Below are 55,939 nucleotides of genomic sequence, written 5' to 3'. Positions count from 1 at the left end.
GCAGTTCACCAACGACGACGCACCGTATGCGGCCATGTGCCGTGAAGTGGTCGACGACTTCTTCGAGCATCAACTCACCATGTGACGACAGGAGCACCATGACCAACGGCTACGGGAACCCCCGCCTCACGTGCGACATCGTGATGAAAGGCGGCATCACCAGCGGCGTGATCTATCCCCGCGCGGTGGCTGAACTCGCCCGCACCTACCGCCTGAGCCAGGTGGGCGGCGCCTCCGCCGGCGCCATCGCCGCAGCGGCCGCAGCGGCCGCCGAGCTGGGGCGGCACACCGGCGGCTTCGAGGAGCTCGACCGGATGCCCGCCGAGCTCGCGGAACCAGGCCAGGGGGGAAGGTCCACGTTGGCGACCTTCTTCCAGCCGACGCGCACCGCCGCGCCGCTGTTCCACGTCCTCTTCGGGGCTGCGGAGGCCACCGGCAACAAGACGCGTGCCATCATCAGCGGGCTCCTGCGCCACTTCCCCGCTGCGGCCATCCTGGGGGCGCTGCCCGGGTTGGTGCTCATCGCCCTGGGATGGCTGGGCGACGGCGTCGGCGCCGGGGCCGCGATCGTCGGTGGCGTGCTCGTCCTGCTCGTCGGTGTGGCGGCCGCCGTCGGCTGGGCGGTGCTGCGACGGTTCGGGCGCGTGGCCGCGGACGGCTACGGGATGTGCACCGGGATGCCCGGTGACGACGCGGGTCAGGGCGCCGCGCTCACCCCCTGGCTGCACGCCAAGATCCAGTCGTTGGCCGGCCGCGACCCCGCCGCTCCCCCGGTGACCTTCGGCGACCTGCGACGCGCCGGGGTGACGCTCCGCACGATGACCACGAACCTCACCAGACACCAGCCCATGGCGATGCCCTGGAGCACCAGGGAGTTCTTCTTCGACCCGGAGGAGTTCCGCGGCCTCTTTCCTGCTGAGGTCGTCGACTGGATGGTCGCGCACCCCGCGCCGGGGGTCACCCCCGTCGCCCAGGAGCATCTCCGGCCGTGGCCGGCCGAGGACGACCTCCCCGTGATCGTCGCCACCAGGATGTCGCTGAGCTTCCCCGTGCTGATCACCGCGGTACGGCTCTGGGCCGTGGACTACACGGAGCCCGCGAACCAGGAGGCTCCCCGCGAGCAGAGGACCGCGTCGAGCGTGCGCACCTTCGCCGGGCCGCAGCCGGGCGTCGTGCCGGCCAAGGGCTGGGACAACCACCGGTGGATCCGGTTCCGGACGGCTGCGGGCGGGCTCGGTCGATGGCTGGTCGCGCTGGAGCGCAACTACCACGACACCTCCTCCGGAGGCACCCCGTACAGCGAGTTGGCCGGGCCGGGCGCAACGGCTCCGCTGCCGTCCTACCGGCCGAGCGCCGCCGAGCGGGAGGTCATCAACGACAGGGCCGCCGGGATGGTGGCGTTGGCCGACAAGTGGAAGGACAACGACGCCGGTGCCTCCACTGCGCCGCGCCCCGCGCCGCAACTGAGGCTCGTGCCGGACGACGGCACCGCGTCAGGGCTCGACCTCACCGAGGACGTGGCCGAGGGGTGATCCCCCGGCTCAGGCCGTCAAGCGCGGCCCGAAGATGGCCGTGCCGATGCGCACGCACGTCGAGCCGTGGGCGACGGCGAGCTTGAAGTCGCCCGACATGCCCATGCTGAGTTCGTCGTAGCCACCGCCCAGGGCGTCGCGGATCCTGGCCTGCACGTCGAGGAGGCGGCGGAAGCAGGCGGCGACCTCGGCGTCGTCGTCGCTGAAGACCGCCATCGTCATCAGCCCGCGGACGTCCAGCGCCTCGAGGGGCTGCACCTTCCGCGCGAACCCGACGGCCTCCTCAGGCGCGATGCCGGACTTCTGCGCCTCCCCCGAGGTGTTGACCTGCACCAGCACCGGGAGCCGCCTTCCGAGCGCGGCGCAGCGGCGGTTGAGGTTCTCCGCGAGGCTCAACGAGTCGAGCGACTGGAGTTCTGCGGCGAGCTCCGCCACCGGCTTGGCCTTGTTGGACTGCACGTTGCCGATGATGGCGAACCCGATGCCCTCGTCTGCCAGCTCCGCGTGCTTGCCCACCATCTCCTGCACCCGGTTCTCCCCGAACAGGGTGTAGCCGGTGGCGTGCGCCTCGCGGATCTGGTCCGCGCTGTGGTACTTCGACACGGGCATGATCCGCACCGACGCCGGGTCGCGGCCTGCGGCTACCGCCGCCTCGTCGACCTCGGCGCGGATCCGCTGCAGATTCTCCGCGATGGTCACGGCCACCTGGCTCCCAGCGAAATGACACCCATTGCCGCCAGCACCGCGAAGATGATCGCGAGGCCGGCGTAGCGGTCCGTCACCTCTGCGGGCACCCGCTCGGTGCCGACGGACTGCCGGATGGCGTCGTAGACCTCGTCCAACTGCCCGGCGGATTCGGCCGCGTACTTCTTGCCGCCCGAGAGCCTGGCGATCTCACTGAGCTCCCAGTGGTCGACGGCCACGCGCTGACGCTGCCCGTCCTGCTCCACGAAGCCGTTGTCGGTGCCGAACGCGATGGTGTAGACCGGCACGTTCTGTTCCTTGGCCTTCTCGGCGGCGCCGGCCGAGCTGCGTCCGATGTTGGTGGCGCCGTCGGAGAGGAGCACGACGGCGGCGGGGGCCACCGCGTCGGGATCCGACGGGTCCGGCGGCACGAGCTTCAGCGCGTCGAGGCTCTTGTAGACGCCCTCGCCCACCGCCGTGGAGGGCGCGAGCATCAGGGAGTCGATGGCGCGTTGCACCACGCCCCGGTCAATGGTGGGCGGCACGATGAGGTCTGCCGTGCCCGCGAACGAGACGAGGGCCACGTTGAAGCGTTCCGGCAGGGAATCCACGAAGGCCTTGGCCGAATCCTGCGCCGCCTGCAGCCTGTCCGGCTCGACGTCCTGCGCCTCCATGGACCAGGACACGTCGATGGAGACCACGACGGTGGCGCGGTCGCGCGGCTTGTCGACATAGTCCTTCGGGATCGCCCAGGCCACGATCAACGCGGCGAGCGACAGCAGCCCGAGGAGCACGGCGCCGTGCCGCTTCCAGGCGGCGTCCTTCGGCACCACGAAGCGCAGCCGGGAACTCATCGGGCGCGGCTTCGACGTGCGGGCCGACAGGACCACGTACAGGACGGCAATCAGGGGGATGATCACGAGCGCCCACAACCGGTACGGGGCCATGAACTCCATCATCAACGGCGTCATCGCGGCCACCTCGCGGCCATGAAGACCGCACCAAGCGCCGCCACGACGGCGAAGCCGAGCGCGATGAACGCATAGGTGGCGGTGATGGGTTTGGCCACGTCCTCGTACCCGATGACCGAGCCGACGTCGCGATAGGCCGTGGCCAGCGCCTCCCTGTCGTCGGCGCCCACGGAACGGGCGCCGGTGATGTCTGCGATCTGTTCGAGCGTGGCCGTGTCCGGCGCGACGTTCTCGCGCTGGCCGTCGATGTCGACGAACCCGTTCTGGGTGCCGTACGCGATGGTGAAGATCGGGATCTCCTCGTTCTTGGCGCGCTTGGCCGGCTCGTCAGGCGTTGGGCCCTCGGTGTTTGTGCCATCTGACAGCATCACGATCATGGCCGGGGCCGGCTCTTCGCCGTCGCCGCCGGGTGGGGCGAGGTCCACCGCGCGCAGGGCGGTGGTGATCGAATTGCCGATGGCGGTGCCGTCGGCCAGTTCCAGTGCGGTGATGGCACGCTCGGTGGCGCCCCGGTCCGTCGTCGGCGGGATGGCGATGGTGGGCCTACCCGACATGGCCACCACGGCGACATTGAAGGAGTCCGGCAGGTCGCGGACGAATTCCACGGCGGCCTGCTTGGCAGCGTCCAGCCTGTTCGGCTCCACGTCCTCAGCCGACATGGAGAGGGACACGTCGACGATCATCACGACGGTGGCGCGCTCGCGCGGCACCTTCTCCGTACCCAGGGGGTTGGCGTACGCCAGACCGAGGGCCACCAGGGAGCACAGCGACATGGCCACGAACACGTGCCGCGTCCACCGAAGCTGTGAGCCGACGACGCGGCCCAGCATGCCCGTGTTCGTGAAGCGCAGCGCAACCCGGCCCTTCAGCCGCAGCAGGACCAGGTACACGAGGACCAGCACCGGCAGCAGCGCCAGGGTCCAGAGTCGTCCGGGGTTCGCGAACTCCGGGAGCCAGGACCAGAGCCAGCTCACTTGCTCACCCCCTGCGGGGGCTGGTGCAGCATGCCGGCCACCTTGCGGTAGTGCAGCACGAAGCGCGCGATGTCGGTGACCCAGTCGCGGTCCGTGCGCAGCTGGATGTGGCCGGCGCCGGCCCGGCGCAGCGCGATCTTGATGCGCTCGCGCTGGGCGCGCGTCGCGGCGTCCATCCGGCGCTTGGCCGCGTCGTCGGAGGTGTTGACGTAGCGCGCGAACGAGGTCTCCGGGTCACGGATGAGCATCTCGCCCACGTCCGGGAACTCCAGCTCGTGCCTGTCGATGACCTCGATGCAGAGCACCTGGTTGCGCACCGCCAGCCGACGGATGGCGCGCTCCCACGGGGGCGGCACGTTCGGGTCGAGCTCGGAGTCCCCCGGCGTGAGGAAGTCCGAGACCACCACGCGCATGCCGCGGCGGCGCTGCGAGCGGGTGAGCTGCTCGATGCCGTCCTCCAGCTCGATGGTGCCCGGCGTGTTGTCCGGCACGATCGGCTCCGTGAGGAGCTTGCGCAGCAGCCCGTAGAGCGCGGTGCGCCCGGAGCGGGCGGGCAGCCGCTTGACCTGGTCCGGCAGCATCATCATCCCGCCGAAGCGGTCGCCCATCTTCTGCGAGAGGAACCCGATGGTCGCGATGGCCGCGATGCCGAGGTCGCGCTTGGTGATCCCCTCGGTGCCCCAGTTCATCGACGGCGTGACGTCCAGCAGGGCCCAGACCTCCAGCTCGCGGTCCGCCATCGTGTCGCGCACGTGCGGCACCGTGGTGCGGGCGGTCACGGCCCAGTCCATCTTGCGCACGTCGTCCTGCCCGGGATGGTAGACCCGGGCGTCGTTGGTGTCGGTGCCCGGCCCGGGGAGGAGACCCAGGTGGTCCCCCTGGAGGAAGCCCTCGAGGCGGCGCACGATCGTCAGTTCGAGGCGTCGCAGGGCTGCCTCGGGGGCCAACTTGTTGAGGGGCACCGTCGGCCCGGTGGGCGCGCGCAGCACCGAATATTCGGCCGCCTCAGTGCTGGGCACAGCCAGTGACGGCCCCTTCTGGGGGCCGTCGTAGGTGAAGCCCGGTTGCGTCAAGGATCAGCTCCGGCCGGGCTGGTGGGCGTGCGCCTGGTGGCTGGCCTGCCGCTGCTGTTCGTTCCACACGGGGGTGGGCGCCGGCACCATGGCGAGGATGCGGTCCACCACCTCTGCGGTGCTGACGTTGTCCGCCACTGCGTCGAAGCCCAGCACGATGCGGTGGGCCATGACGTCCCTGGCCACTGCCTGGACGTCGGTGGGCAGCACGTAGTCGCGGCCGTTGATGAGGGCCAGCGCGCGGGCGGCGGCGACCAGGCCCAGCGTGGCGCGCGGCGAGCAACCGATCTGGATGACCCCCTCAAGGTCCGGCATGTTGAAATCTGCCGGGGTACGCGAGGCCAGCACCAGCCGCACGATGTACTCGGCGACGAGGTTGTGCACGAACACGTTGGAGGCCATGTCCTGGAGATGACGCACCAGGTCAGGGTTGAGGACCCGCTCCGCGACGGGTGGGCTGACGCTCATCCGGCGCAGAATCTCGAGTTCCTCATTGCCGCGCGGGTAGGGCACGTCGACCTTGACCAGGAAGCGGTCGCGCTGCGCTTCCGGCAGCGGGTAGACACCTTCGGATTCGATGGGGTTCTGCGTGGCGATCACGATGAACGGCTTCGGGGCCGGGTAGGTGACGCCGCCGATCGAGACCTGCTTCTCGGCCATGAGCTCGAGCATCGCCGACTGCACCTTGGCCGGCGCGCGGTTGATCTCGTCGGCGAGGACGAAGTTGACGAAGACGGGGCCGAGTTCGATCTCGAAGCTCTCCGCCTTGGCCGAGTAGATGCGCGTACCGACGATGTCGGACGGCACCAGATCCGGCGTGAACTGCACGCGGGCGAAGTCGCCGCCCACGACCGTGGCGAACGAGCGCACCGCCAGGGTCTTGGCCACGCCCGGCACGCCCTCCAGCAGACAGTGTCCCTTGGCCAACAGGGCGACCATCAGCTGCTGCACCATGTGCTCCTGGCCGACGATGACCCGCTGCACCTGACTGATCGCCTGGCCCAGCACCCTGGCCGCGTCAGCGACCGTCTCGGGCAACTGGGTGACTGCGGTCGGCTCGCTCACGCGTGACTCCTTCTGGACGGGGATCCGCGCTCAACGATAGCGCTCCGGGGGAAGCACCAACTCTACGCAGACCACGCACGGCCGTCGACGCTGTTGCTTGTCTGAATGTGGTTCGATGGTCACGATGAGCGAGCACGACGACGCCGGCCCGGTGCAGGGTCCCCCTCCCCCTCCGCCCGAGGAACGCGCGGAGGATGAGATGGTGCTCGCCGCGCACCATCCCCTCCGGGAGGAAGACCCGCCCAAGGTGGGGGACTTCTGGCTCGACGCCAGGCTGACCGCCACCCCGGCGGGCACCACCTTCGTCGCGCACGAGGACGGCGGCGACTCCGTCATGCTCCTCCTGCTCTCAGAGGGCGCGGCGCGCGACGCCGCGGCCCGGGCCCGGTTCTCCGGCGAGATCAACGCCATGCATATCGACACCGTCGTCGCCCGTGGCGGCGAGGACCAGGACGACGGCCGCACCGCCGTCCGGTACCGCAGCGAAGACGACGATCCACACCTCGCCCATCTGCTCCCCCTGGCGCCCTGGGCTGCGCTGGCGTTCGACGGAACGCTCGCGGCCGTCGAGGAGGCGGACAGGGTGCTGCGCGCCGTCGATCTGTCGATGGCGCCGCCGCTGAGCCAGCCGGCGGGCCCCGACTACCGGTTGCACTGGATCGACAAGACCGGCCACGGCGCCACCCGGCTCTGGCCGCTGGCCTGGCCGGGGCGTCGGGACCGTGCCTCCTGGATCACCATCCTGGTGTCCTTCCTGGTGATGGCCCTGTTGTCGGCGCTCGCGCTGCTGATGGCCATCCTCGCCTTCCAGAACCAGCCCCCCGTCGACGCTCCCCCGCCCATTCCGTCGCCGGCGGAGGGCTCCGGTGACGGGTCGGGCTCGCCCAGTCCGGCGTCGGCCTCCCCCCAGTCGGGAGAGCCGCAGAGCGGCGAGCCGTCCAGCCCGTCGCCGGGCAGCGACGGTGGGCCGTACAGCGACTCGCCCTCCATGGAGGTCCCCAGCGACGGGGACTCCGGCCCCGGCGGCCCGAGTGTCAACCCGAAGCTCTGAAGCGCCGGGCATGAGCCGGCCCTCCGCCTTCTCAGAGGCCCTCGAGCACCTGTCGCCTGGCTACTTCGCGCTCGTGATGGGGACCGGCATCGTCTCGATCGGCCTACACGAGATCAGTGTGGAGCCGCTGTCACTGGCCCTGCTGGTGATCGCCGCCATCTCCTACGTCGTGCTCTGGGTGCTCTACGTGTGGCGCGCCGTCGCCCATCGGGCCGCGATGCTGCGTGACCTGCGCGGACCCGAGATGGCGTTCGCCTACTTCACCGTGGTCGCGGGCACGGACGTGCTCGCCGTCCGGCTCATGGCCGCCGGGTATGTCACCATCGCGCTGCCGCTGATCTTCCTGGGCGCGGTGCTCTGGTTCGTGTTCGGGTACGTGTTGCCGTGGCAGGTGTTGATGACCCGCGACGGCAAGCCCATCCTGGCCAGGACCAACGGAACCTGGTTCATCTGGGCGGTCGCCAGCCAGTCACTGGCCATCGGCATGACCCGCATCATGCCGTTCTTCCCGAACGGGCAGGCGTGGATCGGGATTCTCGCCGTGCTGTCCTGGTCGGTCGGTGTGGCGCTGTATGCGGGCATCTCCATCCTCGTGCTCCTGCGCATCGTCCACTTCGGCATCACGCCGCGCGAGTTCGAGCCGCCCTACTGGGTGGCCATGGGCGCGATGGCGATCGCGGTCGTCGCGGGCAGCAACATCGTCGCCATGGATTCGACGCCCATGGTCGACGCGACCCGGACGCTGATCGCCGGCACCATCGCCATCTTCTGGAGCTTCTGCCTGTGGCTCATCCCGATCCTGGTCGGCGCCGGCTTCTGGCGGCACTTCGTGCACCGGGTGCCGCTGGTCTACGTGCCCACCTTCTGGTCGATCGTCTTCCCCGTCGGCATGTTCGCCGTCGCTTCGATCAACGTGGGTCGGGTCGACCGGCTGCCGTTGGTGGAGGCCATCGGCACCGTGTTCCTGTACGTCGCGCTGGCTGTGTGGGCGGTCGTGTTCGCCGCCATGATGCGGCGGGTGGTCATGGTGTTCCTGCCCCGGACGGCGCGGCCGGAACCCCACGCGTTGGGCAGGGACAGGCGTAACTGAGTATCCTTCTTCCCCGAGGGGCATTAGCTCAGCCGGTTAGAGCAGCGGACTCATAATCCGCCCGTCGCGGGTTCAAGCCCCGCATGCCCCACCGTCAGGCCAGCGCTTCAGCCAGGTCCCGCAGCCAGGCCGCGACACCGTCGGGGCCCTCTGCGAGTACATCGGCCTGGGCCGCCATCGCCGGCTGTTCCGCGGACCCGCTAATGACGGCGCAGGTGATGAGGCCCCCGTCGCGCAGTTCCCGGAGCAGTTCGAAGGCCGGCAGGTCCCCCAGGTCGTCGCCGCACATCGCCACGACGGTGGCGCCGGTCTCGTCGACGAGGGCCCGGAGCGCGTCGCCCTTCGTCATCGCCGAGGCGCGCAACTCAAGGACGTTTCGGCCGGGCTCCAGGATCAGCCCGTGGCGCTCGGCAACCGCAGCCAACTGCGGCTCCAAGGCCCGGAACGCCAAGTCGGGGTCTGTGCTGCGACGCGTGTGGACGCCGAGCGCGCGGCCTTTGTCCTCCAGCACCACACCGTCGATGGTGCAGCTTGCGATGATCTCCTCCACCTCGGGGCGGGCAGCGGCAACATTCTCCGGCACCGACGGCGCGGTCTCCTCGCCCGTGGCCGCATCCCAGCGCTCCGCGCCGTACTGGCCCAGGACCACCAGGTTGCCCAGCCCTTCCCGCTCCGCCAGCCGACCCAGGCGCCGCACCACCGCGACCCCGCGCCCGGTGATGATCGCCACGTGCCCGAGCACGCCGCCGAGCCGGGCGAGGGCCCCGGCCGCGCCGTCGTGCATCCGGGAGTCCTCCGGGTCGTCGACGATGGGGGCCAGCGTGCCGTCGAAGTCGAGGGCGAGCAGCACCCGGGACGGGTCTGCCACGGCCGCGGAAAGGAAGCCCTGGGCATGGTTGGTCACTGCGTTCCAGCTCATGTCCCCTACCATGCCATGCCTGCGTTCTCAGGTCGTCCGACCTCACATGACAAGCTCACTCGCTAAGGTGATAGACGACCTAGGAGGAAAAATGTCCGAGCGCGCACGCTTTGTCGTTGTCGCCAACCGGCTTCCCGTCGACCGCATCACCGCAGATGACGGGAGCGTCGACTGGCGCACTTCACCCGGTGGCCTGGTCACCGCTCTCGAGCCCGTGATGCGCCGCATGGGCGGCGCATGGGTGGGCTGGCACGGCGCATCAGGTGAGAGCGTCGCGCCGTTCGAACACGAGGGCTACTCCGTCGTGCCGGTGCCGCTGAGCGCCGAGGAGTACGAGGAGTACTACGAGGGCTTCTCCAACGCCACCCTCTGGCCGCTGTACCACGACACCGTCGCCTTCCCCGAGTACCACCGCGAGTGGTGGGACGCCTACGTCACGGTCAACCGTCGCTTCGCCGAGGCGACCGCAGAGGTGGCCGACGAGGGTGCCACCGTGTGGGTGCAGGACTACCAGCTCCAGCTGGTGCCGAAGATGCTGCGCGAGCTGCGCCCGGATCTGCGGATCGGCTTCTTCCTCCACATCCCGTTCCCTCCCACGGAACTGTTCCAGCAGCTGCCGTGGCGCAGCGAGATCCTCGAGGGTCTGCTCGGTGCCGACCTGGTGGGCTTCCAGGTGCCGGGCGGCGCCCAGAACTTCCTGCGGCTCGTGCGCCAGCGCACCACCCACCGTGTGGAACGCGACCGGGTGCGCGTCTCGGGATCGCACGTGTGCACCGCCCGCGCCTACCCGATCTCCATCGACACGGAGGGCTTCGCGGCCCTGGCCCAGACGCCTGAGGTCATCGCCGAAGCCGAGGCCCTGCTGGAGGAACTGGGACATCCCCAGCGCATCTTCCTCGGCGTGGACCGGCTCGACTACACGAAGGGCCTGCGGCAGCGCATCCGCGCCATGGGCGAACTCTTCGAGGAGGGCAAACTCGACCCGGCGGACACGGTCTTCCTGCAAGTGGCCACCCCGTCGCGCGAGCGCGTCGACGAGTACAGGCGGCTGCGCGACGACATCGATCTCCTGGTGGGGCGGATCAACTCCGAGGTGGGCGGCGTCGGTCGCCCGGCCATCTCCTATCTCCACGCCGGCTTCCCGCGCACGACGATGGCGGCGATGTACCGCATCGCCGACGTCATGGTCGTCACCCCGCTGCGCGACGGCATGAACCTCGTGGCCAAGGAGTACGTGGCGTGCCGCCCCGACACCAATGGCGCGCTGGTCCTCAGCGAGTTCGCGGGCGCGGCGCAGGAACTCAAGCAGGCCTACCTGGTCAATCCGTACGACCTCAACGGCATGAAAGAGGTCGTCATGCAGGCCGCGACTGACCCGGCCCGGGAACGCCAGCGGCGCATGCGGGCGTTGAAGAAGCAGGTGCACGGCAACACCATCGAGCACTGGGCCGACAATTTCCTGGGTGACCTCCAGAACACCGACGGCTGAAGCGGGTCAGTTCAGCGCCTCGAACTTGCGTGACCAGGCGGAGCGGATCGGGTTCGCGTCGGCCACGAGGGCGTCGAAGCGGCGGTCGGCGATGTTGGCCACCTCGCCCACGGTCTTGTGCAGTTCGCGTTCCGGCGAGGCCTCCACGCGCACCCAGCTCTCCTCCACCACGGAGTCGAGCGTGGTGGTCGCGTTGAGCGACACCACGAGCGGGAAGCCGAACTTGTCCTGGTACGCGCGCGACACGGCCATGAGGTTCTCGCGGTCGTGGTCGTCCATCCGGTCGGCCGCCAGCGACCCGGTCTCGGTGAACGCGGCGATGTCCGACGGCGTGTGACCGGGATCCTCGTCGAGGAGCAGGTCGGCGATGTCGCGGTACCTGTGGATCAGCGTGTGCTGCTCATCCGAGGTGCCGCTCATCAGCGAGTTCTGGAAAGCCGCCCGCAGTTCGGCCGTCGAGTGGAAGGGCCGCGACTGGAAGGCTGCGCGGATGGGCCAGGTCTCCTCCGGGTAGAGGGCGCGGAAGGTCTCCACGAAGCTGTCCTCGTCCATGGCGTTGATCTGTTCGAGGTTGAGCGGGTCCCGCCCCGACGTCGCCACATCCGGCCCACGACGGCGACCGACGTGGAAGAACAGCAGGTTGAGGATGATCGCGGTGATGGCGCCGATGGTGACGCCGGAACCGAAGAAGATCTGGAGCCAGCCGGGCACCGCCTGGGCGATGGAGGGCTGCAGCGTGACGAGCATCGCCAGCGCCAGCGACGTGGAGACGATGACCTGGTTGCGGTTGTCGTGCAGGTCGGCCTTGCCGAGCGTCTGGATGCCGACGAAGGCCACGTTGGCGAACATGGCCAGGGAGGCGCCGCCCAGGACCGGTCCGGGGATCGCCGCGACGATGGCGCCGGCCTTGGGAAGGAGCCCGAGGATGATCATGAACGCGCCCGCCATGGCCACCACCCAACGTGACTTGACCCGCGTGAGCCGGACGAGGCCCACGTTCTGCGCGAAGCACGTGTAGGGGAAGGAGTTGAGCACGCCGCCGAGGGCGGTGGAGAGCCCGTCAGCGCGCAGCGCCCCGGCAATGTGCTTCGGAGTGATGCGCTTGCCGACCACCTCACCGGTGGCGAAGACGTCGCCGGTGGTCTCGACGGCCGTGATGGCCATCACGATCAGCATGGACACGATCGCGGCGAAGGTGAACTTGGGCATCCCGAACCAGAACGGGGTGGTCACGCCCACCCAGGAGGCGTCGGCCACGTGGGTGAATGAGGTGTCGCCCAGGATGACGGCGACGGCCGTGCCCAGGACCAGTCCCATGAGGACGGCGACGGTGGCCATGAAGCCCTTGAAGAAGCGCTGCATCAGCACGATCACGCCGAGCGTCGCCAGCGCGTACGCAAGGTTCCGCGTCAGTTCCGCACCCGCGGCGTTCTCGCCGCCGGCGCCGCGGACGATGTCGCTGGCCGCCACACCGATCAGCGTCGCGCCCATCACCGTGAGGAGGGTCCCGGTGACCACCGGCGGGAAGAAGCGGATGAGCTTGGAGAAGTAGGGGGCGACGAAGAACGTGGCCAGACCCGCGACGATGATCGAGCCGTAGATCTCCGGCAGGCCCTCCCTGCCACCGCCTGCCGCCAGGCCGATGGCGATGATCGGCGACACTGCGGTGAACGTCACACCCTGGATGAGGGGCAGTCGTACGCCCACCTTCCAGAAGCCGACGGACTGGATGATCGTCGCGATGCCACACGTGAACAGGTCGGCGTTGATCAGGTGGATGAGGTCCTGGGTGGACAGGTCCAGCGCGCCCGCGATCACGATGGGGACGATCACGGCGCCGGCATAGAAGGCCAGGACGTGCTGCAGCCCGAGGACGGTCAGCTTGGGCACCGGCGGTACCTGGTCAACGGGGTGAACGCGGCGCTCCAGCGTGGCGGCGGACATGGGCTGCTCCTGTCACGAAAAATCGACTGGCTAAAGCTACCCCCAGCACCTCCGATTCGCCATCCGGCAGAATCATCTGCTAACGTTCTTCATCGCGTGGTCATCCACTGACCACCGGTCCCTGGTAGCTCAATTGGCAGAGCATCTGACTGTTAATCAGAGGGTTACTGGTTCGAGTCCAGTCCGGGGAGCGACAAAGGCCCTTGCCAGAGCCCAATAGGAACTCCGGCAAGGGCCTTTATTCTGTACGCCGAGAGGGCTCGTGTCCCCATTGTGTCCCCCGCAGGGAGAACGAAGGTTCGCTGGGGAAAGTTGAAGTCACTTCAAGCTCCACCACAGCGCCCAGACCATAGAGGCCGTGACACCGGCATCGGCCGCGACCCGGGCGCCCTCTGCCTCGCTTAGCTCGTCGCCCTCCAGCCAGCCTGGTGTCCCGTCTTGGAGCAGCAGCCGTCGCGCGGCGACCACGTTAACTAGGCGTTCTTCCCAAGCCACCGCCCACTTGGGCATGGGTCCACGCTCGACGTGCACCAACTCGTGCGCAAGAGTGCTCCGGAGTTGCGGTGCTTCGAGGTCGGCACGCAGTTCGATAGCCGGTCCACTGAAACGGGTAACCCCTCGCGCTCCCGGGATGGAAAGTTCGTCACCCCAAGTCAGTTCCAGTCCCCAGGCGGACGCGTGCTCGAAGGGGTCATACGGGGAGCCGATCCAATACGGGTCACGCGGCGCTTCCCACTCGTAGATGTCCGCCGGCCAGAAGGCGACATCCTCATAGGGCCAACGGGGCATCGGAAGGACGACGCTCGACGATGCACGCGCCCTGGTCATATCGGGTCGCGCATGGTTTTCGCGGTGTCCCAGAACAGCATGGGGTGAGCGTTTGCGGCACCCCGCGCACAGGAGGTGAGTGAACTCGAGGTGACCAGTGTACGTCCTCACTGCGCCGCACTTGTCGCACATGGCCTCCAAGACCGCCCGCCGGCTCATCGCTGCACATCCTCGTGGTTGACCTGGACTGCACTCCAGCCAGCCTCTGCGGCCTGCCTATCCGCGTCCTCCAGGAGGTGGCCGTAGACATCGACCGTGAACGCCACGCTGGCATGGCCCCGCCGCTTGGACACCACTGCGATGGGGACGCCTGCCGCCAACTCCAGCGTGGTGGCTCCGTGGCGCAGATCATGGAGCCGGATACGGCGCAGGCCTGCCTCTGCGGAGAGCTTCACGAAGTCCTTGCTGACCTTGGCCGGGTCATAGGGCCGCCCGTTCTCCTGGCAGAACACCAGGCCATAGTCCTCGTAGGCGTCGCCCCACTTGGCGCGTTCCTCGTCCTGCGCGAGGCGCAGCAGGCGCAACGACTCGACCGTGGACCGAGGCAGCGCGAGGACGCGGCCCCCAGCAGTGGACTTGGGCCGGCCGAACACCGGAGCGCCATCCACCCAGTTGTTGAGCAACTGCTCCTCGACCTTGATGGTTCCCGTATCCGTGTCGACGTTGTGCCAGCGCAGGCCCAGTGCCTCGCCACGGCGCAGCCCCGAGGAGGCCAGCACTTCGAACAGGAGCCCGTACCGGGAGCCCCGCAGGTGGCCCAGGAACCTACCGAGTTCGGCCGCGCTCCAGGGCTGGACCCGTGCAGGCTTGGGGCTCTGGTCGAACGTGACCTGCAGGCAAGGGTTGAACGGCTTGTGACCCGTCTTCACAGCGGCCTGCAGCGCTGCACGGAGGCAGGCGTGGACCCGCCTCATGGAGGTGTCCCCCATGCGTTTGGCCGGCGCGTAGGCGGCCGCCACCTCACCCTTGGCCAGCCTCGCGGCGTTCCTGACCTCATTGGCCCGGTCGATGCGCTCCGCACGCTCTGCGGACGCCTGCTTGATGGCCTCGTAGGCCGCCACCACGTCCTCCACGCCCAGGTCTTGGAGCGGCACCTGCCCGAGTTGCTCGGTGAGGTAGTCGACGTACAGGCGGTACATGGTCGCGGTGGACTGGCGCACCGTCCGGCCGTAGCCGGAAATGCCGGTGGAGCTTGTCTTGGCAGCCAGCCAGCGCTCCAGCCATTCCCCCGTGGTGATGCGGTGATCCACGTTCCGTGCGCCGCGCTTGTGTGCCTCCAGCAGTTCCTCAGCCCAGCGCGTCGCGTCGGACTTCTTGGTGAAGCCCCCGCGCTCCTTGCGCATCCGCTTGCCGGTGGTGCTGCGTGGCAGGTCGACGCGTGCGGACCATGTGCCATGGCCCCGCTCATTGAGCCGTGGGCAGCCCTGCCCTAGCTGTGTTCCATCCTCTGCGCGGCATCCGCAGCGCTTGCGGTAGTTGATGCTCACTTCCCTCTCCTCCCCACGGGCGGGATGACCGGCGGGTCAGTTCGACGCGCCTTGGATATGGCCTTCTTGGCCTGGTCGATAGTGACGCGCTCCCCCCAGTAGTTCTCGAGGGCCCGCCTCACCGCCTCGATGCGCCCCGGCACACCGGCACTCCACGCGGGATAAACAACGCTGCGGAGAACGGCCTGTGTGAGCCGGGGCTGGGGTCCCCGCTGGGGTGACACCCCGTCCTCGCGCCAGTTCCGCTCAGCCGGGAGCGCGTCCGGTTGCTCCCACGGAGGAGCCGAGGGCCAGTAGGCCAGCGCGCCGGGTTCATCACCCTTACGCGCGAAATAGGAGGTCAACGCAGCCAGCATCTCCTTGGCGAGCCCGACCGATTCCGCCACCCGGACGGCGCGGTAGACCTTGGAGTCCACCTCTGCCCACCCCTCCCGGGCCCGGACACGGATGTCGGTACACGGCTCTGCGTCAGAGAGGTCCACCGCACGCTCCGCTTTCGAATCAAAGGCACGGACGTCGAGCCCGATGCAGCGGGCGGCGCCGTCCACCCTGCCGATGTGGACGCGCAACTTGTACAGCTGCCCGTCAACAACCAGCGGGAGGACGTCCATCCCTAAGTAGCCTTCTTCGCTCATGGCACAAGTATGGCACATCTTTGGCACAGAAGTGCGGTGCGTGCCGTGTTTCATGTCACGCTACGCGGCACCTAATTAGGCACGACTTTGGCAACGAAGTGTCATACCTTGGAGTTGTCGACGAAAGGATGGCCCCATGAGTACAGCCGCGAAGCTGGCCGCCATCGGCCACGTGCGCGACTTGTGCCGCTCCGGTGAGGCGCGGCACATCCGGCAGTTGAGCAACCTGAGCCAGCAGGAGCTTGCGGAGGCCATCAAGGTGGATGCAGCCTCCGTCAGTCGCTGGGAGCGCGGCATCCGCACACCCCGAGGAGAGGCCGCCCTGCGCTATGCACGGGTGCTCAAGGCCCTCCAGAACGGACAGGCGTGATGACCCCCGACGAACTCCTGGCCTTGCCGGTCTCTGTCGACCTGCTGACCGCCGCACGCGCCTACAGCATCGGACGCTCCAAGGCCTACGAGCTGGTCCGGGCCGGCGAGTTCCCCGTGCCCGTCCTGAAACTCGGCTCCGTGTATCGCGTGCGCCGCTCGGACCTCCTGGACTCCCTTGGGGTCCACCCCACCGCTTAGCCCGACCACGGCCCATTACCACGAAGGCGGCCCCGATGATCACCCCCCAGTCCCACCCCCACAAGCCGGCCCACACGCTGAGTGAGTTCACCCGCGCCGACCAGATGCGCCTAGGCATCCTGGCCCGCCGTGGAGCGCTGGCCGTGGGCGCTCAGCACTTCGCCGTGCGCATGCTCCAACAGATGCTCACCGAGGCCATGCCGTGGTACTGGCTGCGCCGCGCCGCTGACTTCGCCGCTGTGGGCACGCCCGAGGCTGACAAGATCGCCCAGGCCTGCCGTGACCGGAGTGAGTTCCTGCGTCTCTACCCAGACCCTGTTGTCGAGGAGATGCACGACGACATCGCCGCCATCGTGGCCGGTGCCGAGGCCGAGGCGGTGGCCGCGTGACAGACGCCCTGATGCACGAGCACCTGCCCCAGGACGAGGACCGGAGCCGGTTCACGTTCCAGCCCGGGGGCAGGTTCGTGCTCGACGCGCCGCCCCGCCCGCCGATCGTCTGGGGCAGCGGCGATGACGTGTTGGCGGCCTCCGGTGAGGCAACGATGCTCGCTGGCGTCCAGGGCACCGGCAAGTCGACCATTGGCCAACAGTTCGCGCTGGGCAGGTGCGCCTTCCCTGAGTACTCAACCCTGTTCGGCTATCCCATCACCCCCGGCCGCGGGAAGGTCCTCTACCTGGCCATGGACCGGCCCCGGCAGATCGCCCGGTCCCTGCGCCGCATGGTGGGAGATGCGTGGCGCGACGAGCTCGACGACAAACTGTTGGTCTGGGCTGGCCCGCCGCCCTACGACATGGCCAAGCACCCGCTGCTGCTGCGCGACATGGCCCATGAGGCCGGCGCGGATACGGTCATCCTCGACAGCCTCAAGGACGCCGCGATTGGCCTCAACGACGACGAGGTGGGTGCTGGGTACAACCGGGCGCGACAGGCCGCCCTGGTGGCCGGTGTGGAGCTGCTGGAGTTGCACCACGGCCGCAAGGCGGGCAACGGCATCAAGCGTGACCGGCTGACCATCGATGACGTGTACGGCTCGACGTGGCTCACCTCCGGTGCCGGCTCCGTCTTCATCCTGTCCGGGCAGGCCGGAGACCCCATCGTCGACCTGCACCACGTCAAGCAGCCCATGAACGAGGTTGGCCCCTTCAAGGTCCTCCACGACCATGACGCGGGACGCACGACGCTGCACAACCCCACTGACCTTGTGAAGCTGGCCTTGAGCTTGGGGAGCGTGTCCGCCAAGCAGGCCGCAGAGGTGCTGTTCGACACTGAGAAGGTCACCGCCGGGGAGAAGGAGAAGGCCCGCCGCCGCCTCGACGCGCTGGCCCGCGAGGGCAAGTTGCGCGTGCTCGAGGACGGCGACAAGGCCGCTCAGCGGCCCCGTCTGTGGGGGGCTGCATGACCTACACGGACACCTACACGGGCACATTTTCGGGTCGAACCCACACGGCCCCTGCACGCGCTACACGCCACGAGATGAAACGCCTAGTCAACACCTGCACGGGGACCTACACGACCTACACGCGCCACCCCCTACACGTTTGCTGCTCTCTCTGTAAGAGAGAGCAAACGGGGGTACGGGCTCCAGAGGGCATCAATCCCACACCCAGGAGGACGTGGTGAAGACCTACCGTCAGCACAATTGCGCCGCCCAGCACCGCACCGCTCGCGCCTTCATGAAGTGCGCAGTTCGCCGCGCCGCATGGGTCATGGGTGAGGGCGAGTTCGCCCTGATCGCATGGTGTGGTGAGCCGACCATCTCACTGTGGAGGAGCCCAGCCGAGGCCCAGGGACAGAAGGGCTTCATTGACGCGTTCGGATGCGGAGGCCGCTGCACCCGACGCCACGAGCTTGTCCGCGTCTGCGCAGCTCCCGAGATGGTGGCCAGCCGATGAGCAAACTCCCCGGCATCCTGACCCAGGCTGCAGCAGACGCGCACCAGCAGCTCGCCGCTGCCCTGGAACGCCTCGATGACCAACCCACGCCCTGCCACCGTGATGCACGGTTCGTCGCCGACGCTGCCGACGAACGCGCCCGGGTGGCCGCCCTGTGCCACCGTTGCCCGATCCTCACCCAGTGCGCCGCTGCCGGCGAGCACGAGGCGTGGGGCATCTGGGCCGGCATCGACCGAACCCCCCAGCGCCCCAGGAAGGCCGCACAGTGACCAAGACACAGATACCCCACTCCAACCGCTGCAAGCGCCCCACGCCCATCCTGCGGCTGTCGTGGCAGCAACTCCCCGAGGTCTGGTGCCCCGGCTGCGGCAGGACCGCACCCGCACCGGATCAGCGAGAGACGGGAAGGAAACCCCGAGAGTCCGGGGCTGGCGGTAGTCGGCTGCCGCACACGGATGGTGGCAACGGACCCCTTGGTAGCCGTCAGGCACCATCTGCCAATCCGGCTGGGGACACATTGGGGACACCAAGCCTCCCACAAGGCTATTTACAAGCTGTACCTGACCAAGAGTCAAGGGGTGAACACTCATGAGTAAGTCTGATCCGCGCTCCTCCCAGTGTGGGGCCAAGGGTCGCCGCTCCGGTGAGCCGTGCCAGCGTTGGGTAGTCGGCGGGGGCCGCTGCTACCTGCATGGTGGCCGCTCGCCTGGGGCTGTGCGCGCCAAGGAGGAGCGCTTGGCCCTGATGGACCTCCAGCTCAAGCCCACGCCCCCCAGCGGCAAGACGGCCGGGGAGATGCTGGTGAGCGCAGCCGAGGACACTCGCGTGGTGGTGGAGCGCATCAAGGCCCAGTTGGCAGCCCGCGAGGAGCAGACGCCTGCTGACCTCGACGTGCTGGGGCGTTGGCTCGACCGCCTTGCGCGCACGGCCAAGATGATCACCGAGAGCCGCGCCGATGAGTCACTGATCGAACAGCGCCAGCGCGTCAGCCGCGCCCAGGCTGGCGTCATGGTGGCAGCCGTGGAGGCCGCCCTGAACCTCCTCGACCTCACCCCCGAGCAGCGCCAGCAGGTGCCCAACGCCATGCGTGCCGCTCTCTCCGCCATCAAGGCGTCGCAGGAGGAGCCAGTGCGTGGGGAGGTGGTGAGCAATGGCTGAGCAGCTCACGGACTGGGAGACGGCCACCCTGCGCATGCTGGAGGAGAAGTACATTCCCAACGCGCAGGCCGAGCTCTGGAGGCGTGATCCCGCAGCCTGGGCAGCCGAGCGCCTTGGCGTGCAGCTCTGGAGCCGACAGCGGGACATCGTGGCGTCTGTGGTGACCAACCGCAGGACCGCCGTCCAGTCAGCCCATGGCACGGGGAAGAGCTTCAGTGCTGCGCTGCTGGCCTGCTGGTGGATCGACACGCACCCGGCGGGCGAAGCCATCGTGGTATCGACGGCCCCCACGGCCAAGCAGGTGTCCGCCATCCTCTGGGAGGAGATTCGCAAGCAGCACAGCAGGGGCGAGTTGCCCGGCCGGATCACACTGACGGATGAGTGGCGCATCGACAACGTGCTGGTGGGCATGGGCCGCAAGCCTGCGGATCACGATGAGCACGGGTTCCAGGGCATCCACCGGCGCTACGTGCTGGTCATCCTCGATGAGGCGTGCGGCGTGCCCCCGTCGCTCTGGACAGCGGTGGAGGCCATCACCACGTCCGAGGAGTGCCGCGTGCTGGCCATCGGCAACCCGGACGATCCCAGGACCACGTTTGCGGATGCCTGCTCACCCGGCTCCGGTTGGAACGTGCTGAAGGTGTCCGCGCTCGAGTCCCCCAATGTGACTGGCGAGGATGTGAGCGAGGACCTGCGCGCCCTGTTGCCCTCACAGCGCTGGATCGATGATGCCCGGAGCCGCTGGGGTGAGTCCTCCCCGCTCTATCAGTCCAAGGTGCTCGGTGAGTTCCCCGAGGCCAGCGAGAACAGCCTCATCCCGCTGGACTGGATCAGGGAGGCCCAGAACCGCACCATAGACCCCAGCGCCCCCACGGTGCTGGGCGTGGATGTGGCCCGGTTCGGCACGGACTCGACCGTGTTTTACCTGCGCCGTGGTGGCCATGTGCGCCTCATCAAGGAGCTGCAGTACAGCCCCACGACCACGACCGCCGGCGAGGTGGGCATGTTGATGCTACGCCACGGCGCGGTGGCCCACGTCGACGGCGTGGGCGTAGGTGGCGGAGTGGTGGACATGCTCCAAGAGATTGGCCACCAAGCCAAGGACATGCAGGCCGGCGGCTCTCCCGAGGACTCCCAACGCTTTCTCAACGCGCGCGCAGAGTGGTACTGGGCGCTGCGCACGGCGTTCGAGCAGGGCCAGATCGACATTGACCCCAACGACCAAGAACTGGCCGCCCAGCTGTCGAACCTGCGCTACCTGTTCGACTCCAGAGGACGCCTGCGCATCGAGAGCAAGGACGACATGCGCGCACGTGGCGTTCCCTCTCCTGACCGTGCGGACGCCCTCATGCTGGCGTTCGCCAAGCCCCCCGCTGAGCGCAAGCGCTACGGCACACGCTTCTTTGACATCGGATGACACGGAAGGACCTCGACACCATGCACGACAGCATCCCCCAATCCCACCCACTGAACCCCCGAAAGGCGGCACGCTGATGCAAACCACTCCCATTGACGTCCTGGCCACCCTGCGCGACGCAGTTACCAGGCTCTCCGACTACGGCCCTATCCCCTCGACCCTCGTCGAGCAGTTTCAGCGCTGGGACGAGGTGAGCGAGGCCTGTGGCAACAGCCGCTCCAACGCCCAGACGTCCCTCAATCGCTACACCGTGGAGGGCAAGCGGCTGCCGCTGCCTCTGGATTCTCTGGTCACCCTGGCCTCCACGGCGGTGGCGCCGAAGGAGGTGGCCGCCGTCCGCAACGAGGTGGCCAAGGCGCTCCTGGGGCCCCTCAGGGCCGCCGCAGACGACTTCGCGCGCGCGATGCACGCCACTGTCAGGGAGCGCTTCAACAGCGGTGCTGCGCGGTTCTTGGAGGCCGCCACTCTGGTGGACCCGGAGACGGATTCCGCCGCCCTCATTACGGCCCCCGAGGAGACGCGCCTGGCTTGGCTGGAGGCTGCAACAGCCGCCCACGAGGTGGAGTTGCAGGTGCAGCCCTTGCAGCTCATCCTGGACCTGACCCGCTCACGACTCGACGTGCTCGACCTGGCGCTGGAAGTGGGCGACCCCGAGAAGAACGAGGACCGCCGCGCCATCTGGGAGGCCTGGGACTCCGCTGGGCGTTGTGGCCGCTGGTCTGCGCTGGCCAAGCTGGACACGATCACGCTGAAGGCCCGAGCGTTGGACGACATCACCGAGCGGTACCGGCGCCCTCGTCCCATCGAGCAGCGCTATAGGCGCGGAGCGCACGGTTACGCCCCGTTCGACTACGACCCGGAGATGGGTCCCCCGCCGGAGGGAAGCTACGGCGTGTGATGAAGACTCCCCAGAGGTGGTAACTGGGGAACAGGGAGCCCCGGCTGCGGCGTTCGTCCTCTTAGGACCGCAGCCGGGGCTTTCCCATGCTCGCGTCCGGCCGTGCTGCCGCTGGCCTACGCTGCACTCATGACCATGGATGACAAAACCGAAGTCGGGACAGCAGCCAAGAGTCACAGCACAGCAGCAACATACGTCAAGGGTGCCGGGTTGCTGTTCGCGATGCTCGGACTGGTGGCCGGCCTCTCCGCTGGTGATTTCAGCGCCAGCGCATCACTCGTGATCGCCGCGCTACTGGTGATCGTGATCGGTGAGCTGATGGACATCCGCCACGCGCTCAACCGCAGGGACGTGGGCCGTTGAGTGTCCCCGTCGTGTCGCCAATGTGTCCCCCGCACGTAACCCTCAGGGGCAATTCGGCCCAACACTAACCAACACCTGCCGACACCAACGTCCCTAGTCAAACGGCAGTAGGCAGCACGGAGCAACACGCCCCGGCAGAGGCCAACAGTGCTCAGGTATTACTGTTAATCAGAGGGTTACTGGTTCGAGTCCAGTCCGGGGAGCTAGAGCAAACAAGCTCTGACAAGCTGAACGGCCCTTCCAAGCTCCATTGGAGGGGCCGTTCTTTGTTGACGAGGTCGGTTGCTGCGGCCCTCACCCCACTATCTCTGCCGACCTCCCTTAGGCTTCGTGCCATGGCCAAGAAGCAGCACGGCGGCACGGGCACGCCCGCCACCAGCGCCCTGGACCAATCGAAAGTGCCCTACACCATCCACACCTACGACCACGATCCCGCCTCACCCTCCTACGGTCTCGAAGCAGCGGAGGCGCTGGGCAGGCCTGCGGAGGAAGTGTTCAAGACGCTGCTCGTCGATACCGGCGCGGGGCTCGCCGTCGGAGTGGTCCCGGTCCATCTGCAACTGGACCTGAAGGCGCTCGCGGGCGCCCTGGGGGTCAAGCGCCTCACCATGGCCGCTCCTCCCGCGGCCGAACGCTCCAGCGGGATGGTGGTCGGGGGCATCTCCCCCATCGGTCAGCGCAAGGCGCTGCCCACGGTGCTCGACGCGTCGATGCAGGGCAGGGCCACAGTGCTGGTCAGCGGCGGACGACGCGGCCTCGACGTCGAACTCGCCCCCGAAGACCTCGCCCGCCTCACGCGCGCCACCTTCGCTGCCATCGCCAGGTGAGCCGCCCGGCCCGGCCGCTAGCCTGGCCACCATGGCCTGGTCAGACATCTTCCCCTTCATGGGCGTGTCCATCCGCTGCGGTGACCTCACGCTCAGCGCGATGACGCCCGACGACGTGCCGGCGCTGCTCGCCGTCGCGGGCCGCGGCATCGTGCCGGACGGTTCCGGCTACCCGTTCCTCACCGACTGGGCACTGCTCCCGAAGGACCAGCGGGAGCTGAGCTCCACGCAGTTCTACTTCTCGAGGTGGAGCACCGCCCACCCCCAACGGTTCGAACTCCTCATGGTGGCGCGTCAGGGAGACAGGGTGCTGGGCGCCCAGGACCTGCGGGCGGCCGACTTCGCGGTGCGCCGGACGGGCTTCACCGGGTCCTGGCTGGGCCGGGAGTTCCATGGCAGCGGCATCGGCACCCGCATGCGTCAGATGATCTGCGCCTTCGCCTTCGACGAACTGGGCGCCATCGAGATGCGCACGGAGGCCTATGCCGATAACCCGGCATCGAACAGGGTGAGCCAGAAGACCGGCTACCGGGAGTTCGACCGCGCCCGCGTCAACCGCCTGGGCGAGGCCGCGACCGAGGTGCGCTACAAGCTCACCCGGGAGCAGCTGACCCGGCCGGAGGAGCCGATCAGCTACGAGGGTGGCCAGGCCCTGCGCCGATTCCTCGGCATCTCCTGGGTCAGCCCGCGATGAGGCGTTCGTAGTCCTCGCGCATCTCGCCGGGCGGAACCTCGTTCCATACGACGGCCAGCTTGCGGTCCTCGCCGAAGCCGAGGATGTAGCTGCCGTGATCCACCTCATAGCCACCGGACGGCAACTGCTTTCCCTCAGCGATGTCGATGCCGAGGCTCAGCGCGGCAGGCTTGATCAGGTCGAGGCTGCCGGTGAGCCCGATGAAGGACTCGTCCACCCGGCGCAGGTACTCCTTCAGCGCCTCGGGGGTGTCACGGGCCGGGTCCGTCGTCACGACGATGAGCGTGATGTCATCGACGATCTCAGGCGGGAGCCGGCGCTTGGCCGTGGCCATGTCCGCCATGATGCCGGGGCACACGTCGGGGCAGTTGGTGTACCCGAAGAAGAGGGCCAGGGCCTTGGTGGTGACGTCCGTGGCCAGGTTGAACGGGTTGCCGTCCTGGTCCGTCAGGGTCACGTCAGGAACGGGGTTGCCCCCGCCGGACAGGTGCGTGCCGTGCCACTCGCCCGCCCCGTCGATCTCGGCCGCAGGCCCGTTCGCACCGGGGCTACAGGCGGCCAGCAGGGCAGTGGCACCGGCGCCGAGGAAGAGACGCCGTCCTATCACCGGCGAGCCCGCTCGACGCCCGCCGCCAGGTCGTCGGCCAGCGCCCGGAGCTTCTGCAGGTCCCCGTGCATGTCCAGCCCGTCCGACGACATGCACTTCACCAGTGCCGAACCGACGATCACCAGATCCGCGAAGCTGCCGATCTCGGCCGCCTGGTCCCCATCGCTGACGCCCAGGCCGATGCCGATGGGCAGCGACGGATCAACGGCGCGGGCGCGCTCGACGATCACCGGGGCTGCGTCGGAGGTCTGGCTCCGCACGCCGGTCACGCCCATGACGGACGACGCGTAGACCCAGCCGCGGCAGGACTCCATGGTGAGCGCGATCCGCTCGTCGGTGGATGAGGGGGCGATCAGGAAGACCCTGTCGACGTCGTGCGCGTCCGAGGCCTCGAACCACTCCGGGCAGTCGTCCGGCGGCAGGTCCGGCGTGATGACGCCCGCTCCGCCGGCCGCCGACAGGTCCCGGGCGAACGCGTCCACCCCATAGGCCTCAACGAGGTTCCAGTAGGTCATGACCATCGGCGTGGCGCCGGCCGATGCCACGGCTTCGACGGCGAGGAAGGCGTCCCTGGTGCGGACGCCGCGCGCGCGGGCCTTGGTGGTGGCGTGCTGGATGACCAGCCCGTCCATCAACGGATCCGAGTACGGGATGCCGATCTCGACGATGTCGGCGCCACGGCCCTGCGTCCCCTCGACGATGGCCTTCACCACCGACAACGAATCCGGCACCGTGGGGTAGCCCACCGGGTAGTAGCCCACCAGCGCTGGGCGTCCCTCATCGAGACAACGGGCGACGGTGGCACCGGATTTACCGAGGCGTTTGGGGTCTGTGAACTGGCTCATTCGAACGCTCCCACCGTGACATCCGGCTTACCGGACAGGCCGAAATACTCGAACGCGGTGGCCACATCCTTGTCGCCGCGCCCGGAAAGGCACACGAGGATCGACGGCGTCGCGGACGGATCCTGCTGCGCCAACTGCCGGCCCAGCCGCAGCGCCCCGGCCAGGGCGTGCGCCGACTCGATGGCCGGGATGATGCCCTCCGTGCGGGTCAGCAACTTGAAGGCTTCCATGGCCTCCGCGTCGGTGACCGGCTCGTAGACGGCGCGGCCCGTGTCTGCCAGGTGGGCGTGCTCGGGGCCGACACCCGGGTAGTCGAGGCCTGCGGAGATCGAGTGCGACTCGATGGTCTGCCCGTCCCCGTCCTGAAGCAGGAAGGTGCGTGCACCATGCAGCACTCCGGGGGTGCCGGCGGTGATGGTTGCGGCGTGACGTCCGGTCTCGATGCCGTCGCCCTCTGCCTCGAAGCCGTACAGGCCGACGCCCTCGTCGCCGATGAACTCGTAGAACATGCCGATGGCGTTGGAGCCGCCACCGACGCAGGCCGCCACGTAGTCCGGCAGGCCGCCGTGGTCGTCGAGCATCTGCTGGCGTGCCTCGACGGAGATGATGCGCTGCAGTTCACGCACCAGGTACGGGAACGGGTGCGGACCGCCGACGGTGCCGATGAGGTAGTGCGTGTGGTCCACCGTCGTCACCCAGTCGCGCATGGCCTCATTCATCGCGTCCTTGAGCGTGCGCGAGCCCGCCGCGACCGCGTAGACCTCGGCACCGAGCAGCTGCATGCGGGCCACGTTCAGCGCCTGGCGCTGCGTGTCCACCTCACCCATGTAGACGCGGCACTCGAGCCCCAGCAGCGCCGCCGCGGTGGCGGTGGCCACCCCGTGCTGGCCTGCGCCCGTCTCTGCGATCACGCGGGTCTTGCCCATGCGCTTGGTCAGCAGCGCCTGCCCCAGGACGTTGTTGATCTTGTGGGCGCCGGTGTGGTTCAGGTCCTCGCGCTTGAGCAGGATGCGGGCGTTGCCCGCGTGCTTCGAGAACTCGTCGGCGACCGTGATCGGCGTGGGCCGGCCGGCGTAGTCGCGCTGCAACCTGGCCAGTTCGGCGTGGAACGTCGGGTCCGCCCAGGCCTCGTCGAACGCGACGATCAGTTCGTTCAGCGCCGCTTGGAGTGCTTCGGGCACGAAACGGCCACCGAAGCGGCCGAAGTGTCCCCGGGAATCGGGAAGGCTCATCAGTGCATTGCCCTTTCTGCAGCGGCCATGAAGCCGCCGATGGCGTGGGTGGGGTCGCCGTGCTTGACGAGCGCCTCGCCCACGAGGATGACGTCGGCCCCCTCGGCCGCGACGCGAGCGACGTCGTCGGCGGACAGGATCCCCGACTCCGCCACCTTCACGGCGGCATCGCCGATGCGTTCAGCCAGGCCGCCGAAGGTGGCCAGGTCGACATCGAGGGTCTTCAGGTTCCGGTTGTTGACGCCGATGAGGCCGGCCCCGACGGCGAGCGCCCGGTCCACCTCCTCGGCGGTGTGGGTTTCGACCAGCGCGGTCATGCCGAGCTCTGCGGTCAGCCCCAGGAAGCGGGTGAGTTCCTCGTCTGTGAGCGACGCGACGATCAGCAGCACCAGGTCTGCACCGTGCGCGCGGGCCTCGTGGAACTGGTACTCCTCCACCATGAAGTCTTTGCGCAGCACCGGGATGCGCACGCGCTCACGCACGGCGTCGAGATCTGCCAGCGAACCGTTGAACCGGTGCTTCTCCGTGAGCACGGAGATGGCAGCGGCGCCGCCCGCCTCGTAGGAGGCAGCGAGCGCGGCGGGATCCGTGATCACGGCGAGGTCGCCCTTGGACGGCGACTTGCGCTTGACCTCGGAGATCACGGCGAGTTCCGGCGCGCGGAAGCGGGGCATCGGGTCGAGTGCCGGCGCTGCCTGCTGGGCGGCGCGGATGATCTCGTCGATGGAGGTGCGGGCCTTGCGTTCCTCGAGGTCTCGCCGGACTCCGGCGATGATGTCGTCGAGGACGGTCACGGCTGACCCAGACCCATGGCCTTCATGATCATGGTGGTCAGTGCCCCGACGAGAATCACGGCTGCACCGACGATGACCCAGAGCCACGCCGGGCCCAGCATGGCGGCCACGCAGGCGATGGTGAAACCGACAGCGGTCAGCACCGATCCGGTCCAGGCGGCAGGGCTCCGGCCGTGGTGGTAGTACTTCGGGGTACGTGCCATGTGCGCGACCTTTCTCTGAACGAGGGGGGTTCAGCCCCCGAGCCTACCCTCTATCAGTCGGGTCGGCACCGTCGTCCATCGCCTTCCAGAGGTCCTCCGGCTGCTCCGGCGACTGCACTTTCGGGCGGCGCCGGGGCTTCCAGAACCAGAAGAGCAGCGCGCCCGAGGCCAGCACCCCGAGGATGGGCCAGATGACCTCGGTCATGCCGTCGCCATGGCTTCTGCTCGCCCGATCGCCGCGATGACGGCGCGCGCCTTGTGGGAGCACTCGGCATCCTCCGTCTCCGGTACCGAATCCGCCACGACGCCGGCGCCGGCCTGGACATAGGCGACACCGTCGGCCAGCACCGCGGTACGGATGGCGATGGCCACGTCCGAGTTGCCGGCGAAGTCGAAGTAGCCCACCACTCCCCCGTACAGGCCCCGCCGCGAGACCTCCAGCCGGTCGATGATCTCCATGGCCCGCACCTTGGGCGCGCCCGACAACGTGCCGGCCGGGAAGCAGGCCAGCGTCGCGTCGAGGGCGGTGCGGCCCGCCTCGACCCGGCCGGAAACCGCGGCCTCCAGGTGCATGATGTGGCTGTAGCGGCGCACGTTCATGAACTCGTGGACGGTGACCGAACCGGCTTCGCAGATGCGGCCCAGGTCGTTGCGGCCCAGGTCCACGAGCATCAGGTGCTCCGCCTTCTCCTTGGGGTCTGCCAGCAGTTCCTCCGCCATCAGGCGGTCCTCTTCCGGTGTCCGGCCCCGGGGCCGCGAACCGGCGATTGGCCGCGTGGTGGCCACGCCGTCCTGCACCGTGACGAGTGCCTCCGGGCTGGAGCCGACGATGTCGAAGCCCGGCAGGCGCATCAGGTACAGGTAGGGGCTGGGGTTGGTGAGCCGAAGTGCGCGGTACACCTCGAACGCGTCCGCGCTGGTGGGGATGTCGAAGCGCTGCGACACGACGATCTGGAAGGCCTCGCCCGCACGGATCTCGCCCTTGACCTCGTCCACCATCGAGCGGAACTCCTCCGGCGTGCGCTGGCGATTGACCTCGGGCGTGCGGGGCTCACCCTCCTGGCACACCAGCGCGACGCGGGGCTGGCGCACCTGCTCCGCCATGGACTCGACGGCGGCCACGGCGTCGTAGTAGGCGCGCTCCGCGCCCTCCGGCGTGCCGTCGTAGTTGATGGCGTTGGCGATGAGCCAGAGTTCGCCGCGGTGGTGGTCCAGCACGGCCAGTTCGGAGCTGAGCATCATGACCAGTTCCGGCAGTTCAAGTTCGTCGACGGTGGTCTCGGGCAGCTTCTCGAGCCGGCGCACCACGTCGTAGCCCAGGTAGCCCACCATGCCCGCGTGGAACGGCGGCAGGCCGGGGGTCGCCGGGGTAGCCAGCTCCGCCAGGGTTTCGCGGAGGACGACGAGCGGGTCGCCGTCGGCGGGGATGCCCACCAGCTCGCGGCCGATCCAGGCCGCCTGGCCGTCGCGCTCGGTGAGCATGGCTGCGGAACGCACGCCCACGAAGGAGTAGCGCGACCAGACACCCGCGTCTGCGGATTCGAACAGGAACGTTCCCTCCCGGGCGCCGCACAGCGCCTGATAGAGCGCGACGGGGGTGAGGTCGTCCGCGAGCAGCTTGGCGTGCACGCTGATGACGCGACGATGGTTCGCGAGTTCGACGAACTCGTCGAGCGTGGGAGAGACGATCACTGGGCGGTGTCCTGAGCGGTCAGAGGGGTGAAGAAGCAGGTGCGGTTGCCGGTGTGGCAGGCGGCGCCGGTCTGGCGCACCCTGAGCAGGATGGTGTCGCCGTCGCAGTCGACGCTCACGCTCTCGATGGCCTGGTGGTGGCCGGAGGTCTCCCCCTTGACCCAGAATTCCTGCCTGGACCTCGACCAGTAGGTGGCCTTGCCGGTGGTGAGGGTGCGGCGCAGCGCCTCCTCATTCATCCAGGCCATCATCAGGACCTCGCGGGTCTCTGCGTCCTGGGCGATGGCGGGCACCAGCCCGTCGGAGTTGTAGGTCACAGTCGGCATGAGCATCATTGTGCCGCACCTGTGCGAACCCCCTCCTAGACTGCCCATATGAAGTTCGTCCACCGCCAGCGCGCCGCCCTTGCAGACCTGCTCGAAGAACTGGGGCCGTTCGCCCCCACCATGTGTGAGGGCTGGCAGACCCAGGACCTGGCCGCCCACCTGTACGTCCGTGAACACCGCCTGGACGCCCTGCCCGGCATCGGCTCCGAGCGTTTCGCCGGGCACACCGAGCGCGTCCAGAACCTCGAGCTGCACCGCCGCGGGTTCCTGCCGCTGGTGGAGGCCGTCCGCAGGCCCGGCTGGATCATGCGGCCGCTGGATCAGCTGGTGAACTCCTCAGAGCTCTTCATCCACCACGAGGACGTCCTGCGGGCCAACGGCCGCTCGCAGACGCTCACCGCCGAGGAGCAGGAGCACCTGTGGCCGTTGGCGAAGGTCCTGGCCAGGCGTGCCCAGATGCGGTTCGGCGGGCGGCTGCTCATGACCCGCACGGACACAGGCTACGAACACCAGATCGGTCAGGGGGACCGCACCGTGCACCTCGCCGGGCTGCCGTCGGAACTGCTCCTGCACCTGAGCCAGCGCGAGGGCGACGTCACGCTCACGGGCGAGACGGCCGCCATCGACGCGTGGCGTACCGCGATCAGTCCGTTGTGAGCTTCGCGAGGATCAGTTCGCGCACCTTGGCTGCATCGGCCTGGCCGCGCATGGCCTTCATGATCTGACCGATCAGCGCACCGGCCGCCTGGACCTTGCCGCCGCGGATACGCTCGGCGATGTCCGGGTTGGCGGCGATCGCCTCGTCGACGGCGGCACCCAGGGCGCCTTCATCGGAGACGACGGCGAGGCCACGCTTCTCGAGGACCACGGCGGGTTCCCCTTCGCCGGCGAGCACCCCGTCGATGACCTGACGGGCGAGCTGGTCGTTGACCTTGCCCTCGTCCACCAGCGCCTGCACCGCAGCCACCTGAACGGGAGTGATGGCGAGGTCCTCCAGCTCGATTCCGGTTTCGTTGGCCCTGCGGGAGAGGTCTGAGACCCACCACTTACGGGCGGCGGCCGGCGAGGCACCTGCGGCGACGGTGTCCTCCACCAGCGCCAGGGCACCGGCGTTGACGATGCCGCTGAAGTCGGTGTCGTTGAAGCCCCACTCGCCCTGGAGGCGGCGACGGTGTTCCGTCGGCGGTTCCGGCAGTGTGGCGCGCAGTTCCTCCACCCAGGCGCGCGACGGCGCGATCGGCATCAGGTCCGGCTCCGCGAAGTAGCGGTAGTCCTCCGCGTCGGACTTCACGCGGCCGGCCGAGGTGGTGCCGTCGGCCTCATGCCAGTGGCGGGTCTCCTGCACGATGGAGCCACCGGCGTCGAGGATGGCAGCCTGCCGCGTCATCTCGTAGCGCACCGCGCGCTCGATGGAGCGCAGGGAGTTGACGTTCTTCGTCTCGGTGCGGGTGCCGAGCTTGTCGCTCCCGACGGGGGCGATGGACACGTTCGCGTCGCAGCGCAGCGAGCCCTGCTCCATCCGCACGTCGGACACGCCGAGGGCCTTGAGCAGGTCGCGCAGCTGCGCCACGTAGGCGCGTGCCACCTGGGGCGCCTTGTCACCGGCGCCCAGGATGGGCCGGGTGACGATCTCGATGAGGGGCACGCCTGCACGGTTGTAGTCGATGAGCGAATAGTCCGCCCCCTGGATGCGGCCGGAGCCGCCCACGTGCGTCGCCTTGCCTGCGTCCTCCTCCATGTGCGCGCGCTCGATCTCGACGCGGTAGGTCTCGCCGTCGACCTCGACCTCGACCCAGCCGTCGAAGGCGATGGGTTCGTCGTACTGGGAGGTCTGGAAGTTCTTGGTCATGTCCGGGTAGAAGTAGTTCTTCCGGGCCATGCGGCACCACTCGGCGATCTGACAGTTCAGGGCCAGACCGATGCGGATGGCGGACTCGACGGCCTTGCCGTTGATCACCGGCAGCGAGCCGGGCAGGCCCAGGCACACGGGGCACACGTGGGTGTTCGGGTCGCCGCCGAATTCGTTGGCGCAACCGCAGAACATCTTGGTGTTGGTGTTCAGTTCGACGTGGGTCTCGAGACCCAGCGCAGGCTCATACCGGGTGAGGAGATCGTCGTAATCGACCAGTTCAGTCATCAGTAAACCGCCTTCGATCCCTCGAGCTGAGTCATTTCGCGCCACATCGGGCCGCCCCACTGCGCTTCCAGCGCCCGCTCCAGCACTGCACCGACCCGGTAGACGCGGGCGTCCTCCATGGGCGGGGCCATGACCTGCAGGCCGGTGGGCAGGCCGTCGCTGAGGCCCGACGGGAACGAGCCGGAGGCGTTGCCCGCCATGTTCGACGGGATGGTGCAGAGGTCTGCCAGGTACATGCTCATGGGGTCTGTCATCCGTTCCCCCACCTTGAACGCGGTGGTGGGCGTGGTGGGCGAGACCAGCACGTCGACCACCTCGAAGGCGCGGTCGAAATCCGCTTGAATGAGCGAGCGGACCTTCTGCGCCGAGCCGTAGTAGGCGTCGTAGTAGCCCGCGGAGAGGGCGTAGGTGCCGATGATGATGCGGCGCTTGCCCTCGCGGCCGAAGCCGGCCTCGCGGGTGAGGTTCATGACCTCTTCCGCGGAGCGGGAGCCGTCGTCGCCGGCGCGCAGGCCGTAGCGCATGCCGTCGAAGCGGGCCAGGTTCGAGCTGAGCTCCGCCGGCTGGATGAGGTAGTACGCGGGCAGCGCGTAGGTGAATGCCGGGCAGGACACCTCGACGACCTCGGCCCCGGCCTGACGCAGCAGTTCCACCGCCTCGTGGAAGCGCTCGAGCACGCCCTCCTCGTAGCCGTCGCCCCTGAACTCGGTGACGATGCCCACCTTCATGCCCTTGAGGTCGGTGGCCTGCGCCGCCGCCACGAGCTGGGGTACGGGCTGGTCGAGCGACGCGGAGTCTCGCGGGTCGTGGCCGCTGATGATCTCCTGGAGGAGGGCCGCGTCCTCGGCGGTGCGGGCGCAGGGGCCGGGCTGGTCGAGGCTGGAGGCCATGGCCACCAGGCCGTAACGCGACGAGCCGCCGTAGGTGGCCTTCACGCCCACGGTGCCGGTGACGGCACCCGGCTGGCGGATCGAGCCGCCGGTGTCGGAGCCGATCGCCAACGGCACCATGAACGCCGCGACGGCCGCTGCCGAGCCGCCGCCGGAACCGCCGGGCACCCTGTCCGTGTCCCACGGGTTGCGGCTGGGGCCGAAAGCGGAGGTCTCCGTCGAGGAGCCCATCGCGAATTCGTCCATGTTGGTCTTGCCGATGATGACCAGGCCGGCATCGCGCAGGCGAGCCACGACGGTGGCGTCGTAGGGCGGCACCCAGCCTTCGAGCATGCGGGAGCCGCACGTCGTCGGGAAGTCGGTGGTGCAGTAGTTGTCCTTGACCCCCACGGGCACGCCGGCCAGTGGACCCAGTTCCTCGCCGGCTGCGCGGCGTTGGTCCACGGCGCGTGCCTGCTCGAGCGCGTGCTCAGCGTCGACGGCCAGGAACGCGTTCAGGGCGGGGTTGAGCGCCTCGATCTGCTCGAGGCAGGCGCGGGTGAGTTCCTCGGAGGTCAGTTCCCGGGCGGCCATCAGCCGGCCCAGTTCAGCGGCGGACTTCGTGATCATCTGGCTCAGTCCTCGCTCAGGATCTGGGGCACGCGGAAGCGGCCGTCCTCGTGGTCCGGCGCGCCGGAGAGTGCCTGCTCCTGCGTGAGGCCGGGGGTGACCACGTCGTCGCGGAACACGTTGCTGACAGGGAGGGCGTGGGTTGCCGTCGGCACGTCGGGGCCCGCGACCTCCGACACGCTGCGGACGGATTCCAGGATGACGTCCAGCTCGGGGGCAAGCTCCGCGCACTCCTGCTCGGTGAGCTGGATGCGGGCCAGAGCGCCCAGCCGGGCCACGTCGTCGGCGGTGAGACCCACGTCGATACTCCCTCGGTTGGTGCGGTGCCGCAGGATGCGGCCTGCCCCATCTTAGGGGTAGACGGCGGGGGTCATCCCCCGGTGAGGATGAGGTAGAACATGCGCCCCAGGAAGAACAGCCCGGTGGCGATGGCCAAGGTGATAACCGGCACGATGATGCGCTGGAACTTCTTCCACCGCGTGCCGGGGACGCCACGGGCGCCCCACGAGCCACGGGCCGGCTGCACCCGGGTGGGCGTCTGGCCGTCGAGGTTCAGGTTGGAGAACATGCGCACCTGCCCAGCTTAGGCGCTGGCGGCGCACTGCCCATCCCCTCAGCCCTGGCCGAGGAGTTCCTCGGTGAGGGAGGCAGCGCGGGCGAGGGCGTCGAACTGCGGCACGACGTCCGTCTGCCGCCACCCGGCCAGCCCGCAGGCAGTGCCGAGCAGCAGGTGGTCGCCGCCCTCTGCCTGGATCGCCCGGAGCACGCGCAGGGCTTCGTTCACCAGGGCATCCACCCCCTGCGGTTGCCCCAGGCCAGTGTCGACGACGCCCAGCACCAGGGTGCGGCGTTCGTCGGCCCACTGCGCCAACTCATCCAGATCCGCCAGGCGGGAATCGACGGCGGCCCCGGCGAACCCGGCGCGCCGGGCCAGTTCCAGCCAGCGGCCGGGCGCGCAGTTGTGCAGGAGGGCACCGTCGGCGAAGGGCTTCAGGGCCTCGACGGCATCAGCCTCCGAGACACTCCGGTGCCTGCTGAAACCGCTCGCGGTGGGGATGTCGCCCCCGACGACGGCGCCGAGCGCCGGCTCGTCCACCTGCACCAGCACGGTCGCGTCGGGCAGGCGCCGGCCGAACTCACCCCGGAGCAAGGCCACCGCCTCGACGAGGGCCTCAGCCAACTCCCGACGCGCCCCGTGATCTGCCAGCAGCCGGTCGCCGGTGGGACGCTCGACAGACGAGGCCAGCGTCCACGGCCCTGTGACGGCGACCTTCAGGGTGCCCGCGAAACCCTGCAGGAGTTCTTCCGCATCGTCCAGGTCGTGGCGCCACTGTGCCCTCGCGCGCCGATGTTCGGCGTCCGGGTGGTGGGTGAGCCGCCACCCGGCGGGCTGCAGGTCGAACGCGAGCCCGCCGATGAGGCCCAGCGTGCGCCCGATCATCGCCGAGGCCACTCCCCTGGCGGGCAATTCCGGCAGCGGCAGCACGTCGGGCAGCGCCTCTGCCATCGAGGAGAGGGCGCCACGGAAATCCGTGCCGGGCAGCGACCCGGCAGCGGTGATCCGCATCAACGCGCCTCGGCGATGACGGCCGAGCCCACCACGCGGCTGCCGTCGTAGACGACGACGGTCTGGCCTGGGGCCACTCCGGAGGCGGGCTCGTCGAGCGCCACCGCCAGGTCGCCGTCGAGAAGGGAGATCGTGGCGTCCTGCGGGATGCCGTGCGCCCGGTACTGGGCGTGACCGCGCCAGGGGCCCTGGAGGGGCGACTCCGTCCAGGTGGGACGGATGCCGCGCAGGGAACGCACCGCGAGATCCTCGCGGGCACCCACGACGACGGTGTTGCTCACCGGCTCGATGCTCAGCACGTAGCGTGGTTCGCCCGTGGGGGCGGGGACGCGCAGGTCGAGGCCCTTGCGCTGGCCGACGGTGTAGCGGTGGTGGCCCTGGTGTTCGCCGAGCACCTGCCCGTCGGCGTCGATGATCGGGCCCGGCCTGTCGTCGAGGTAGCGCGACAGGAAGCCCTGGGTGTCGCCGTCGGCGATGAAACAGATGTCGTGGCTGTCGGGCTTCTTCGCCACGCCGAAACCGAGCGCGGCCGCCTCCTGGCGCACCACGGGCTTCTCCACGTCGTGCAGCGGGAACAGGCAGCGGCTCAACTGCTCCTGGTTCAACATGCCCAGCACGTAGGACTGGTCCTTGGCGGCGTCAGCAGCGCGGTGCAGTGACACCGACCCGTCGTCGTGGCGCTGCAGGTCCGCGTAATGCCCCGTGGCGACTGCGTTGAAGCCCAGCGCAACACCCCTGTCGAGCACGGCGGCGAACTTGATCTTCTCGTTGCACCGCAGACAGGGGTTGGGAGTGCGGCCGGCCTGGTACTCGGCGATGAAGTCCTCGACGACCGCCTCGTGGAACTCCTCAGCGAAATCCCACACGTAGAAGGGGATGTCCAGCTTGTCGGCGACGCGGCGGGCGTCGTGCGAGTCCTCCAGCGAGCAACAGCCGCGGGCTCCGGAGCGGTACGACGCGGGGTTCTTCGAGAGCGCCAGGTGCACGCCCGTCACATCGTGGCCCTCGGCCACGAGGCGCGCGGCGGCGACGGCGGAGTCCACTCCGCCTGACATGGCAACCAGAACCCGCATGGCCCTCCTTGGGTGATCGGCACCCAAGTCTAGGCGCCCATCGCCGTGGCCAGAAAAAGGGCGGCGGGGCCCGTGGGTTCGGACGGCCCCAGCCAGACGGCGTGCAGGTCACGCTCGATGTTGCCGCCGACGATCGGCACCGCCAACAGCCTGCCGGCGACCAACCCGCTGAGGACCGCGTGGATGGAGAGGACGGCGGGCCCCAGCCCCGCCGCCACGGCAGCGACCACCGCGCCGTTGCTCGGGAGCTCCACGAGGGGGGCCGCCCGGCGGCCGGGTACCGCCTGATCGAGGAACGACCTGGTGCCCGAGCCACGTTCCCGTTCCACCAGTGCCGTGACGGCCAGTTCCTCGACGGTGACGCCCCCTCGCCTGTCCCCCCAGGGATGCTCCGGAGCGACCACCACGACGAGCCGGTCGGTGCCGACGCGGACCCGCTGCAGGTCGCCGGGCACTTCCGGGCCCTCCACGAACCCGAGGCCCACCCGTCCGCGGCGCACGTCGTCGACCACGTCGGCCGAGTTGTGGATCACCATGCTGGCCGCGACCCCGGGATGGTCGCGCCGCATGGCGGCCAGCCAACTGGGCGCGAGGTACTCGGCGATCGTCATGCTGGCGGAGACCACCAGGTCGCGGCCCTCGTACTGCTGCGCGGCGACCCCCTGCAGCAGGCGGTCCATCGCCACCACCACGCTGCGCGCCCATTCGACGGTGAGCTCCCCGTCGGCGGTCAGCGTGGAACCGGCGGCACTCCGGGTGACCAGCGTGAGCCCGAGCCGCTGCTCCAGGCCGGCCAGGGTCCGGCTGGCGTTCGACTGGGCCATCCCCACAGCCCGGGCACCGGCACCCAGGCCGCCCTCGTCGGCGACCGCAACCAACAGGCGCAGGGCGGCGACGCCGGGCTCATGGGGCAGAGACATATCAGGAGCATATGCCCTCATGTCCGAAGCGGGTTACCGCGCCCGGCCCGGCATTCCCCACACTCTTTCTGTGACCACAGCAACAGCCGCCAGAACGAGCACCTCCGTCCTGCCAGGGCTCGCCGCAGCCTTCGCCGCAGCCCTGCTCGCCGTCGCCATCGGCCAGGTGGTCCCCACCCTCAGCCCGCTGCTGGTGGCGATCATCCTCGGCGTCCTCTGGCGGAACCTCGCCGGGCAACCGGCCTCATGGGCACCGGGTGTCGCCGTCGCGGGCAAGCGCGTGCTGCGGATCGGCATCGTGCTGCTGGGCTTCCAGGTGTCGCTCGTCGCAGTGCTCGGGCTCGGCGCCGGCACGCTCCTGCTGGTGGTGGCCGCCGTCGGCGTCACCTTCTTCACGACGCGACTCCTGGGCAGGCGGCTCGGGTTGTCCATGGCGCAGAGCACCCTGATCGCCGCCGGCTTCTCGATCTGCGGTGCCGCCGCCGTGGTGGGGGTCGAGCCGGTCACCGACGCCGACGAGAACGACACTGCCACCGCCGTCGCCCTGGTGGTGGTGTTCGGCACCCTCCTGATCCCGCTGCTGCCCCTCGCGGTGGCTGCCCTGAACCTCGGCGCCCAGGCGGGCGGCATGTGGGTGGGCGCCTCGACGCACGAGGTGGCGCAGGTGGTGGCCGCCGCCGGCCTGATCGGCCAAGAGGCGCTGCCCGTGGCGGTCACGGTGAAGCTGGCCCGCGTCCTGTGCCTCGCACCCATGGTCGCCCTGCTGGCCATGGGGCGCCGCCGCCGCGCGGCCGCCGACGCCACCTCCGCGCTGCCGCCGATCGTGCCGCTGTTCATCGCCGGCTTCGTCATCGCCATGCTCGTGCGCACCGTCGGCATCCTGCCGGGGGCCGCGCTGGGCGCGATCGCGGTGGGGCAGAAGCTGCTCCTCGCCGCCGCGATGTTCGCGCTCGGGCTGGGGGTGCACGTGAAGTCCATGCTGAAGGTGGGCGGCAAGCCGTTCATCCTTGCCACCGTCGCCACCGGCATCATCACATCGATCGGGCTCGCCGGCGCCCTGGTCCTGGACTAGAACGCCGCCCGCGCCTGCTGCAGCGCCTCAGGGAGCACCTGGCACAAGGCGTCGATGTCGGCATCCGTCGTCGACCAGCCCACAGAGAACCGCAGCGACTGGGTCGCCTCGTCGGGGGTACGGCCCATCGCCAGCAACACGTCGCTGGGCTGGTGCACCCCGGCCCTGCAGGCAGACCCGACGGAGGCGTGCACACCTCGCTGGTCCAGCAGGAACAGGAGGTCGTCGGCCCTGATGCCGTCGAAGGTCACGTTGACGATGTGCGGTGCGCCGTCGTCACGGCTGTTGAGCCGGCCACCGGCGCCGACCGCCGCCGCTGCGATCCGTCGGCTGACGCCGCGCAGCCGTCCAGCCTCCTCAGGCAGCGACCCGACGGCGGTGCTCGCGGCCCGCGCGAAGGCCGCCGCCAGGATCACCGGCACCGTCCCCGAGCGCACCTCCCGCTCCTGGCCGCCGCCCAGGCCGGTGGCCCGCGGCACCACCTCGCGCCTGGCGAGCAGCGCACCGACGCCCACCGGCCCGCCGATCTTGTGGGCGGACAGCGACATCAGGTCCGCGCCGCTGGCCGCGAAGTCGACGGGCAGGTGCCCGAGCGCCTGCACCGCGTCCACGTGCAGCCACGCGCCCACCCGCTCGGCCAGGCCGCGGATGTCGTCGACCGGTTGCACGATCCCCGTTTCATTGTTGACCGCCATCACCGAGACGACGCCGGCCCGCTCGTCGATCAAGTGTGCGGCCTCCGCGACGTCCACCCACCCCTCCGACGTGACCGGGATGGTTTCCGCGCCCCACTGGACGGCGCCCAGGACGGCCGGATGCTCGACGGCGGACACCAGGCATCGGTCCCGTCCCTCGTCGCGTCGCTTCGCCCACCCCCCGAGCACGGCGATGCTGTCCGCCTCGGAACCCCCCGACGTGAAGACGACCTCTGTCGGATGGGCGCCCACTGCCACCGCCAGTTCCTCGCGCGCCTCCTCCAGGATCGCGCGCGCCCGCTGGCCCGGCCGGTGCAGTGAGGAGGGGTTCCCCACGAGGGAAGCGAGCTCCGTGAACACCGTTATACTGTCCCCGCGCATGGGGGACGAAGCGGCGTGATCGAGGTAGACCGACATAACCTCAGCCTAGAGGCGCGGCGCGCAGACCAATTAGCCCAAACCCGGCCCCGGTGGCAGAATGAAACGCCGTTCCATCCTCTGATGAAAGACAGCATGATCCCCCAACCGGCACCTGACAGCCGCTTCCTCGGAGCCCACATCACTGACGCCGGAGTTCGCTTCGGGTTGTGGGCACCCCGCGCGACGGCAGTCGAGCTGGTGCTGGTGGATCAGACCAACCATCAGTTCAACCACCACATGGCTGCCGATGACCAGGGGATCTGGACCGTCGAGATCCCGGGCATCGGCGCCGGCCAGGCTTACGGCTACCGGGTGCACGGCCCGTGGGACCCGAGTGCGGGCAGCCGCTTCAATCCGGCCCGCCTCCTGCTGGACCCCTACGCCCGCGCCATCAGCGGCGGCGTCGACTTCCGTGGCCCCATCCTCGACCACGTGCCGGGCGACCCCTTCACCATCTCCACCTGGGATTCCTTCGGAGCCGTGCCGCTGTCGGTGGTGGTGCGCGACACCCCGCCACCCAAGGCCATCGAGAAGCGCCGGCCGATGTCGGAGACGATCATCTACGAGACGCACCTGCGGGGCTTCACCAAGATGCACCCCAGCGTGCCGGAGCACCTGCGCGGTTCCTACCTCGGCATGGCGGACCCGGCGGTCATCGCCTACCTCAAGGACCTGGGCGTCACCGCGGTCGAGTTCCTCCCGCTGCACCACTTCGTCTCCGAGCCGTTCATCGTGGCCAAGGGCCTGCGCAACTACTGGGGCTACAACACGCTCGGCTTCTTCGCCCCGCACGCCTTCTACGCGCCGCGCGGCACCGTCGGCGACCAGGTGTCCCAGTTCAAGGCCATGGTCTCCGCTCTGCACGAGGCCGACATCGAGGTGCTGCTCGACGTGGTCTACAACCACACCGGAGAGGGTGGCCACCAGGGCCCCACCCTGTCCATGCGGGGCATCGACCACGACGCGTACTACCGCCTCACCAACGACCGCCGCGACGACTACGACGTCACGGGCACCGGCAATTCCGTCAACACCGCCCACCCCATGGCCCTGCAACTGGTGATGGATTCGATGCGCTACTGGGTCACGGAGATGGGCGTCGACGGCTTCCGCTTCGATCTGGCCACCACCATGATCCGCGACGCCCAGCACCACGTCGACCAAAACCACGCCTTCAAGCAACTCGTGGCGGCGGACCCCACCTTCGACGGCATCAAGATGATCGCCGAACCGTGGGACGTCGGCCCCTACGGCTACCAGGTGGGCGCGTACGGTCCCGGCTGGTACGAGTGGAACGACCGGTTCCGCGACCACGTGCGCGACTACTGGCGCGGCGCCGTACACGGGGTCCAGGAGCTGGCCACCCGGCTGGCCGGTTCGCCGGACATCTTCGACCAGCCCGGCCGCAACCCCCAGGCGAGCATCAACTTCGTCACCGCTCACGACGGCTTCACGATGCTGGATCTGGTCAGCTACGACGTCAAGCACAACCTGGACAACGGCGAGGCCAACCGCGACGGCAGCGACAACAACCGCTCCTGGAACCACGGCTGGGAGGGCGAGACGCCTGACCCCGAGATCAACGCGCTGCGTCGCCGCCAGGTGCTCAACATGATGGCCACCCAGCTGCTGGCCGCCGGCACGCCCATGCTGACGGCCGGAGACGAATTCGGCCGCACGCAGAAGGGCAACAACAACGCCTACTGCCAGGACTCGCCCACGTCCTGGGTGAACTGGGACATCGCCCCCGAATGGCAGGCCGTGCGCGACCGCATCCGCGACCTCATCGCCATCCGGCAGCGGCACTGCGCGTTCCGGCCGGTTGACTACGCCTACCACACCGAGATCATCAACCAGCACGGCGAGAACCTGCAGCGCGTCGACCTCACCTGGATGGACGGCCGCTACGGCGAGATGAGCCAGGACGCCTGGCACGACGGCGCCCGCCGCCTGCTGGGGATGTACGTCTCCAACGACCACGAGGGCTTCCTCACCTGGTTCAACTCGGACCCGGAACCGCAGCGCATCGTGTTGCCCACCATGCCCTGGGGCCACGCCTACGAGGTCATCTGGCATTCCGGCGACGACGGCGAACTGCCGGAGGGTGAGCTGCCCGCGCTCGGCGAATTCGACATCCCCGGTCGCACCGTCGCCCTCATGCGGGTCAGAGTGCCGCTCACCTCCAAGGAACTGCTCGCGCTCCAGGCCGAGTCGGAGCCCTCGTCGTACGACCTCATTCCGGGCGGCACGTCCAACAGCTAGGCTGGCGGCGTGACTGAGGACATCTCGCCCCGTATCAGCAAGCGCATCGTCCGGACCGACGGAGGCTTCGGCCGCATCCCCGTCACCGGCGTCACTCCCGTCATCGAGGGCGGGGCCTACCCCGTCAAGGCCGTGGTCCATGAACGCATCCTGATCCAGGCCTCCGTCTTCCGTGAGGGCCACGACGCGGTCAACGCATCGGTCATCCTCACCTCCCCCGGCGGCACCCAGCGCCGCGTCGACATGAAGCAGGTCGAGCCGATGGGCCTCGACATCTGGCAGGCGCACGTGCGCATGGCCGCGGAGGGAGACTGGACCTACCGCATCGAGGGCTGGTCAGATCCCTGGGGCACCTGGCGCCACGCCGCGGAGAAGAAGCTCCCGGTCGGGGTCGACGTCGAGCTGGTCTGCATGGAGGGCCGTGGCCTCCTGGAGCGGGCCGCCCAGCACGCGGACCAGCTGCGGGTCGCCGGCGCCGCCCACCTCCTGCGCGGCGCGGCCGAGACGATCACGCCGGAGACGGACATCGAGGAGATCCTCGAGCTGGTCACTTCCGGGCCCATCCAGCGGGCCATGGCCCGCTTCGGGCCTCGCGACATGGTCTCCCCCACGCCTGACTTCCCCATCCGGGTCGAGCGTCGACGCGCGCTGTACTCGTCCTGGTACGAGTTCTTCCCCCGCTCGCAGGGCGCCCATGTGGACGAGCACGGCACCTGGCACTCGGGCACGTTCGATTCCTCGTACGAGCGCCTGGAGGCTGCCGCCGCCATGGGCTTCCACGTGGTCTACCTGCCGCCCATCCACCCCATCGGCACCGCCTTCCGCAAGGGGAAGAACAACTCCCTGGACCCCAGCCCGCAGGATCCCGGTTCCCCTTGGGCGATCGGCTCCCCGGACGGCGGGCACGACGCGATCCACCCGGATCTCGGCGACTTCGAGGACTTCGACAGGTTCGTCGCGAAGGCCCGTTCGTTGGGCCTCGAGGTGGCACTCGACCTGGCGCTGCAGGCCTCGCCGGACCACCCCTGGGTGCAGGACCACCCGGAATGGTTCACCACCCGGCTGGACGGCACCATCGCCTACGCCGAGAATCCCCCGAAGAAGTACCAGGACATCTACCCCGTCAACTTCGACCTCGACCCGGTGGGCATCTACCACGAGGTGCTGCGGATCGTGCGGTTCTGGATCGACCGCGGCGTGAGCATCTTCCGCGTCGACAACCCGCACACCAAACCCGTCGAGTTCTGGGACTGGCTCATGAGCCGGGTCTACGAGACGAACCCCGAGGTGATCTTCCTCGCAGAGGCGTTCACCAAGCCCCAGATGATGGCCGCGCTCGGGAAGGTGGGCTTCCACCAGAGCTACACCTACTTCACCTGGCGCAACGCGAAGTGGGAACTCGAGGAGTACCTCACCGAACTGTCGTCGGAGATGGCCTCCTTCTACCGGCCCAACTTCTTCGTCAACACCCCGGACATCAACCCGCTCTACCTGCAGTCGGGAAACCCGGCCGCCTTCTCGATCCGCGCGATCCTGGCCGCCACCATGTCCCCCACCTGGGGCGTCTACTCCGGCTTCGAACTCTTCGAGCATGAGCCGCTGGCAGAAGGCCGTGAGGAATACCTCAACTCGGAGAAGTACGAGTACCGGCCCCGTGACTACAATTCGCAGCCCAACCTCAACCTCCTGTTGGGCCGGCTCAACGAGATCCGCGAGCAGCACCCCTCGCTGCAGCAGTTGCGCGACATCCACCTCCACCATGCCGCGCACGATCAGGTCATCGTCTACTCCAAGCACGATGCCGACGACGTGATCCTGGTCGTGTGCTCCCTGGACCAGCACGCCACGGTGGAGTCGCCCGTCATGCTCGACTTCGACGCGCTCGGCTTCCCGAACCGCGCCACGGTCAAGGTGCACGACCTGCTGACCGGCGAGGAATACCAGTGGGGCCGGGAGTCCTTCGTCCGGCTCTACCCCGGCAAGCCCGCCCACATCTTCCATGTGACGGCCGAATGACCGGCACGGACGCTCTCTGGAACCTCGCGCTCACGCAGCGGTGGTTCTCCGGGCGCGAGGGGCGCCCCGTCGACGTCGAGTACGGCGATTGGCTCCCCTCGGAAGACGCCGAGGTCCGTCTCCGGCCCGCGGTGCTCGTCGTCGAGTTCGACGGCGGACGCCGGGAACGCTTCCTCATTCCGCTGCTGTACCGCGGCGGGGAGGACCCCGTTGACGCCTGCGACGACGGCGCGGTCCTGCTGGACCTGCTCCGCACCGAGGCCCCTGGCTTTGAACGGCTGCGCGACGTGCCCGAGGGCCTACCCGCCCACCGCTACACGGGCGAGCAGTCCAATACGAGCATCTTCTACGGCACGCAGCTACTGGCGAAGGTGTTCCGCCGCCTCGAGCCTGGCGTCAACGCGGATGTGGAGGTGCACCGGGCGCTGGCCGGCAGCGGCGTGGTGGCCGAACTCTATGGCTCGTGGCGGGTCGACGGCACTGACTACGCCGTTTTCCTGGAGGCGCTGAAGGCCCCGCAGGACGGCTACGTGCTGGCCTGCGAATTCGCTTCCGAGGGCCGTGGGTTCGCCGGCCACGCGGAGGCGCTGGGCGTCGCGCTGGCCACCGTGCACCACCGCCTCGCGGCCCATTTCCCGATGTCGACCACCGACGGCACCCGGCTGGCGGACGACTTCAGGCGGCGTTTCCGCACCGTCGTGGCAGAGGTGGGCGCCGTCGAGCCGTATCAGCCCGCCGCCGAGGCCGTGTTCGCCCAGGTCGCGGACCACCAGGTGCCCACGCAACGCGTGCACGGCGACTGCCACCTCGGCCAGGTCCTCCTCAGCGAGGGCCGGTGGATCTACGTCGACTTCGAGGGTGAACCCCTGAAGTCGATCGAGGAGCGCCGCCTGCCGGATTCGCCGTTGCGCGACGTCGCCGGCATGCTGCGTTCCTTCGCCTACGCCGCCGCGGCGGGCGGGGCCGACGACGCCTGGCTGACCGAATCCCGGTCCGCCTTCCTGCACGGCTACGGGCAGGACGACATCGACGCGTCCCTGCTGGCCGCCTACGAGATCGACAAGGCGGGTTACGAGGCGACCTACGAGTCGCGCTACCGCCCCCACCTGCTCGGCGTCCCCCTGGGCTACCTCGACACGCTGGGCTGAAGCGCCCCCGCCACTGCCAACCGGTGCCTCACGAGCACGGCGCGCAGCAACTGGTCGAAACGGGTACGGTCCAGAGCCGGCGCCCCCTGGAGCGGTCGAATCCCGCCGCCCCTGCTCAGCCGGGCCTTGACCGTGTGGATGCCCACCACCTGGTGCACCGCGATCTGCTCGTAGGTCAATCCACAGATGTCGCGCAGCACCAACGCCTCCCTGATGACCACAGGCAGAGACTCCAGCACCCCCCGCAGCCGCAGCTCGACGGGATCCGTGCACACGGGAACCGGAAGTGCCGCCTGTCGGGGCGGCTCAGGGCTCCGTTGCCGGTGCCAGGCGACGGCTCGAGAAGTCCCCGCCGCCACGAGGCTCAGCCAGTGGCCGAACGCCACCAGCCCGCTGTAGTCAGTGATCGCCCTCCTCGCATTGCCGAACGTGTGCGCCAGTGCATCCATCGCGTCGCGCGGGTCGTTGGTGATCCTCAGGCAGACGGACCACAGCGTGTGACGGTGCGGCTCGAGTAGCGTCCCGAACGCCCGCTCATCCCCCGCGCGGGCCGCGTCGATGGCAAAGGTCCTTGCCGCTATGTCGCCTACCGACGTGATCGTCATGTTGTCCCCCCTGAAATCAACGGTGACCTGAGCCATATCTTCGTCCCGCGGCTTAAGGGATTCTTAAAACTTCCTTACCGGATGGGCTTTGGGAACCCCTCGGGCGTGCAACCATGTGTCGATGGAGAAGGCTTGCCGGATTCGCCTTCTCGGCCCCGCCCGGGTGCTGGGTGCCGACGGCGCCGGCCCTGTGATGATGAGCGGCACGCGGCAGCGGGTCCTGCTGGCTGCGCTCGCCCTGAGGCCGGGCCGCCCGGTCCCCGTGCCAGACCTGGTCTCCGCACTCTGGGGCGACGAGCCCCCGGACAGCGTGCACAACGCCCTCCAGGTCCATATCTCCGGGCTACGCAAGGTTGTCGAACCGCTCGGTTTCCCCATCGTCCGGGACGGGGCCACCTACACCCTGGCCTGCGGGATCTCCGACGTCGACGTGGCCATGTTCGAAGCCCTCGTCACCCGCGCGCAGTCCCTCCTCCGTAGCGCCGCGCCGGACCAGGCGCTGGAGGTGTTGGAACGGGCCTTCACGCTCGCCTCGGGCCCGCTGCTGGCGGGGCTGGACCTGACGGCCTGGTTGGAGCAGACCCGCCGGGCGATCGCCGAGCGGCACGTCGCCGCCCGCCGCGACCACGTCATCGCCCTCTTCCGCAGCGGCCGTGCGGAGCGCGCGGTGGAGGAAGCGCGGTCGCTGGTGGCCGACGATCCCCTCGACGAGGCGTCCTGGTCTCGACTGATGGCCGCCCAGTACCACGCGGGCCAGCCCGGTGCCGCACTGGAGACGTTCCACCAGGCCCGCCGCACGCTGCTCGACGAGCTCGGCGTGGAGCCGTCACCCGAGCTCACGGCGCTGCAGCGCGACATCCTCAACCACAGGCTGCCGTCCCCGGTCACTCCGCCGACAGTGCAGGGAGCCTCGCTGCCGACGGCCGACCTCGTCGGGCGCGGCGACCTCGTCGAGCGCGTGCTTTCGGCGGTGGGCTCGCACCGGCTCGTGACGCTCCACGGCCTCGGCGGGGTGGGCAAGTCCGCCCTCTGCATCGCCGTGGTGGACAGGCTGAGGGCGGCGGGCCGCCGGGTGGCCACGACGGAGTTCATGCAGGTGTCCACGCCCAGGGACGCGCTGGAATCCTGGTGCCGAGCCCTCCAGTTGCCGATCGGGGACGGGGATCCGACGCAGGCGATCGCGAGGGCCGGGCCGTGCATCCTCGTTGCCGACAACGCGGAGCAGTTCGACGGTTTCGCAGACCTCGCGCTCGCCCTGCTGTCTGCCGCGCCTGAGGCCACGGTGCTCGTGACCGCCCGTCAGGCGGTCGGCATCGGCCCGGAGGCGGCGATCGTCGTGCCCCCGCTCCCGTCGGATCCGAGCGGCCCGTCGGCGGCCGAGGAGTTGTTCGTCCGGCATTGCCGCCGCGCCAGGCCCGGCATCGATCTGGAGGATTCCGCGGCCGACATCCGCGAATTGTGCCGGCTGAGCGGTGGCCTGCCGCTGGCGATCGAGCTCCTCGCCGCGCGGATCAGGGTGTCGTCCCCCGCGCGGCTGGTCGAGCAGTTGCACCGGTCCCCTGAGGCGCTCGCAGCCCTGACGACGGACCGCGATCCCCGGCGCAGCATCCCCGCCGTCGTCGAGTGGGCGGCCAACGGTTGCTCGCCGGAGGCGCGGATGCTGCTGCGCGCCATGGCGGAGGCTGCTGGACTCGTCAGTGGGCACCTCGTCGACTCGCTGAGTCGCAGCCCCCAGGCGCTGATGGAACTCGTGGACGCGGGCCTCGTCACCGGACCCACGGATTCGGACCATTTCCTCGTCCTGCCCCCGGTGGCGCAGGCCCTCGGCGACTCCGACGGCCCCACCCGGGACGCGTTGCTCGACGCCGTGACGGACCTGGTGCGGCCCCCGGACGGGTCGCAGCCCTCGGTCCGGGCGCTCCTGGACGACCAGTCCGCCGTGTTGCGGGCCGTGACGCTCTCCTGCGAGGCGGGGCACCCGGGGGTCCTGCTGCCGTGGCTCGAACCGTTCTGGCTCGCCACCGCCCGCGTGCGCGAGGGCATCCGCGTCCTGAACGGTGCGCTGGAGAGCGCGCATCCCGACGACAGGGTGGCCCTGCAGGTCGCGCTGGGGCTGTTGGTGGTCCTGACCGGTGAAGGCGACCCCGACGCCTTGGAGGCGTCCCTCCGTGCGGCGGAAACCACGCCCTGGTACCACAGCCGGCTCGTCGTCGAGGGCTGGTGCAGCGTCGGGTGCCTCCACGCCGCCGCCCTCCGGCCGGAGGAGGTGACGCGGTGCGCGCAGGAGGCGACCATGGCGGCCGGCCACGACCAGGTGCTGCGCGCCCTGGCGCTGGGCTGCTCCGCGGTCGCCGCCGACGCGGCAGGTGACACTGAGCACGCCGTCGACCTCGGCTTCCGGAGCGTCGCCGAGCTCCGACGCCACGGGGACCCCCAGGATCTGGTCGCGTCGCTGGGGCGGCTGGTGGAGCCCCTCGTCCGCCTGGGCCGGGTGGCACAGGCGCGGGTCAACGTCGACGAGATGTTGGAGTTGTCGGCCCGGCACCCCATGGGGATGGGAGCTGTGGCGGTCGCGGCCGAGGCAGCCGTCGTCGAACTCGCGGAGGGCGGGGCCGCCGCCTCGATCGGCATGGCCACCACGGTGCTGGCCAAGCTCGACGAGGTGGGGTGCCGCACGCGCCACGAGGTGGTGGCGCTGCGCTGCATCGCCCTCGCGCACCAGCAACTCGGCCGCCCGGGCCTCGGGGCGCGCTTCCTCGGCGCCGCCGACGAGGTCGCCCACCGGGCAGGCCTGCATCCCGACGAACCGTGGGCACTGTTGTTCGAACCGACGCTGGCCGCGCTGCGGGCGGCCCCCGAATTCGCGGAGAACCGCCTCATCGGCCGATCCGATCCCGACGGTGTGGTCCAGCGCTGGCTGGCAACCGTCGCCAACGCCTGAAACCAGGCACGTAGCCACGGGGTCCGCCAGCGGCGCACCCCTGGGCACGCTAGATTGGCGCGCAGACCTGCACGATGGGAGCAAGACATGGCGCATGACCAGTTCGGCGGACTGACCGGGTGGGACTTCGAGGGTTTCCACAGCGGCGGCGACACAGAACTGTGGCGGCGCCTCGGTAGCAAGGTGGTCAGCGTCAACGACGACGGCCGGGAGGTCACCGGGGTCCGCTTCGCCGTCTGGGCGCCCAACGCGCGCTCGGTCCAGGTGATCGGTGACTTCAACTGGTGGACCGGCGACCAGCTGCACCTCGTCCCCGGCACCGGCGTGTGGGCCGCCTTCGTCCCCGGCCTCGACGAGGGCACGCTCTACAAGTTCCGGATCGAGACGGCCGACGGCCAGTGGCTCGAGAAGGTGGACCCCATGGCCCGGTTCTCCGAGCAGGCACCGGCCAACGCATCGATCGTCTACGAGTCGAAGTACCTCTGGGCCGACGACGAGTGGATCGCCAAGCGGCGCGCCGCGCAGGCCCACGCCGAGCCGATGAGCATCTACGAGTTGCACCTCGGTGGCTGGCGCAAGGGCAAGAGCTACCTGGACCTGGCCGAAGAACTGGTCAGCTACGTCAAGTGGCAGGGCTACACGCATGTCGAGCTGATGCCCGTGGCGGAGCACCCCTTCGAGCCCAGCTGGGGATACCAGGTCACCGGCTACTTCTCCCCCACGTCGCGCTTCGGCAAGCCTGATGACCTGCGCTACCTCATCGACCGCCTGCACCAGGCGGGCATCGGGGTCATCATGGACTGGGTGCCCGGCCACTTCCCGAAGGACGCGTGGGCGCTGGGCCGCTTCGACGGCACCGCGCTCTACGAGCACGCTGACCCCCGGCAGGGCGAGCACCAGGACTGGGGCACCTACATCTTCAACTACGGCCGCAACGAGGTGAAGAGCTTCCTGGTGTCCAACGCGCTGTACTGGATCCAGGAGTTCCACGTCGACGGGCTGCGCGTCGACGCCGTGGCCTCGATGCTCTACCTGGACTACTCCCGTGAGGAGGGCCAGTGGGTGCCCAACCAGCACGGCGGACGCGAGAACCTCGAGGCGATCGACTTCCTGCGCTACGTCAACCGCCACCTCTACGAGCGCGAGCCCGGCGTCCTGATGATCGCTGAGGAGTCGACGAGCTTCGCCGGCGTCACCAAGCCGGTGCACGAGGGCGGGCTGGGCTTCGGCTTCAAGTGGAACATGGGCTGGATGAACGACACGCTGCGCTACCTGCAGCTGGACCCGGTCTACCGCCAGCACGAGCACAACCTGCTCACCTTCGCGATGGTCTACCAGTACTCGGAGAACTTCATCCTGCCGATCAGCCACGACGAGGTCGTGCACGGCAAGGGCTCCATGATCAACAAGGTCCCGCAGGACGACTGGCGCAAGTTCGCGACGCTGCGCGCCTACTACTCCTTCATGTGGAGCTTCCCCGGCAAGCAGCTGGTGTTCATGGGTTGCGAGTTCGGCCAGCGCCCGGAGTTCAACGAATCCGTCTCGCTCGAATGGTGGGTCAGCGAGCTGTGGGGGCACGGTGGCCTGCAGCGCCTCTTCCGCGACCTGAATCTCATCTACCGCGCCAACCCCGCGCTCTACGAGCTGGACAGCTCCCCTGACGGCTTCAGCTGGATCAATGCGGACGACCCCGGGCACAACGCGCTGTCCTGGGTCCGCCACGACTCGCAGGGCAACCATGTCGCCTGCATCGTGAACTTCTCCCCCGTGCCGCTCCAGGACTACGAGATCGGCCTGCCCATGGACGGCAGCTGGGAGGAGATCCTCAACACTGACGCGCCCATCTACGACGGTTCAGGCGAGTTCGGCAACCTCGGCGAGGTGCACGCGATCGACGAGCCGTGGGGCCACTGGCCGGCGCGCGCCAACGTCACGGTGCCCCCGCTCGGATCGGTCTGGTTGCGCAGGGCAGCAGGTCAGTGAGCGAGTTCCATGTCTCCGTCGACATCACCGGCGGCGTCGGCACGCTCCGCTGGGAGGAACAACAGGTCGACGTCGACACGCTGAAGCGGGCCATCTCGCTCGCCGCCGACGACGCCATCCTCGCCCACAACCTGCGCAGGCTCCAGGTGGAGCTGCCGGAGTGGGACACGGCGGCGCGGGTCTCGCTGCACCGCGCTGGCTTCCGGCTCGAGGGGCGCCTGCGCTCCGTGCTGGAACCCCAGCCGGGCGTCTTCCGCGACATCCTCGTGTACTCGCGCCTCGCCATCGATCCCGTCTACGGCGAGGTGGGTTTCTCGGGCGTGCTGGATTCGATCCTGCCCACCAAGCGCCTGATCGCCCATGCGTTGTTCCGCGACGCGGAGGGCCGGGTGCTGCTGCTGGAGACGTCCTACAAGGACGACTGGGAGCTGCCCGGCGGTGTCGTCGAGCCCGGGGAGTCGCCCCGGGTCGGCGGCGAGCGCGAGTGCCTGGAGGAGCTCGGCCTCGAGGTGCGGTTCGGCCAGCCACTGCTCGTCGACTGGATGCCGCCGTACCTCGGTTGGTCGGATGCGCTGGAGCTCATCTTCGACGGCGGGGTGCTCGACGACGACACCATCTCGCGGCTCGGCACCGACGACCCCGAGATCGTCGCCATCCACTGGGTCGCCCCGGAGGACGTCGAACCCCACGTCATGGACCTGTCCGCCCGCCGGATCCGTCTGATGCTGGACGGCTACACCGGGCTCACCGAGAACGGCTGCCCGGTCCCCGACGCCGGCTGAGCCCGCGTTCCGCGCGAGGGGTCAGAGGGTGACGCCGAACATCTGTGCGGTGGCACGCGCTGAGGGCTGACCCGCATCGGGATCTGCCCCCGCCTCCAGCAGCGCCGCGATCACGGCCTGTTCCTGTTTGAACACGGCCCCGGCCAATGGCGACTGGCCCCGGCTGTTCAGGGCGTCCGGATCGGCGCCCAGCGCCGCCAGCGCGCGCACGGTTCCGGCATGGCCGTGGTAGGCGGCCAACATGAGCAGTGTGTTGCCGTCGGCATCCGTGAGGTCGACCGGCGCGCCCGCCTCGATGTAGGCGCTCAACCGCTGCGTCTCGCCCTGCGGTGCGCGATCGAAGAGCCAGTTGGCCAGCGCCGCAGGGTCCGAACCGTCAGGAATTTCACTCATGGATGGAACCCTAACCCGCCTATGCTGGAACGCATGGCACGGTCCGCATCCGCCCTTCCCACGTCCACTTACCGCCTTCAGCTGAACGCGGACTTCACCTTCGAGGACGCCACCAGGCAGCTGCCCTATCTGGCCTCCCTGGGCGTCACCCACATCTTCTGCTCCCCCATCCTCCAAGCCGCCCCGGGCTCCATGCACGGCTACGACGTGGTGGACCACTCGCGGGTCTCCGCGGAGTGCGGCGGCGAGGACGGGTTCCGCAGGATGGTGGCGGCCGCCCGGGAACTGGAGCTCGGCATCATCGTCGACGTCGTGCCCAACCACATGGCGGTCCCCACCCCGCTGTGGCTCAACCACGCGCTGTGGGACGTGCTGCGCTCGGGCGCCGACTCGGAGTTCGCCGGCTGGTTCGACATCGACCTCACCCGTTCCCGCGCCATCCTCATGCCGGTGCTCGGCCGGCGCATCGGGGACGAACTGGCAGACAACACGATCCGGCTGGAGAACCGGATGTTCCCCGGCGGCGGCGAGCCGGTCATCGTCTACCACGACCACGTCTTTCCGGTCCGCCCGGGCACTGAGCACCTGCCGCTCATCGAACTCCTCGAGCAGCAGTGGTACCGCCTGGCCTACTGGAAGGTCGGCAACGAGGAGCTCAACTACCGGCGGTTCTTCGACGTCGACACGCTCGCGGCCATCCGCGTGGAGGACCCGGAGGTCTTCGAGACGAGCCACGCCAAGCTCATCGAGCTGTTCGACGAGGGGCTGATCGACGGCTTCCGCATCGACCATCCGGACGGCCTGGCCACCCCGCGCGGCTACCTCCAGATGCTGCAGCGCGCCACCGGGGGCTGCTGGGTGGTGGTGGAGAAGATCCTGGAGCCGCACGAGCAGTTGCCGGAGGGCTCCCGGTGCGCCGGCACCACGGGCTACGACGCCCTGCTGCGGGTCAACGGTCTGTTCCACGATTCCAGCCAGTTGGCCAGGTTGAACGACCTGTGGGAGCGCACTGCGGACACGTCCGAAGGCTGGTTCGGCCAGGTGCTCCAGCAGGCCAAGGAGGAACTGGTCAGGACGATGCTGTTCACGGAGGTGAACCGGCTCACCTCCATCGCCGTGGCCGTCTGCGGCTCAGACCTGAGGCTGCGCGACCACACCCGTCGCGACCTCGAGCGGGCGATCCGGAGCCTGCTCGTCCACATGGACCGCTACAGGGCCTACCTCGAACCCGGGCTGCCCGCCAACGACGCCGAGCTCGCCGTCGTGCACGAGGCGGCAGACCGGGCACGCCCGGAGCTGGACGACGACGAGCAGGCCACGCTCGACTTCATCGTGGCCCTCGTCTCGGGCGAAGACCCCACCGGTGAAGGTGGCGGCGCGGAGACCCTGCCCTCGGTGACCGCGCACCCCGTCACCACCGAGCTGCCGGATTCGCGGCCTGATGTGGCTGCCCTCCGCGCGGAGTTCATGATCCGCTTCGCCCAGACCTGCGGGCCGGTGATGGCCAAGGCCAAGGAGGACACCGCCTTCTACCGCTGGAACCGCTTCGTCGGTGTCAACGAGGTGGGCAGCGAACCCACCATCGTCGGGATCTCGCCTGATGCCTTCCATGATTTCTGCGAGCAGCTGAACCAGCAGTGGCCGGCCACCATGACCACCCTGTCCACGCACGACACCAAGCGCTCCGAGGACGTCCGGGCCCGGCTGTCCGCGCTGCTGGAGCACGCCAAGGCCTGGGAGGCGTGCCTGGCAGAACTGCGCGCCGCCACTGAGGAGATCCGCTCGCCGCTGGTCGACGGCGCCACCGAACTGCTCGTGTGGCAGACCCTGGCGGCCGTGCGTCCCATCACCGAGGAACGGCTCGACAGGTACCTGACCAAGGCGATGCGCGAGGCGAAGCGGCACACCACCTGGACCGCCCCGGAAGCCGCCTACGAGTCGGCGGTGCTGGACCTCGCGCACGCGGGGCTGAGGAACGACCGGTGCGCCGCGGCCCTGGCGGAGTTCGACGACGTGACCGCGGACACCGTCCGTTGCAACGTGCTGGGCGCGAAGCTGATCCAACTGACCATGCCCGGGGTGCCGGACGTGTACCAGGGCTGCGAGATCGTCAACGTCTCCCTCGTCGACCCCGACAACCGCCGGCCGGTGGATTTCGTCAGGCGCGCCAAGCTGCTCGCCGAACTCGACGCCATCACCGCACCGGGCTCCCTGGACGCCGAGAAGCTCCTGGTCACCAGCCGCGCCCTGCGGCTGCGGCGCCAGAACGCCGACGCCTTCCGCGGCCCGGGGGCCACCTACGCGCCGGTCCCCACCACCTCCGGTCACGCAGTGGCCTTCGCACGGGGCACCGAAGGCGGCGGCGTGACCGCGGTCACGGTCGCCACCCGGCTCCCCTCTGCACTGGCTGAGCGGGGAGGCTGGGGCGAGCACCTGATCATCCTCCCCGAGGGCCGGTACCGCTGCATGTTCACCGGTCTGGAGATCGAGGGCGGCGCGCAACCGCTGGCGAGCCTCCTGACAGACCTCCCCGTCTCGCTGCTGATGGCGGTGGACGCCTGATGCGCCCAGAGGTCTGGGCGCCCCTGCCCACCGTCGTCGAACTGCAGCTGGGCACCAGCCGCCACCCCATGCGGCCGGACCCCCTCAGGCCCGGATGGTGGGTCGCGGACCATGAGTTCGACGCCGGAAGCCGCTACGGCTTCGTCCTGGACGGCGAGGGCCCCTTCCCGGACCCGCGTTCTCTCAGCCTCCCGGACGGGGTACACGGCCTGAGCCGCGCTGTGGCTCTGCCCAAGCAACGCCCAACGGGATATCTCGGGACGCCCCTGCGCGGCAAGGTCCTCTACGAACTGCACGTCGGCACGTTCACGGACGAGGGCACCCTCGACGCCGCCGCCGGTCGTCTCGCCTACCTCCTCGAGCTCGGGGTCGAGGCCGTCGAACTGATGCCGCTCAGCGCTTTCGCCGGTGACCGGGGGTGGGGCTACGACGGTGTCGCGCCCTGGTCCGTGCACGCGGCCTACGGCGACCAGGAGGCGCTCGTGCGCTTCGTCGACGCGGCCCATGAACACGGGTTGGCCGTGCTCCTCGACGTGGTGCACAACCACCTCGGCCCCGAGGGGAACTACCTGTCGAAGTTCGGCCCGTACTTCACCGAGCGCCACACCACGCCCTGGGGACCGGCCGTCAACCTGGACGAGGTGGGGGCCGCGGAAGTGCGCCGCTATCTGATCGGGTCGGCCCGCCATTTCCTCGTCGACATCGGGATGGACGGGCTGCGCCTCGACGCCGTGCACGCTCTCCGGGACGACTCGGCGCGGCATTTCCTCGCGGAACTCTCCGACGAGGTGGCCGGCTGGGAGGCCGAGACCGGCCGCCCGCTCACCCTGTTCGCGGAGTCAGACCTGAACCGCGCCGAGATGGTCTCCCCCGTCGGCACGTCCCCCGGAGCCAGGGGCATGGACGGGCAGTGGGCCGACGACATCCACCACGCGCTGCACTCATTCTTCGGCAGAGAGACGCAGGGCTACTACGTCGACTACGGCACCCCCGAGATCCTCGTCAAGGCCCTCACCCGGGTGTTCGTGCGCGACGGGGGCATCTCCGCCTTCCGGGGCACGCGGTGGGGCGCGCCCGTGGACCCGACGAGCCCCCACTACGACGGGCACTCTTTCGTGGCCTCGCTGCAGAACCACGATCAGGTGGGCAACCGAGCCGTGGGCGACCGCTTCCACATGCATGCCGGTCACGCCGCCCAGTCGGCCGCCGCGGCGCTGTACCTCCTGGGACCCTTCACTCCGATGCTCTTCATGGGAGAGGAGTGGGCCGCCTCCAGCCCATTCCCCTACTTCAGCCGGCTCGGCCCGGAGCTCGGGCCGTTGGTGACCGAGGGCCGGGCCCGGGAATTCGCCGCCATGGGGTGGCAGCAACAAACCCCTGACCCCCAGGCTGAGGAGACCTTCCTCAGCGTGAAGCTGCACTGGGAGGAGCGCTCAGAGGGGAACCACGCCGAGATGCTCGAGTGGTACCGCACCCTGCTCCACCTGCGCCGCGAACACCCCGAGTTCCGCAGCCCGGACCTCGCCGCCGTCTCTGCCGAGGCGCTCGACGCAGACACCGTGGCGCTGCACCGGGGACCGTTCACGATCCTCGCCTCCCGCGTGCCGGACCGGGTGAGAGCTCCCCGCGGCGAGGTGCTCGCATCGACCGGCGGCTGCATCGTCGTGCGGCGCGGGTGAGCCTGGCAAGATGGAACCCATGACTGATGCGAACTTCACGCGCCCGGGCGCCGTTGACCTGTCCTCACTGACGGATGCCGCGCCGACGGGTGGCAGCTACGTCACCTCGGTGACCGAGGCCAGCTTCAACGACCTTGCCGGCAAATCGATGCAGCACCCGGTCGTCGTCGAGTTCTTCTCCCCCCGGGACCCCAACGGCCAGCAGGTCTCCGCAGCGCTGGCCGAGCTGATCAACGCCGCCCAGGGTCGCTTCCTACTGGGCCGCGTCGATGTCGATGCCGAACCGCGGCTGGCCCAGGCGCTGGGCGTGCAGGCCGTGCCCACCGTCGTCGCCCTCATCGGGGGCCAGATGGCCCCCCTGTTCCAGGGCACCAAGTCCCGCGAGGAGATCTCGGCGGTGCTCGACCAGATCGCGCAGCTCGCCGTCGGCAACGGCATGACCGGGCGGGCGCAGCCCGTGGGTGGTGCCCCCGCCGGCAACGGCGACGCTGAGCAGCAGGCCGTCGCCAACCCGCGCTTCGCGAAGGCCGACGCCGCCCTGCAGGCGGGCGACTTCGCACAGGCCGTCCGGGAATTCGACGAACTGCTCAAGGAGACCCCGCACGACGCCGAGGTCGTCGCCGGCCGCGCCCAGAGCGCCCTGTTGGAGCGCTCCGCCACCTTCAACCCCGCGGAGATCGTGGAGCGGGCCGCCGCCCAGCCAGACGATGTCGCCGCCCAACTCGACGCGGCAGACCTCGAGGTCATCAACGGCCGCTACGAGGAGGCGTTCGACAGGCTGCTCGGCCTTGCCGCCGAGAGCGACGAGGAGCAGCGCGACGCCATCCGCGTGCGCCTGCTGGAGCTCTTCGAGGTCGTCGGCCGCGCTGAGAAGGTCGTCCTCAAGGCACGCCGCCGGCTCGCGTCCGTCCTGTTCTGAATA

56 protein-coding genes and 2 tRNA genes (1 of these 58 cut by a window edge) are annotated in these 55,939 nt (G+C 69.3%); 30 read left to right on the top strand and 28 right to left on the bottom strand.

Annotated elements, in window-relative coordinates:
- Both ACZK4S_RS07935 and ACZK4S_RS07930 read left to right on the top strand, forming a co-directional pair.
- Positions 1-85: the end of an HNH endonuclease family protein gene (locus tag ACZK4S_RS07935; protein ID WP_143570847.1), read on the top strand. The gene continues 761 nt to the left of window position 1, outside the view; 85 of the gene's 846 nt are visible here — the last part of the coding sequence; its start codon lies beyond the left edge, outside the window; the stop codon is at positions 83-85.
- A gap of 13 nt (positions 86-98) precedes the next feature.
- Complete coding sequence (locus ACZK4S_RS07930) at positions 99-1,532, top strand: hypothetical protein (protein ID WP_463643916.1); 1,434 nt, start codon at positions 99-101, stop codon at positions 1,530-1,532.
- 9 nt (positions 1,533-1,541) lie between these two features.
- Here ACZK4S_RS07930 and ACZK4S_RS07925 read toward each other — a convergent pair whose 3' ends face one another.
- The 5 genes from ACZK4S_RS07925 to ACZK4S_RS07905 form a co-directional block, all read right to left on the bottom strand.
- Positions 1,542-2,231: a YggS family pyridoxal phosphate-dependent enzyme gene (locus ACZK4S_RS07925; protein ID WP_463644135.1), complete on the bottom strand. Its 690-nt coding sequence runs from the start codon at positions 2,229-2,231 to the stop codon at positions 1,542-1,544.
- Positions 2,228-3,196 (bottom strand): VWA domain-containing protein, encoded by a 969-nt coding sequence (locus ACZK4S_RS07920; protein WP_076058625.1) that lies wholly within the window; start codon positions 3,194-3,196, stop codon positions 2,228-2,230. Before ACZK4S_RS07920 ends, ACZK4S_RS07925 begins: the two co-directional genes overlap by 4 nt.
- Complete coding sequence (locus tag ACZK4S_RS07915) at positions 3,184-4,161, bottom strand: VWA domain-containing protein (RefSeq protein WP_463643915.1); 978 nt, start codon at positions 4,159-4,161, stop codon at positions 3,184-3,186. The genes ACZK4S_RS07920 and ACZK4S_RS07915 overlap by 13 nt, the downstream gene beginning before the upstream one ends.
- Positions 4,158-5,147: a DUF58 domain-containing protein gene (locus tag ACZK4S_RS07910; RefSeq protein ID WP_255436327.1), complete on the bottom strand. Its 990-nt coding sequence runs from the start codon at positions 5,145-5,147 to the stop codon at positions 4,158-4,160. The genes ACZK4S_RS07915 and ACZK4S_RS07910 overlap by 4 nt, the downstream gene beginning before the upstream one ends.
- Positions 5,148-5,237: 90 nt before the next feature.
- Entirely contained in the window at positions 5,238-6,299 is a 1,062-nt protein-coding gene (locus tag ACZK4S_RS07905) for an AAA family ATPase (RefSeq protein ID WP_182763478.1), read from the bottom strand.
- 124 nt (positions 6,300-6,423) lie between these two features.
- Between ACZK4S_RS07905 and ACZK4S_RS07900 the strand changes: the two genes are divergently transcribed.
- From ACZK4S_RS07900 to ACZK4S_RS07890, 3 genes are all read left to right on the top strand, one after another.
- Entirely contained in the window at positions 6,424-7,350 is a 927-nt protein-coding gene (locus tag ACZK4S_RS07900) for a hypothetical protein (protein WP_463643914.1), read from the top strand.
- A gap of 10 nt (positions 7,351-7,360) precedes the next feature.
- On the top strand, positions 7,361-8,440 hold the full coding sequence (locus ACZK4S_RS07895; RefSeq protein ID WP_463643913.1) for a tellurite resistance/C4-dicarboxylate transporter family protein: 1,080 nt from the start codon (positions 7,361-7,363) through the stop codon (positions 8,438-8,440).
- Between the two features lie 17 nt (positions 8,441-8,457).
- Positions 8,458-8,531 (top strand) — tRNA-Ile (locus ACZK4S_RS07890).
- 3 nt (positions 8,532-8,534) lie between these two features.
- Here the strand turns inward: ACZK4S_RS07890 and otsB are convergent.
- Complete coding sequence (gene otsB, locus ACZK4S_RS07885; RefSeq protein WP_083665314.1) at positions 8,535-9,359, bottom strand: trehalose-phosphatase; 825 nt, start codon at positions 9,357-9,359, stop codon at positions 8,535-8,537.
- Between the two features lie 91 nt (positions 9,360-9,450).
- Here otsB and ACZK4S_RS07880 point away from each other — a divergent pair, with 91 nt between their 5' ends.
- On the top strand, positions 9,451-10,848 hold the full coding sequence (locus tag ACZK4S_RS07880) for an alpha,alpha-trehalose-phosphate synthase (UDP-forming) (RefSeq protein WP_463643912.1): 1,398 nt from the start codon (positions 9,451-9,453) through the stop codon (positions 10,846-10,848).
- Positions 10,849-10,854: 6 nt separating this feature from the next.
- Here ACZK4S_RS07880 and pbuX read toward each other — a convergent pair whose 3' ends face one another.
- Positions 10,855-12,792 (bottom strand): PbuX/PucJ/PucK family nucleobase permease, encoded by a 1,938-nt coding sequence (gene pbuX / locus ACZK4S_RS07875; RefSeq protein WP_076058611.1) that lies wholly within the window; start codon positions 12,790-12,792, stop codon positions 10,855-10,857.
- Positions 12,793-12,910: 118 nt separating this feature from the next.
- Between pbuX and ACZK4S_RS07870 the strand changes: the two genes are divergently transcribed.
- Positions 12,911-12,983: transfer RNA gene (locus ACZK4S_RS07870), tRNA-Asn, on the top strand.
- A gap of 127 nt (positions 12,984-13,110) precedes the next feature.
- Here ACZK4S_RS07870 and ACZK4S_RS07865 read toward each other — a convergent pair.
- From ACZK4S_RS07865 to ACZK4S_RS07855, 3 genes are all read right to left on the bottom strand, one after another.
- Positions 13,111-13,302, bottom strand: coding sequence for a hypothetical protein (locus ACZK4S_RS07865; RefSeq protein ID WP_463643911.1), 192 nt, complete (start codon positions 13,300-13,302; stop codon positions 13,111-13,113).
- Between the two features lie 473 nt (positions 13,303-13,775).
- The gene (locus ACZK4S_RS07860) at positions 13,776-15,107 is read right to left on the bottom strand and encodes a site-specific integrase (protein WP_463643910.1); all 1,332 of its coding nucleotides are present in this window, start codon (positions 15,105-15,107) and stop codon (positions 13,776-13,778) included.
- Complete coding sequence (locus ACZK4S_RS07855; RefSeq protein WP_463643909.1) at positions 15,104-15,742, bottom strand: hypothetical protein; 639 nt, start codon at positions 15,740-15,742, stop codon at positions 15,104-15,106. Before ACZK4S_RS07855 ends, ACZK4S_RS07860 begins: the two co-directional genes overlap by 4 nt.
- Positions 15,743-15,878: 136 nt before the next feature.
- Between ACZK4S_RS07855 and ACZK4S_RS07850 the strand changes: the two genes are divergently transcribed.
- The 12 genes from ACZK4S_RS07850 (at position 15,879) to ACZK4S_RS07795 (ending at position 23,564) form a co-directional block, all read left to right on the top strand.
- On the top strand, positions 15,879-16,112 hold the full coding sequence (locus tag ACZK4S_RS07850; protein ID WP_463643908.1) for a helix-turn-helix domain-containing protein: 234 nt from the start codon (positions 15,879-15,881) through the stop codon (positions 16,110-16,112).
- Positions 16,112-16,312 carry a helix-turn-helix transcriptional regulator gene (locus tag ACZK4S_RS07845; RefSeq protein WP_463643907.1) on the top strand — a complete coding sequence of 67 codons (201 nt, stop codon included), beginning with the start codon at positions 16,112-16,114 and terminating at the stop codon, positions 16,310-16,312. Before ACZK4S_RS07850 ends, ACZK4S_RS07845 begins: the two co-directional genes overlap by 1 nt.
- 35 nt (positions 16,313-16,347) lie before the next feature.
- Complete coding sequence (locus tag ACZK4S_RS07840) at positions 16,348-16,701, top strand: hypothetical protein (protein ID WP_463643906.1); 354 nt, start codon at positions 16,348-16,350, stop codon at positions 16,699-16,701.
- Complete coding sequence (locus ACZK4S_RS07835) at positions 16,698-17,714, top strand: AAA family ATPase (protein WP_463643905.1); 1,017 nt, start codon at positions 16,698-16,700, stop codon at positions 17,712-17,714. Before ACZK4S_RS07840 ends, ACZK4S_RS07835 begins: the two co-directional genes overlap by 4 nt.
- A gap of 217 nt (positions 17,715-17,931) precedes the next feature.
- Entirely contained in the window at positions 17,932-18,207 is a 276-nt protein-coding gene (locus ACZK4S_RS07830) for a hypothetical protein (protein ID WP_463643904.1), read from the top strand.
- Positions 18,204-18,476 (top strand): WhiB family transcriptional regulator, encoded by a 273-nt coding sequence (locus tag ACZK4S_RS07825; protein ID WP_463643903.1) that lies wholly within the window; start codon positions 18,204-18,206, stop codon positions 18,474-18,476. Before ACZK4S_RS07830 ends, ACZK4S_RS07825 begins: the two co-directional genes overlap by 4 nt.
- Positions 18,477-18,795: 319 nt before the next feature.
- The gene (locus ACZK4S_RS07820) at positions 18,796-19,365 is read left to right on the top strand and encodes an HGGxSTG domain-containing protein (protein WP_463643902.1); all 570 of its coding nucleotides are present in this window, start codon (positions 18,796-18,798) and stop codon (positions 19,363-19,365) included.
- Positions 19,358-20,782: a DEAD/DEAH box helicase family protein gene (locus ACZK4S_RS07815; RefSeq protein ID WP_463643901.1), complete on the top strand. Its 1,425-nt coding sequence runs from the start codon at positions 19,358-19,360 to the stop codon at positions 20,780-20,782. The genes ACZK4S_RS07820 and ACZK4S_RS07815 overlap by 8 nt, the downstream gene beginning before the upstream one ends.
- A gap of 76 nt (positions 20,783-20,858) precedes the next feature.
- The gene (locus tag ACZK4S_RS07810; RefSeq protein WP_463643900.1) at positions 20,859-21,680 is read left to right on the top strand and encodes a hypothetical protein; all 822 of its coding nucleotides are present in this window, start codon (positions 20,859-20,861) and stop codon (positions 21,678-21,680) included.
- A gap of 129 nt (positions 21,681-21,809) precedes the next feature.
- Positions 21,810-22,043: a hypothetical protein gene (locus ACZK4S_RS07805; RefSeq protein WP_463643899.1), complete on the top strand. Its 234-nt coding sequence runs from the start codon at positions 21,810-21,812 to the stop codon at positions 22,041-22,043.
- A gap of 335 nt (positions 22,044-22,378) precedes the next feature.
- On the top strand, positions 22,379-22,870 hold the full coding sequence (gene ybaK / locus ACZK4S_RS07800; RefSeq protein ID WP_463643898.1) for a Cys-tRNA(Pro) deacylase: 492 nt from the start codon (positions 22,379-22,381) through the stop codon (positions 22,868-22,870).
- Positions 22,871-22,901: 31 nt separating this feature from the next.
- On the top strand, positions 22,902-23,564 hold the full coding sequence (locus ACZK4S_RS07795) for a GNAT family N-acetyltransferase (protein WP_463643897.1): 663 nt from the start codon (positions 22,902-22,904) through the stop codon (positions 23,562-23,564).
- Here the strand turns inward: ACZK4S_RS07795 and ACZK4S_RS07790 are convergent.
- Genes ACZK4S_RS07790 through hisI form a run of 8 tightly spaced genes read right to left on the bottom strand, consistent with a single transcriptional unit; the run spans position 23,551 to position 29,269 of the window.
- Positions 23,551-24,171, bottom strand: coding sequence for an SCO family protein (locus tag ACZK4S_RS07790; protein ID WP_463643896.1), 621 nt, complete (start codon positions 24,169-24,171; stop codon positions 23,551-23,553). The two genes, ACZK4S_RS07795 and ACZK4S_RS07790, sit on opposite strands and share 14 nt — an antisense overlap.
- Positions 24,168-25,016 carry a tryptophan synthase subunit alpha gene (gene trpA / locus ACZK4S_RS07785; protein WP_076058603.1) on the bottom strand — a complete coding sequence of 283 codons (849 nt, stop codon included), beginning with the start codon at positions 25,014-25,016 and terminating at the stop codon, positions 24,168-24,170. Before trpA ends, ACZK4S_RS07790 begins: the two co-directional genes overlap by 4 nt.
- Positions 25,013-26,248, bottom strand: a complete 1,236-nt coding sequence (gene trpB, locus ACZK4S_RS07780; protein WP_459397781.1) for a tryptophan synthase subunit beta — start codon at positions 26,246-26,248, stop codon at positions 25,013-25,015. The genes trpA and trpB overlap by 4 nt, the downstream gene beginning before the upstream one ends.
- Positions 26,248-27,042: an indole-3-glycerol phosphate synthase TrpC gene (gene trpC / locus ACZK4S_RS07775; RefSeq protein ID WP_076058599.1), complete on the bottom strand. Its 795-nt coding sequence runs from the start codon at positions 27,040-27,042 to the stop codon at positions 26,248-26,250. The genes trpB and trpC overlap by 1 nt, the downstream gene beginning before the upstream one ends.
- Entirely contained in the window at positions 27,039-27,245 is a 207-nt protein-coding gene (locus tag ACZK4S_RS07770; RefSeq protein WP_076058596.1) for an HGxxPAAW family protein, read from the bottom strand. Before ACZK4S_RS07770 ends, trpC begins: the two co-directional genes overlap by 4 nt.
- 43 nt (positions 27,246-27,288) lie before the next feature.
- Entirely contained in the window at positions 27,289-27,450 is a 162-nt protein-coding gene (locus ACZK4S_RS07765) for a Trp biosynthesis-associated membrane protein (protein ID WP_158069024.1), read from the bottom strand.
- A complete protein-coding gene (locus ACZK4S_RS07760; RefSeq protein ID WP_463643895.1) occupies positions 27,447-28,937 on the bottom strand; it encodes an anthranilate synthase component I in 1,491 nt (496 codons plus the stop codon). The genes ACZK4S_RS07765 and ACZK4S_RS07760 overlap by 4 nt, the downstream gene beginning before the upstream one ends.
- On the bottom strand, positions 28,934-29,269 hold the full coding sequence (hisI, locus tag ACZK4S_RS07755) for a phosphoribosyl-AMP cyclohydrolase (protein ID WP_143570876.1): 336 nt from the start codon (positions 29,267-29,269) through the stop codon (positions 28,934-28,936). Before hisI ends, ACZK4S_RS07760 begins: the two co-directional genes overlap by 4 nt.
- 42 nt (positions 29,270-29,311) lie before the next feature.
- Here hisI and ACZK4S_RS07750 point away from each other — a divergent pair, with 42 nt between their 5' ends.
- On the top strand, positions 29,312-29,920 hold the full coding sequence (locus ACZK4S_RS07750) for a TIGR03085 family metal-binding protein (protein WP_463643894.1): 609 nt from the start codon (positions 29,312-29,314) through the stop codon (positions 29,918-29,920).
- On the opposite strand, the gene gatB is transcribed toward ACZK4S_RS07750, so the two are convergent.
- The 7 genes from gatB to ACZK4S_RS07715 all read right to left on the bottom strand — a co-directional run bounded on the left by gatB (position 29,907) and on the right by ACZK4S_RS07715 (position 36,459).
- Positions 29,907-31,403 (bottom strand): Asp-tRNA(Asn)/Glu-tRNA(Gln) amidotransferase subunit GatB, encoded by a 1,497-nt coding sequence (gene gatB / locus ACZK4S_RS07745; protein WP_198928189.1) that lies wholly within the window; start codon positions 31,401-31,403, stop codon positions 29,907-29,909. The genes ACZK4S_RS07750 and gatB overlap by 14 nt on opposite strands.
- Positions 31,400-32,908 (bottom strand): Asp-tRNA(Asn)/Glu-tRNA(Gln) amidotransferase subunit GatA, encoded by a 1,509-nt coding sequence (gatA, locus tag ACZK4S_RS07740; RefSeq protein WP_463644134.1) that lies wholly within the window; start codon positions 32,906-32,908, stop codon positions 31,400-31,402. Before gatA ends, gatB begins: the two co-directional genes overlap by 4 nt.
- A complete protein-coding gene (gatC, locus tag ACZK4S_RS07735) occupies positions 32,905-33,198 on the bottom strand; it encodes an Asp-tRNA(Asn)/Glu-tRNA(Gln) amidotransferase subunit GatC (protein ID WP_076058586.1) in 294 nt (97 codons plus the stop codon). The genes gatA and gatC overlap by 4 nt, the downstream gene beginning before the upstream one ends.
- A gap of 71 nt (positions 33,199-33,269) precedes the next feature.
- Positions 33,270-33,473: a hypothetical protein gene (locus tag ACZK4S_RS07730; RefSeq protein WP_143570844.1), complete on the bottom strand. Its 204-nt coding sequence runs from the start codon at positions 33,471-33,473 to the stop codon at positions 33,270-33,272.
- 39 nt (positions 33,474-33,512) lie between these two features.
- The gene (locus tag ACZK4S_RS07725; protein ID WP_463643893.1) at positions 33,513-34,466 is read right to left on the bottom strand and encodes a uroporphyrinogen decarboxylase family protein; all 954 of its coding nucleotides are present in this window, start codon (positions 34,464-34,466) and stop codon (positions 33,513-33,515) included.
- Positions 34,466-35,539: a tRNA 2-thiouridine(34) synthase MnmA gene (gene mnmA, locus ACZK4S_RS07720; RefSeq protein ID WP_463643892.1), complete on the bottom strand. Its 1,074-nt coding sequence runs from the start codon at positions 35,537-35,539 to the stop codon at positions 34,466-34,468. The genes ACZK4S_RS07725 and mnmA overlap by 1 nt, the downstream gene beginning before the upstream one ends.
- A 29-nt stretch (positions 35,540-35,568) precedes the next feature.
- Positions 35,569-36,459 (bottom strand): LysR family transcriptional regulator, encoded by an 891-nt coding sequence (locus ACZK4S_RS07715; RefSeq protein WP_463643891.1) that lies wholly within the window; start codon positions 36,457-36,459, stop codon positions 35,569-35,571.
- Between the two features lie 70 nt (positions 36,460-36,529).
- Here ACZK4S_RS07715 and ACZK4S_RS07710 point away from each other — a divergent pair, with 70 nt between their 5' ends.
- Positions 36,530-37,531 carry a YeiH family protein gene (locus ACZK4S_RS07710; protein WP_463643890.1) on the top strand — a complete coding sequence of 334 codons (1,002 nt, stop codon included), beginning with the start codon at positions 36,530-36,532 and terminating at the stop codon, positions 37,529-37,531.
- Here ACZK4S_RS07710 and ACZK4S_RS07705 read toward each other — a convergent pair.
- On the bottom strand, positions 37,528-38,643 hold the full coding sequence (locus tag ACZK4S_RS07705; protein ID WP_463643889.1) for a cysteine desulfurase family protein: 1,116 nt from the start codon (positions 38,641-38,643) through the stop codon (positions 37,528-37,530). The two genes, ACZK4S_RS07710 and ACZK4S_RS07705, sit on opposite strands and share 4 nt — an antisense overlap.
- Positions 38,644-38,727: 84 nt before the next feature.
- Here ACZK4S_RS07705 and glgX point away from each other — a divergent pair, with 84 nt between their 5' ends.
- The 3 genes from glgX to ACZK4S_RS07690 are packed head-to-tail and all read left to right on the top strand — an operon-like array spanning position 38,728 to position 44,072.
- Positions 38,728-40,908: a glycogen debranching protein GlgX gene (gene glgX / locus ACZK4S_RS07700; protein ID WP_463643888.1), complete on the top strand. Its 2,181-nt coding sequence runs from the start codon at positions 38,728-38,730 to the stop codon at positions 40,906-40,908.
- 9 nt (positions 40,909-40,917) lie between these two features.
- A complete protein-coding gene (locus tag ACZK4S_RS07695; protein ID WP_083665311.1) occupies positions 40,918-42,924 on the top strand; it encodes an alpha-1,4-glucan--maltose-1-phosphate maltosyltransferase in 2,007 nt (668 codons plus the stop codon).
- Positions 42,921-44,072 carry a phosphotransferase gene (locus ACZK4S_RS07690; protein WP_076058570.1) on the top strand — a complete coding sequence of 384 codons (1,152 nt, stop codon included), beginning with the start codon at positions 42,921-42,923 and terminating at the stop codon, positions 44,070-44,072. The genes ACZK4S_RS07695 and ACZK4S_RS07690 overlap by 4 nt, the downstream gene beginning before the upstream one ends.
- On the opposite strand, the gene ACZK4S_RS07685 is transcribed toward ACZK4S_RS07690, so the two are convergent.
- A complete protein-coding gene (locus ACZK4S_RS07685) occupies positions 44,051-44,677 on the bottom strand; it encodes an RNA polymerase sigma factor (RefSeq protein WP_158069023.1) in 627 nt (208 codons plus the stop codon). The genes ACZK4S_RS07690 and ACZK4S_RS07685 overlap by 22 nt on opposite strands.
- A 121-nt stretch (positions 44,678-44,798) precedes the next feature.
- Here ACZK4S_RS07685 and ACZK4S_RS07680 point away from each other — a divergent pair, with 121 nt between their 5' ends.
- The 3 genes from ACZK4S_RS07680 to ACZK4S_RS07670 all read left to right on the top strand — a co-directional run bounded on the left by ACZK4S_RS07680 (position 44,799) and on the right by ACZK4S_RS07670 (position 50,383).
- Entirely contained in the window at positions 44,799-47,618 is a 2,820-nt protein-coding gene (locus tag ACZK4S_RS07680; RefSeq protein WP_463643887.1) for an AfsR/SARP family transcriptional regulator, read from the top strand.
- Positions 47,619-47,705: 87 nt separating this feature from the next.
- Positions 47,706-49,601 carry a 1,4-alpha-glucan branching protein GlgB gene (gene glgB, locus ACZK4S_RS07675; protein ID WP_463643886.1) on the top strand — a complete coding sequence of 632 codons (1,896 nt, stop codon included), beginning with the start codon at positions 47,706-47,708 and terminating at the stop codon, positions 49,599-49,601.
- Positions 49,598-50,383, top strand: coding sequence for an NUDIX hydrolase (locus tag ACZK4S_RS07670; protein WP_463643885.1), 786 nt, complete (start codon positions 49,598-49,600; stop codon positions 50,381-50,383). Before glgB ends, ACZK4S_RS07670 begins: the two co-directional genes overlap by 4 nt.
- A gap of 21 nt (positions 50,384-50,404) precedes the next feature.
- On the opposite strand, the gene ACZK4S_RS07665 is transcribed toward ACZK4S_RS07670, so the two are convergent.
- On the bottom strand, positions 50,405-50,776 hold the full coding sequence (locus ACZK4S_RS07665; RefSeq protein WP_463643884.1) for an ankyrin repeat domain-containing protein: 372 nt from the start codon (positions 50,774-50,776) through the stop codon (positions 50,405-50,407).
- Positions 50,777-50,809: 33 nt separating this feature from the next.
- Here ACZK4S_RS07665 and treY point away from each other — a divergent pair, with 33 nt between their 5' ends.
- From treY to ACZK4S_RS07650, 3 genes are read left to right on the top strand one after another with little or no spacing between them, the layout of a single operon-like run.
- The gene (gene treY, locus ACZK4S_RS07660) at positions 50,810-53,338 is read left to right on the top strand and encodes a malto-oligosyltrehalose synthase (RefSeq protein WP_463643883.1); all 2,529 of its coding nucleotides are present in this window, start codon (positions 50,810-50,812) and stop codon (positions 53,336-53,338) included.
- Positions 53,338-55,017 (top strand): malto-oligosyltrehalose trehalohydrolase, encoded by a 1,680-nt coding sequence (gene treZ, locus ACZK4S_RS07655; RefSeq protein ID WP_463643882.1) that lies wholly within the window; start codon positions 53,338-53,340, stop codon positions 55,015-55,017. The genes treY and treZ overlap by 1 nt, the downstream gene beginning before the upstream one ends.
- 19 nt (positions 55,018-55,036) lie before the next feature.
- Positions 55,037-55,936 (top strand): tetratricopeptide repeat protein, encoded by a 900-nt coding sequence (locus ACZK4S_RS07650; protein WP_463643881.1) that lies wholly within the window; start codon positions 55,037-55,039, stop codon positions 55,934-55,936.
- Positions 55,937-55,939 lie beyond the last annotated feature (3 nt).

The sequence above is a fragment of the Tessaracoccus zhenghani genome, assembly GCF_055326325.1.
Note: the sequence above shows the minus strand (reverse complement) of the source record. Positions and strands in the feature narration are given on the sequence as shown.

Bases quoted from the DNA above. Each gene is read 5' to 3' on its own strand.
- ACZK4S_RS07930 (WP_463643916.1), top strand. From the start codon at position 99: ATGACCAACGGCTACGGGAACCCCCGCCTCACGTGCGACATCGTGATG.
- ACZK4S_RS07900 (WP_463643914.1), top strand. From the start codon at position 6,424: ATGAGCGAGCACGACGACGCCGGCCCGGTGCAGGGTCCCCCTCCCCCT.
- ACZK4S_RS07895 (WP_463643913.1), top strand. From the start codon at position 7,361: ATGAGCCGGCCCTCCGCCTTCTCAGAGGCCCTCGAGCACCTGTCGCCT.
- otsB (WP_083665314.1), bottom strand. From the start codon at position 9,359: ATGAGCTGGAACGCAGTGACCAACCATGCCCAGGGCTTCCTTTCCGCG.
- ACZK4S_RS07880 (WP_463643912.1), top strand. From the start codon at position 9,451: ATGTCCGAGCGCGCACGCTTTGTCGTTGTCGCCAACCGGCTTCCCGTC.
- pbuX (WP_076058611.1), bottom strand. From the start codon at position 12,792: ATGTCCGCCGCCACGCTGGAGCGCCGCGTTCACCCCGTTGACCAGGTA.
- ACZK4S_RS07865 (WP_463643911.1), bottom strand. From the start codon at position 13,302: ATGCCCAAGTGGGCGGTGGCTTGGGAAGAACGCCTAGTTAACGTGGTC.
- ACZK4S_RS07855 (WP_463643909.1), bottom strand. From the start codon at position 15,742: ATGAGCGAAGAAGGCTACTTAGGGATGGACGTCCTCCCGCTGGTTGTT.
- ACZK4S_RS07850 (WP_463643908.1), top strand. From the start codon at position 15,879: ATGAGTACAGCCGCGAAGCTGGCCGCCATCGGCCACGTGCGCGACTTG.
- ACZK4S_RS07845 (WP_463643907.1), top strand. From the start codon at position 16,112: ATGACCCCCGACGAACTCCTGGCCTTGCCGGTCTCTGTCGACCTGCTG.
- ACZK4S_RS07840 (WP_463643906.1), top strand. From the start codon at position 16,348: ATGATCACCCCCCAGTCCCACCCCCACAAGCCGGCCCACACGCTGAGT.
- ACZK4S_RS07825 (WP_463643903.1), top strand. From the start codon at position 18,204: ATGAGCAAACTCCCCGGCATCCTGACCCAGGCTGCAGCAGACGCGCAC.
- ACZK4S_RS07820 (WP_463643902.1), top strand. From the start codon at position 18,796: ATGAGTAAGTCTGATCCGCGCTCCTCCCAGTGTGGGGCCAAGGGTCGC.
- ACZK4S_RS07815 (WP_463643901.1), top strand. From the start codon at position 19,358: ATGGCTGAGCAGCTCACGGACTGGGAGACGGCCACCCTGCGCATGCTG.
- ACZK4S_RS07810 (WP_463643900.1), top strand. From the start codon at position 20,859: ATGCAAACCACTCCCATTGACGTCCTGGCCACCCTGCGCGACGCAGTT.
- ACZK4S_RS07805 (WP_463643899.1), top strand. From the start codon at position 21,810: ATGACCATGGATGACAAAACCGAAGTCGGGACAGCAGCCAAGAGTCAC.
- ybaK (WP_463643898.1), top strand. From the start codon at position 22,379: ATGGCCAAGAAGCAGCACGGCGGCACGGGCACGCCCGCCACCAGCGCC.
- ACZK4S_RS07795 (WP_463643897.1), top strand. From the start codon at position 22,902: ATGGCCTGGTCAGACATCTTCCCCTTCATGGGCGTGTCCATCCGCTGC.
- trpA (WP_076058603.1), bottom strand. From the start codon at position 25,016: ATGAGCCAGTTCACAGACCCCAAACGCCTCGGTAAATCCGGTGCCACC.
- trpB (WP_459397781.1), bottom strand. From the start codon at position 26,248: ATGAGCCTTCCCGATTCCCGGGGACACTTCGGCCGCTTCGGTGGCCGT.
- ACZK4S_RS07770 (WP_076058596.1), bottom strand. From the start codon at position 27,245: ATGGCACGTACCCCGAAGTACTACCACCACGGCCGGAGCCCTGCCGCC.
- ACZK4S_RS07765 (WP_158069024.1), bottom strand. From the start codon at position 27,450: ATGACCGAGGTCATCTGGCCCATCCTCGGGGTGCTGGCCTCGGGCGCG.
- hisI (WP_143570876.1), bottom strand. From the start codon at position 29,269: ATGCTCATGCCGACTGTGACCTACAACTCCGACGGGCTGGTGCCCGCC.
- ACZK4S_RS07750 (WP_463643894.1), top strand. From the start codon at position 29,312: ATGAAGTTCGTCCACCGCCAGCGCGCCGCCCTTGCAGACCTGCTCGAA.
- ACZK4S_RS07725 (WP_463643893.1), bottom strand. From the start codon at position 34,466: ATGCGGATCACCGCTGCCGGGTCGCTGCCCGGCACGGATTTCCGTGGC.
- mnmA (WP_463643892.1), bottom strand. From the start codon at position 35,539: ATGCGGGTTCTGGTTGCCATGTCAGGCGGAGTGGACTCCGCCGTCGCC.
- ACZK4S_RS07715 (WP_463643891.1), bottom strand. From the start codon at position 36,459: ATGTCTCTGCCCCATGAGCCCGGCGTCGCCGCCCTGCGCCTGTTGGTT.
- ACZK4S_RS07705 (WP_463643889.1), bottom strand. From the start codon at position 38,643: ATGTCGGTCTACCTCGATCACGCCGCTTCGTCCCCCATGCGCGGGGAC.
- glgX (WP_463643888.1), top strand. From the start codon at position 38,728: ATGAAAGACAGCATGATCCCCCAACCGGCACCTGACAGCCGCTTCCTC.
- ACZK4S_RS07690 (WP_076058570.1), top strand. From the start codon at position 42,921: ATGACCGGCACGGACGCTCTCTGGAACCTCGCGCTCACGCAGCGGTGG.
- ACZK4S_RS07685 (WP_158069023.1), bottom strand. From the start codon at position 44,677: ATGACGATCACGTCGGTAGGCGACATAGCGGCAAGGACCTTTGCCATC.
- ACZK4S_RS07680 (WP_463643887.1), top strand. From the start codon at position 44,799: ATGGAGAAGGCTTGCCGGATTCGCCTTCTCGGCCCCGCCCGGGTGCTG.
- glgB (WP_463643886.1), top strand. From the start codon at position 47,706: ATGGCGCATGACCAGTTCGGCGGACTGACCGGGTGGGACTTCGAGGGT.
- ACZK4S_RS07665 (WP_463643884.1), bottom strand. From the start codon at position 50,776: ATGAGTGAAATTCCTGACGGTTCGGACCCTGCGGCGCTGGCCAACTGG.
- treY (WP_463643883.1), top strand. From the start codon at position 50,810: ATGGCACGGTCCGCATCCGCCCTTCCCACGTCCACTTACCGCCTTCAG.
- treZ (WP_463643882.1), top strand. From the start codon at position 53,338: ATGCGCCCAGAGGTCTGGGCGCCCCTGCCCACCGTCGTCGAACTGCAG.
- ACZK4S_RS07650 (WP_463643881.1), top strand. From the start codon at position 55,037: ATGACTGATGCGAACTTCACGCGCCCGGGCGCCGTTGACCTGTCCTCA.